48 protein-coding genes (1 of these 48 running past the window's edge) are annotated in these 57671 nt (G+C 71.6%); 16 read left to right on the forward strand and 32 right to left on the reverse strand.

Features of this window, described 5'->3' with window-relative positions; genetic code table 11:
- The first annotated feature begins 248 nt into the window (after positions 1–248).
- Positions 249–692 (forward strand): Rv3235 family protein, encoded by a 444-nt coding sequence (locus tag ACGFNU_RS24710; RefSeq protein WP_392597157.1) that lies wholly within the window; start codon positions 249–251, stop codon positions 690–692.
- 46 nt (positions 693–738) lie between these two features.
- On the opposite strand, the gene secA is transcribed toward ACGFNU_RS24710, so the two are convergent.
- On the reverse strand, positions 739–3594 hold the full coding sequence (secA, locus tag ACGFNU_RS24715; RefSeq protein ID WP_392597159.1) for a preprotein translocase subunit SecA: 2856 nt from the start codon (positions 3592–3594) through the stop codon (positions 739–741).
- 182 nt (positions 3595–3776) lie between these two features.
- Here secA and ACGFNU_RS24720 point away from each other — a divergent pair, with 182 nt between their 5' ends.
- Positions 3777–4115, forward strand: coding sequence for an HGxxPAAW family protein (locus ACGFNU_RS24720; protein ID WP_392597161.1), 339 nt, complete (start codon positions 3777–3779; stop codon positions 4113–4115).
- A gap of 107 nt (positions 4116–4222) precedes the next feature.
- Here ACGFNU_RS24720 and ACGFNU_RS24725 read toward each other — a convergent pair whose 3' ends face one another.
- The 7 genes from ACGFNU_RS24725 to mtrA all read right to left on the reverse strand — a co-directional run bounded on the left by ACGFNU_RS24725 (position 4223) and on the right by mtrA (position 12865).
- Positions 4223–5407 (reverse strand): winged helix-turn-helix domain-containing protein, encoded by a 1185-nt coding sequence (locus ACGFNU_RS24725; protein ID WP_392597162.1) that lies wholly within the window; start codon positions 5405–5407, stop codon positions 4223–4225.
- 46 nt (positions 5408–5453) lie between these two features.
- Entirely contained in the window at positions 5454–6110 is a 657-nt protein-coding gene (locus ACGFNU_RS24730; protein ID WP_392597741.1) for a response regulator, read from the reverse strand.
- Between the two features lie 308 nt (positions 6111–6418).
- Positions 6419–7096, reverse strand: coding sequence for a ribosome hibernation-promoting factor, HPF/YfiA family (gene hpf, locus ACGFNU_RS24735; RefSeq protein WP_392597164.1), 678 nt, complete (start codon positions 7094–7096; stop codon positions 6419–6421).
- 684 nt (positions 7097–7780) lie between these two features.
- The gene (locus ACGFNU_RS24740; protein WP_392597165.1) at positions 7781–8494 is read right to left on the reverse strand and encodes a ComF family protein; all 714 of its coding nucleotides are present in this window, start codon (positions 8492–8494) and stop codon (positions 7781–7783) included.
- A gap of 62 nt (positions 8495–8556) precedes the next feature.
- Positions 8557–10302, reverse strand: coding sequence for an LpqB family beta-propeller domain-containing protein (locus ACGFNU_RS24745; RefSeq protein ID WP_392597743.1), 1746 nt, complete (start codon positions 10300–10302; stop codon positions 8557–8559).
- A 182-nt stretch (positions 10303–10484) separates the two neighbouring features.
- Positions 10485–12119: an MtrAB system histidine kinase MtrB gene (gene mtrB, locus ACGFNU_RS24750; RefSeq protein WP_392597745.1), complete on the reverse strand. Its 1635-nt coding sequence runs from the start codon at positions 12117–12119 to the stop codon at positions 10485–10487.
- Positions 12120–12187: 68 nt separating this feature from the next.
- Positions 12188–12865: an MtrAB system response regulator MtrA gene (gene mtrA, locus ACGFNU_RS24755; RefSeq protein ID WP_151558308.1), complete on the reverse strand. Its 678-nt coding sequence runs from the start codon at positions 12863–12865 to the stop codon at positions 12188–12190.
- Between the two features lie 382 nt (positions 12866–13247).
- On the opposite strand from mtrA, the gene ACGFNU_RS24760 reads away from it, so the two are divergent.
- From ACGFNU_RS24760 to ACGFNU_RS24780, 5 genes are read left to right on the forward strand one after another with little or no spacing between them, the layout of a single operon-like run.
- The gene (locus ACGFNU_RS24760; protein ID WP_392597167.1) at positions 13248–14420 is read left to right on the forward strand and encodes a hypothetical protein; all 1173 of its coding nucleotides are present in this window, start codon (positions 13248–13250) and stop codon (positions 14418–14420) included.
- On the forward strand, positions 14410–15150 hold the full coding sequence (locus ACGFNU_RS24765; RefSeq protein ID WP_392597169.1) for a DUF4129 domain-containing protein: 741 nt from the start codon (positions 14410–14412) through the stop codon (positions 15148–15150). Before ACGFNU_RS24760 ends, ACGFNU_RS24765 begins: the two co-directional genes overlap by 11 nt.
- Positions 15147–16409: a DUF4350 domain-containing protein gene (locus ACGFNU_RS24770; protein ID WP_392597171.1), complete on the forward strand. Its 1263-nt coding sequence runs from the start codon at positions 15147–15149 to the stop codon at positions 16407–16409. Before ACGFNU_RS24765 ends, ACGFNU_RS24770 begins: the two co-directional genes overlap by 4 nt.
- Positions 16406–17443, forward strand: coding sequence for an AAA family ATPase (locus tag ACGFNU_RS24775; protein WP_392597173.1), 1038 nt, complete (start codon positions 16406–16408; stop codon positions 17441–17443). The genes ACGFNU_RS24770 and ACGFNU_RS24775 overlap by 4 nt, the downstream gene beginning before the upstream one ends.
- Positions 17443–18753 carry a DUF58 domain-containing protein gene (locus ACGFNU_RS24780; protein WP_392597175.1) on the forward strand — a complete coding sequence of 437 codons (1311 nt, stop codon included), beginning with the start codon at positions 17443–17445 and terminating at the stop codon, positions 18751–18753. Before ACGFNU_RS24775 ends, ACGFNU_RS24780 begins: the two co-directional genes overlap by 1 nt.
- 11 nt (positions 18754–18764) lie before the next feature.
- Here the strand turns inward: ACGFNU_RS24780 and ACGFNU_RS24785 are convergent, their stop codons facing one another.
- Positions 18765–19760 carry a stage II sporulation protein M gene (locus ACGFNU_RS24785; protein ID WP_392597177.1) on the reverse strand — a complete coding sequence of 332 codons (996 nt, stop codon included), beginning with the start codon at positions 19758–19760 and terminating at the stop codon, positions 18765–18767.
- A gap of 72 nt (positions 19761–19832) precedes the next feature.
- On the opposite strand from ACGFNU_RS24785, the gene ACGFNU_RS24790 reads away from it, so the two are divergent.
- Positions 19833–21050, forward strand: a complete 1218-nt coding sequence (locus tag ACGFNU_RS24790; RefSeq protein WP_392597178.1) for an RDD family protein — start codon at positions 19833–19835, stop codon at positions 21048–21050.
- A gap of 81 nt (positions 21051–21131) precedes the next feature.
- Here ACGFNU_RS24790 and ACGFNU_RS24795 read toward each other — a convergent pair whose 3' ends face one another.
- The 4 genes from ACGFNU_RS24795 to ahcY (ACGFNU_RS24810) form a co-directional block, all read right to left on the reverse strand.
- Entirely contained in the window at positions 21132–22379 is a 1248-nt protein-coding gene (locus tag ACGFNU_RS24795; protein WP_392597180.1) for a M14 family metallopeptidase, read from the reverse strand.
- 256 nt (positions 22380–22635) lie between these two features.
- The gene (locus ACGFNU_RS24800) at positions 22636–23217 is read right to left on the reverse strand and encodes a hypothetical protein (protein WP_392597182.1); all 582 of its coding nucleotides are present in this window, start codon (positions 23215–23217) and stop codon (positions 22636–22638) included.
- Positions 23218–23232: 15 nt separating this feature from the next.
- Positions 23233–24489 (reverse strand): adenosylhomocysteinase, encoded by a 1257-nt coding sequence (ahcY, locus tag ACGFNU_RS24805; protein WP_392597184.1) that lies wholly within the window; start codon positions 24487–24489, stop codon positions 23233–23235.
- An 83-nt stretch (positions 24490–24572) separates the two neighbouring features.
- Positions 24573–26003 carry an adenosylhomocysteinase gene (gene ahcY, locus ACGFNU_RS24810; RefSeq protein ID WP_392597186.1) on the reverse strand — a complete coding sequence of 477 codons (1431 nt, stop codon included), beginning with the start codon at positions 26001–26003 and terminating at the stop codon, positions 24573–24575.
- Positions 26004–26145: 142 nt separating this feature from the next.
- On the opposite strand from ahcY (ACGFNU_RS24810), the gene ACGFNU_RS24815 reads away from it, so the two are divergent.
- Positions 26146–26481 (forward strand): MerR family DNA-binding transcriptional regulator, encoded by a 336-nt coding sequence (locus tag ACGFNU_RS24815; RefSeq protein WP_344546724.1) that lies wholly within the window; start codon positions 26146–26148, stop codon positions 26479–26481.
- A gap of 113 nt (positions 26482–26594) precedes the next feature.
- Here ACGFNU_RS24815 and ACGFNU_RS24820 read toward each other — a convergent pair whose 3' ends face one another.
- From ACGFNU_RS24820 to ACGFNU_RS24835, 4 genes are read right to left on the reverse strand one after another with little or no spacing between them, the layout of a single operon-like run.
- Positions 26595–27191, reverse strand: coding sequence for an ATP/GTP-binding protein (locus tag ACGFNU_RS24820; RefSeq protein WP_392597187.1), 597 nt, complete (start codon positions 27189–27191; stop codon positions 26595–26597).
- The gene (locus ACGFNU_RS24825; protein WP_392597188.1) at positions 27169–27540 is read right to left on the reverse strand and encodes a DUF742 domain-containing protein; all 372 of its coding nucleotides are present in this window, start codon (positions 27538–27540) and stop codon (positions 27169–27171) included. The genes ACGFNU_RS24820 and ACGFNU_RS24825 overlap by 23 nt, the downstream gene beginning before the upstream one ends.
- Positions 27541–27546: 6 nt before the next feature.
- The gene (locus tag ACGFNU_RS24830; RefSeq protein WP_392597190.1) at positions 27547–27966 is read right to left on the reverse strand and encodes a roadblock/LC7 domain-containing protein; all 420 of its coding nucleotides are present in this window, start codon (positions 27964–27966) and stop codon (positions 27547–27549) included.
- A complete protein-coding gene (locus ACGFNU_RS24835; RefSeq protein ID WP_392597191.1) occupies positions 27963–30305 on the reverse strand; it encodes a nitrate- and nitrite sensing domain-containing protein in 2343 nt (780 codons plus the stop codon). Before ACGFNU_RS24835 ends, ACGFNU_RS24830 begins: the two co-directional genes overlap by 4 nt.
- 774 nt (positions 30306–31079) lie before the next feature.
- Here ACGFNU_RS24835 and ACGFNU_RS24840 point away from each other — a divergent pair.
- Positions 31080–32240 carry a PucR family transcriptional regulator gene (locus ACGFNU_RS24840; protein WP_392597193.1) on the forward strand — a complete coding sequence of 387 codons (1161 nt, stop codon included), beginning with the start codon at positions 31080–31082 and terminating at the stop codon, positions 32238–32240.
- A gap of 2 nt (positions 32241–32242) precedes the next feature.
- Here ACGFNU_RS24840 and ACGFNU_RS24845 read toward each other — a convergent pair whose 3' ends face one another.
- Positions 32243–32914, reverse strand: a complete 672-nt coding sequence (locus tag ACGFNU_RS24845; protein ID WP_392597195.1) for a response regulator — start codon at positions 32912–32914, stop codon at positions 32243–32245.
- 21 nt (positions 32915–32935) lie between these two features.
- Entirely contained in the window at positions 32936–34597 is a 1662-nt protein-coding gene (locus ACGFNU_RS24850) for a sensor histidine kinase (RefSeq protein ID WP_392597197.1), read from the reverse strand.
- A 696-nt stretch (positions 34598–35293) separates the two neighbouring features.
- Here ACGFNU_RS24850 and ACGFNU_RS24855 point away from each other — a divergent pair.
- Positions 35294–36337, forward strand: a complete 1044-nt coding sequence (locus ACGFNU_RS24855; RefSeq protein WP_392597198.1) for a hypothetical protein — start codon at positions 35294–35296, stop codon at positions 36335–36337.
- 4 nt (positions 36338–36341) lie between these two features.
- On the opposite strand, the gene ACGFNU_RS24860 is transcribed toward ACGFNU_RS24855, so the two are convergent.
- The 8 genes from ACGFNU_RS24860 to ACGFNU_RS24895 all read right to left on the reverse strand — a co-directional run bounded on the left by ACGFNU_RS24860 (position 36342) and on the right by ACGFNU_RS24895 (position 44478).
- Complete coding sequence (locus tag ACGFNU_RS24860) at positions 36342–37313, reverse strand: cation diffusion facilitator family transporter (protein WP_392597200.1); 972 nt, start codon at positions 37311–37313, stop codon at positions 36342–36344.
- On the reverse strand, positions 37314–38525 hold the full coding sequence (locus tag ACGFNU_RS24865) for a bifunctional phosphoglucose/phosphomannose isomerase (protein ID WP_392597201.1): 1212 nt from the start codon (positions 38523–38525) through the stop codon (positions 37314–37316).
- A complete protein-coding gene (locus tag ACGFNU_RS24870; RefSeq protein WP_392597203.1) occupies positions 38522–38698 on the reverse strand; it encodes a Trm112 family protein in 177 nt (58 codons plus the stop codon). The genes ACGFNU_RS24865 and ACGFNU_RS24870 overlap by 4 nt, the downstream gene beginning before the upstream one ends.
- A gap of 2 nt (positions 38699–38700) precedes the next feature.
- A complete protein-coding gene (locus ACGFNU_RS24875; protein ID WP_392597204.1) occupies positions 38701–40050 on the reverse strand; it encodes a phosphomannomutase/phosphoglucomutase in 1350 nt (449 codons plus the stop codon).
- 124 nt (positions 40051–40174) lie between these two features.
- A complete protein-coding gene (locus ACGFNU_RS24880) occupies positions 40175–40555 on the reverse strand; it encodes a DUF3499 domain-containing protein (RefSeq protein WP_392597206.1) in 381 nt (126 codons plus the stop codon).
- A gap of 151 nt (positions 40556–40706) precedes the next feature.
- Positions 40707–41396, reverse strand: a complete 690-nt coding sequence (locus tag ACGFNU_RS24885; protein WP_392597208.1) for a response regulator — start codon at positions 41394–41396, stop codon at positions 40707–40709.
- A complete protein-coding gene (locus ACGFNU_RS24890) occupies positions 41393–42610 on the reverse strand; it encodes a sensor histidine kinase (protein ID WP_392597210.1) in 1218 nt (405 codons plus the stop codon). The genes ACGFNU_RS24885 and ACGFNU_RS24890 overlap by 4 nt, the downstream gene beginning before the upstream one ends.
- Positions 42607–44478 (reverse strand): substrate-binding domain-containing protein, encoded by a 1872-nt coding sequence (locus ACGFNU_RS24895; RefSeq protein ID WP_392597212.1) that lies wholly within the window; start codon positions 44476–44478, stop codon positions 42607–42609. Before ACGFNU_RS24895 ends, ACGFNU_RS24890 begins: the two co-directional genes overlap by 4 nt.
- Before the next feature lie 219 nt (positions 44479–44697).
- Here ACGFNU_RS24895 and ACGFNU_RS24900 point away from each other — a divergent pair, with 219 nt between their 5' ends.
- Entirely contained in the window at positions 44698–45126 is a 429-nt protein-coding gene (locus ACGFNU_RS24900) for a metallopeptidase family protein (RefSeq protein WP_392597213.1), read from the forward strand.
- A 345-nt stretch (positions 45127–45471) separates the two neighbouring features.
- Positions 45472–46374 carry an esterase/lipase family protein gene (locus ACGFNU_RS24905; protein ID WP_392597215.1) on the forward strand — a complete coding sequence of 301 codons (903 nt, stop codon included), beginning with the start codon at positions 45472–45474 and terminating at the stop codon, positions 46372–46374.
- Between the two features lie 327 nt (positions 46375–46701).
- On the opposite strand, the gene ACGFNU_RS24910 is transcribed toward ACGFNU_RS24905, so the two are convergent.
- From ACGFNU_RS24910 to ACGFNU_RS24925, 4 genes are all read right to left on the reverse strand, one after another.
- Positions 46702–48162, reverse strand: a complete 1461-nt coding sequence (locus ACGFNU_RS24910; RefSeq protein WP_392597216.1) for a DUF5719 family protein — start codon at positions 48160–48162, stop codon at positions 46702–46704.
- Positions 48163–51561 carry a glycosyltransferase gene (locus ACGFNU_RS24915; protein WP_392597218.1) on the reverse strand — a complete coding sequence of 1133 codons (3399 nt, stop codon included), beginning with the start codon at positions 51559–51561 and terminating at the stop codon, positions 48163–48165.
- 147 nt (positions 51562–51708) lie between these two features.
- Positions 51709–51972 carry a WhiB family transcriptional regulator gene (locus ACGFNU_RS24920; RefSeq protein ID WP_067487041.1) on the reverse strand — a complete coding sequence of 88 codons (264 nt, stop codon included), beginning with the start codon at positions 51970–51972 and terminating at the stop codon, positions 51709–51711.
- Positions 51973–52178: 206 nt separating this feature from the next.
- Positions 52179–53192, reverse strand: a complete 1014-nt coding sequence (locus ACGFNU_RS24925; RefSeq protein ID WP_392597220.1) for a hypothetical protein — start codon at positions 53190–53192, stop codon at positions 52179–52181.
- Between the two features lie 242 nt (positions 53193–53434).
- Here ACGFNU_RS24925 and cofD point away from each other — a divergent pair, with 242 nt between their 5' ends.
- Both cofD and ACGFNU_RS24935 read left to right on the forward strand, forming a co-directional pair.
- The gene (cofD, locus tag ACGFNU_RS24930; protein ID WP_392597221.1) at positions 53435–54373 is read left to right on the forward strand and encodes a 2-phospho-L-lactate transferase; all 939 of its coding nucleotides are present in this window, start codon (positions 53435–53437) and stop codon (positions 54371–54373) included.
- Positions 54370–55656, forward strand: coding sequence for a coenzyme F420-0:L-glutamate ligase (locus ACGFNU_RS24935; RefSeq protein ID WP_392597222.1), 1287 nt, complete (start codon positions 54370–54372; stop codon positions 55654–55656). The genes cofD and ACGFNU_RS24935 overlap by 4 nt, the downstream gene beginning before the upstream one ends.
- Positions 55657–55671: 15 nt before the next feature.
- Here the strand turns inward: ACGFNU_RS24935 and ACGFNU_RS24940 are convergent, their stop codons facing one another.
- Positions 55672–56712: a substrate-binding domain-containing protein gene (locus ACGFNU_RS24940; RefSeq protein WP_392597223.1), complete on the reverse strand. Its 1041-nt coding sequence runs from the start codon at positions 56710–56712 to the stop codon at positions 55672–55674.
- A gap of 239 nt (positions 56713–56951) precedes the next feature.
- On the opposite strand from ACGFNU_RS24940, the gene ACGFNU_RS24945 reads away from it, so the two are divergent.
- Positions 56952–57671: the 5' portion of a C40 family peptidase gene (locus ACGFNU_RS24945; RefSeq protein WP_392597747.1), read on the forward strand. It continues 246 nt past the right edge of the window; only the first 720 of its 966 coding nucleotides appear in the window; its start codon is at positions 56952–56954; the stop codon falls past the right edge of the window.

Raw genomic sequence — 57671 nt, forward strand, 5'->3', positions numbered from 1 at the left:
GGCCCCGGGCCCCCCCCCCCCCCCCCCCCGCCCCCCCCCCCCGGGGGGGGCGCCCCCCCCCCCCCCCCCCCCCCCGCCGCTCTTTTGTCACTACGACCTTGCCGTCCGCCTCTCGGCCGTCGGTTTGCCCGTCTCGTTCCGGTTTGTCGGTTGACCTGGTGTTACAGCGAGGGCCGTAGGTGGCCAGGGTGTATCTGGAAGCGGCGGTGGGGCTCTTGTTGTCGATGCCGACGACAGGAGGTCACCGCATGACTCGGCGCTACATCCGAAGCCAGGCCGTTCCGGCGAGCGGGTACGCGGTCGATGGGGCGCTGGCGTTGCGTTCCGACGTGCGCGTCATGGTGGGGGCGCCGGAGCTTCGGCATACCGCGGAGGCGACGTTACGGCTGGTCGCGGAGGTGCTGGCCGGGGCTCAGCCCGTGCGGCGGCTGGCTCGGCGCGCGCTGCCCGAGGTCTGCCTGGCGGTCGCCGCGTACCGGGCCCCGGTGGCCGCCGGGGTGCGGATCGTTCCGCCGCGCATCCTGACGTCGTGGTTGCAGCAGCCCACGGCGGGCGCGGCCGAGACGGGTGCGGTCGTCGTCATCGGCGGACGGGCGCGAGCGCTGGCACTGCGTTTGGAGTATCAGCGGGCACGTTGGCGCTGTGTGAGCATCGAGACCACTGACGGCGGCACGGCGCTGGTGTTCCCGTGAACAGCGAAGCGGCCTCCCGGAAACCGGGAGGCCGCTTCGGCGTGCGTTACTTGTTGCGCGGGTCGCCGTGGCAGCGCTTGAACTTCTTGCCCGAGCCGCAGGGGCACGGGTCGTTGCGCGAGACACCGGCGTACTCGTCCTCGGCGTCCTCGCTGTGGTGCTCCACGCCGCCCTCACCGTCGACGGTGGGGCCGGAGTAGTCGAGCTTGGCCGGGCGCTTGGGCTCGTCGAGTCCCTTCGCCTTGATGTGCGGCGCGTCGTCTTCCTCGGGAACGTCGTCCACCTCGACGTCGTCCACCGGCGCGGCGGTCTTGGAGATCTCGACCGGGGCGGCGCCGACGGTGGGCGTCTCGGGCTGGTCGTCGACCTCGACCTCGAGGTTGAAGAGGTAGCCGACCGACTCCTCCTTGATGCCGTCGAGCATCGCGTTGAACATGTCGAAGCCCTCGCGCTGGTACTCGACCAGCGGGTCGCGCTGCGCCATGGCCCGCAGGCCGATGCCCTCCTGGAGGTAGTCCATCTCGTAGAGGTGCTCGCGCCACTTGCGGTCGAGGACGGAGAGCACCACGCGGCGCTCCAGCTCGCGCATGACCTCGCCGCCGAGCTCCTCTTCGCGCTTGTCGTACGAGGCGTTGGCGTCCTCGCGGATGCGCTCGGCCAGCGTCTCGGCGTCCAGGCCGGAGATGTCGCCGCCGACCTCCTCGGTCAGCTCCTCGACCGTGATGGAGATCGGGTAGAGCTGCTTGAACGCCTTCCACAGCTTGTCGAGGTCCCACTCCTCGGCGAAGCCCTCGCCGGTGGCGCCCGCGACGTAGCCGTCGACGACCTCGTTGACCATCCGGCGGACCTGCTCGTGCAGGTCGGCGCCCTCGAGCACGCGGCGGCGCTCGGCGTAGATGACCTTGCGCTGCCGGTTGAGCACCTCGTCGTACTTCAGGACGTTCTTGCGCATCTCGAAGTTCTGCTGCTCGACCTGGCCCTGCGCCGACCGGATCGCATTGGAGACGATCTTGGATTCGATCGGGACGTCGTCCGGGATGTTGAGCCGCGTCATGATCGACTCGACGCGGGCGGAGTTGAACAGCCGCATCAGGTCGTCCTCGAGGGACAGGTAGAAGCGGGACTCGCCCGGGTCGCCCTGGCGGCCGGAACGACCGCGCAGCTGGTTGTCGATGCGGCGCGACTCGTGCCGCTCGGTGGCCAGCACGTAGAGCCCGCCCGCCTCGACGACCTCCTCGTGCTCGCCCTTGACGTCCTCCTTGGCCTTGTCGAGCGCCTCGGGCCAGGCGGCCTCGTACTCGTCGGGCGTCTCCAGCGGGGACAGCCCGCGCTGGTGCAGCTCGAGGTCGGCCCGGAAGTCGGGGTTGCCGCCGAGCATGATGTCGGTGCCTCGACCGGCCATGTTGGTGGCGACGGTGACGGCGCCCTTGCGGCCCGCCTCGGCGACGATGGCCGACTCCTGCTCGTGGTGCTTGGCGTTCAGCACCTGGTGCGGGATGCCGCGCCGCTTGAGCATCTTGGACAGGCGCTCGGACTTCTCGACCGAGGTGGTGCCGACCAGGACCGGCTGGCCCTTCTCGTGCCGCTCGGCGATGTCCTCGACGCACGCCTCGAACTTGGCCTGCTCGGTCTTGTAGACGACGTCGGCGACGTCCTCGCGGATCATCGGCTTGTTCGTCGGGATCGGCACGACGTTGACCTTGTAGGTCTTGTTGAACTCGGCCGCCTCGGTGTCGGCCGTGCCGGTCATGCCGGACAGCTTGCCGTAGAGGCGGAAGTAGTTCTGGAGGGTGATCGTGGCGAGCGTCTGGTTCTCGTCCTTGATCGCCACCCCCTCCTTGGCCTCGATGGCCTGGTGCATGCCCTCGTTGTAGCGGCGCCCGTGCAGGATGCGGCCGGTGAACTCGTCGACGATGAGGACTTCGCCGTTCATGACGACGTAGTCCTTGTCCTTCTTGTAGAGCTCCTTGGCCTTGAGCGCGTTGTTGAGGAACGAGACGAGCGGAGTGTTCTCCGGGGCGTAGAGGTTGTCGATGCCGAGCCAGTCCTCGACCTTCTCGACACCGGCCTCGGTGATGCCGACCGTGCGCTTCTTCTCGTTCACCTCGTAGTCGCCGGGCCCGTACTCGTCGACCTGGCCGGCGGTGCTGATCAGCTCGGCGCGCTTGAGGCGGGGCGTGATCTTGGCGAACTCGCCGAACCACTTGGAGTTCTGCTCGGCCGGGCCGGAGATGATCAGCGGCGTCCGGGCCTCGTCGATCAGGATCGAGTCGACCTCGTCGACGATGGCGAAGTTGTGGCCGCGCTGGACGCACTCCTCCAGGCTCCACGCCATGTTGTCGCGCAGGTAGTCGAAACCGAACTCGTTGTTGGTCCCGTAGGTGATGTCGGCGTTGTACGCCGCCTGGCGCTCGTCGGGGGTCATCTGCGGGAGGATGACGCCGACCTCGAGCCCGAGGAACTGGTGCACACGGCCCATCCACTCGGCGTCGCGCTTGGCCAGGTAGTCGTTCACCGTGACCACGTGGACGCCGTCGCCGGACAGCGCGTTCAGGTAGGCGGGGAGCACACAGGTGAGGGTCTTGCCCTCACCGGTCTTCATCTCTGCGATGTTGCCCAGATGCAGCGCGGCGCCACCCATGATCTGAACGTCATAGTGGCGCTGGCCGAGCACGCGCTTGGCGGCTTCACGAGCCGTCGCGAACGCCTCGGGCAGCAGCGAGTCCAGGGTCTCGCCGTCGGCGAGGCGCTCCCGGTACTTGTCTGTCAGCTCGCGCAACTCGGCGTCGCTCATCTCGAGGAAGTCTTCCTCGATCGAGTTGACCTGATCCGCGAGCTTCTTGAGCTTGCGCAGGGTCTTGCCTTCGCCCGCGCGAAGGATCTTATCGATGACTGGCGGCACTCTCGGAGGCTCCTTGCAGATCGTGGTTCACCGCGACCAGCGGCACGCACACCACACGTACGATGCCATCGTAGGCGAGTCCAAGGATGGTCTAGCTCACGCGACGGCGCAATCCAGGCCGCGTTCTGTTTGACCGGCGCGCTACGCGGAAGATCTACAGTGCACCTGAGGGGAGGCGCTAGATGTCTGATGAATCGCTCGGATCGCATGCCGGCCGGCCCGGCTCGTGGGTCGCCGTCGCGGTGGTCTTCATCGGTTTCGTGGTCGGTGGGGTGGCCCTGACCATAGGTCCCAACTGGATCGTCTTCTGGGCCGGCGTCGCGATCGTGGCGGTCGGCAGCGTGCTGATGGGCGCCGTCCACATCTTCTCCGACGTGGTCGTGGACGCCCCGCGCGTCATTCCGGAGATCGTGGACTACTCGCTCTTCGGAAGCCGCGGCGACAAGCGCCGCGGCGGCCTGGCGGGCGAGACCCTGGACAAGCCGAAGGCGACCGATCCTCACCAAACGCCGCACGGCTGATAATCCGCCCGACACACCCGCCGGACTCCCGTCCTGCTCAGCAGCCCGTCTTGCCACTGAAGCAAGGCGGGCTTTCTGCATCCCCGATTTCCCGCCATCCAGCTGGGCTATGTGGGCGGGGTCAGGTCGAGGGCTTGGCGGTGGGGCGGGTCTAGCTTTTCTACCTGGACGTTGTCGCAGGCGACCCAGGCGGCGGCCTGCCAGAGAGCGGTGCGGAGTGCCTGGAGGGTGGTCGCGGTGCGGGCGGGGGTGGCCGTCGCCCAAGGTTCGAGGGAGACCTGGCGTGCGATCAGGGTCGTGCCTTCGCGGGCGGGGTCGACGCGGCCCAGGAGGCGGCCGCCGGCCAGGAGGGGCATGGCGAAGTAGCCGTGCACGCGCTTGGCCTTGGGCGTGTAGGCCTCAAGGCGGTGGTCGAAGCCGAAGACGCGCGAAGTGCGGGCACGGTCCCAGACGACGGAGTCGAACGGGGACAGCAGAGTGGTGGCGTGCCTGCCGCGGGGCGGGGTGGCCAGGGCCTCGGGGTCGGCCCAGGCGGGGTTCTTCCAGCCTTGGACCTCGACCGGGACGAGTCCTGTGGCCTCGATGACGGACGCCACCTGGTCGTTCTTGACGCGGTAGTAGTCGGCCAGGTCGGCGCGGGTGGCGACGCCCAGGGCACGGCCGGCGTGGGAGACGAGGCGGGTCAGGCAGGTCCGGTCGTCAGGGTCTTGTGCGAGGAGATCGGCGGGGACGGCCCGTTCGGCCAGGTCGTAGACGCGCCGCCAGCCGACGCGCCGCACGCAGACCACCTCGCCGATGTCCAGCAACCACTCGATCGCGATCTTGGCGTCGCTCCACTGCCACCAGTCGCCGCCCGACTTGGCGCCGCCGAGCTCCTTGGTGGTGAGCGGGCCGTCGGCGCGCAGGCGTTTGAGGAGCTCTTCGCAGGCGCCCTCCGGCACCTTGTGCCAGCGCACTCCCCGGGCGCGGAACGCGCGGCGGCGGAAGGCGAACGAGGGCCACTCGGAGATGGGCAGGATGCTGGCGGCGTGGGCCCAGTATTCGAAGGCCGCCCCGTCGCCCCAGTAGGCGTCCTCGACGGCGGCGCGCCCGACCGGCCCGAGGCGGGCGTACGGGACGAGCTCGTGGGAACGCGCGAGAACGGAGATCGTGTCGAGCTGGACGGCGCCCAGATGCTCCAGGAGCGCCGGGACTCCGGCGTCGCGACGGCCCTGCCCCGCGGCGCCCAGCAGCCCCTGAGCGCGCAGCTGAATACGGCGGGCCTCGGCGGCGGTCAGTTGAACGTGGCTCACGCCGCGATCGTAGGACACGACACCGACAAAACGCCTTCGGCGGTGCTCACGTGATCTCTAGGAGCTTCTCGCGGACGGCGTAGACCACGGCCTCCATCCGGGAGTGCAACTGGAGCTTCTCCAGGATGTTGCGCACGTGGTTCTTGACGGTGTTCTCGGAGATGAACAGCTCCTTGGCGATCTCCCGGTTGCCCAGGCCGCGGGCCACCAGGCGGAGCACCTCCATCTCGCGTTCGGTGAGCCGGGGGGCCGGCACCTGCTGGGTGCGCTCCTCGCTGCGCTTGGCGAGGGAGGCGAACTCGGTGATCAGCTTGGACGCCATCGAGGGGCTGATCAGCGACTGGCCGCCGTGCACGGCGCGCACCGCCTGCGGGACCTCGTCGATGGAGATCTCCTTGAGCAGGTAGCCGCTGGCCCCCGCCTTGATCGCCTCGAAGAGGTCCTCCTCCTCGTCGCTGATGGTCAGCATCACTATCTTGGCGCTGGGCGCCGCGTCCTTGATCGCCGTGCAGGCCTCGATGCCGGACCGGCGCGGCATGCGGATGTCCATCAGCACGATGTCCGGGAGCAGGTCGCCGGCCATCTGGACGGCCTCGTGGCCGTCGCCGCCCTCGCCGATGACCTCGATGTCGGGCTCGCCCTGCAGGACCATCTCCAGCCCGCGCCGGAAGAGGGCGTGGTCGTCGACGATGAGGACCCTGATCGGGTCGGCGGCGGGCTCGCTGTCGGCCTCGCCCGCGCTGCGGCGCGACGCGGCGGAGTCGCCGGCGGCCGCCTGACGGGGTACCGCCGCGGCGCCGCGAGTCTCGGGGTTCTCGCTCACCTGAGTCGCGACGTGGAGGAGACGCCGCTTCCCCCCTTCACTGTGCGTGATCTTGGGTCATGTGGAGCGCTGCGGGAGCCGGGGGCCGTCCCGCCGGGACGGCCCCCGGACCACGCGTCCGCGGCTTGCTGTCTGATGCCTTCTAGATCATGACATGCTCGGCGCGGTGACGTGACGCAAGTGTCATATCACTCTTCGACTAGGCGGATGACGCCGTAGTCCCAGCCCCGCCGGCGGTAGACGACCGAGGGCTGCCCGCTGGCCTTGTCGCGGAAGAGGAAGAAGTCGTGGCCGACCAGCTCCATCTCGAAGAGCGCCTGCTCAATGCCCATGGGCTCGGCCTTGTGGAACTTCTCGCGGACGACGATGGGGCCGTCGCCCTCCATGGTGATCGGGACGAGATGCTCGTCCGCCGCGAGGTCGGCGGGCTCGTAGCCGTCGAGCTCCTGGTCGGACTCGGCGACCTTCGTCGCGGTGGTGGCGGCCGGCGGCTCGACCATGGGCTCGGGCGGCAGCTGCTCCATGGTGGCCAGCTTCGCCGGGGACTTGCCGTGATGGGCTTTGTGGACCTTGCGCCGGTCGCTGTCGCGCCGCAGGCGGGACTCGAGCTTGTCGAGGGCCAGGTCGAGGGCGCCGTACCGATCGTCGGCAGCGGCCTCGGCCCGGATGACCGGCCCGCTCTGATGGATGGTGAGCTCGACCTTCTCCCGTCGGTCGGCCTGGCGGGGATTGCGCTCTTGCGACACCTCCACATCGACGCGGATGACCTTCTGGTTCAGCTTCTCGATCTTGGCCAGCTTGTTGTCGACATGCCGCCGGAACCTCTCGTTGACGTCCGTACGGCGGCCCTTCACGATGATGTCCACGCGGGACCCCCCCTTCTCCCGGAAATACGGGCTCCCGTTGTTCGGGGTCGCACCCGCCCGGCCGACCTGGTCTTCGTCCCCACATCCGCCTGCCGAGGGGCTCGCGGCGCTATCGCCACTACTGCCCTTCTCTCGCTTGGGGGGATATCTGATCTCCCGGCGAGGCAGGACTTACCTCTAAGGCGCACCGTGATCGGTCGACGAGAAGTCGCCTTACGTGGGCCGTTTCGCCTGCGCCTGGCATCGGCTAGCCGGACCGCCTGCCGTGCTCTCACAGAGCACTGCGATCCGACGCAACCACGGACCCGGGCGGGTGCCATGTCAGGAACGCTAACCCCTTACGCCACGAATGTCAGGGGGGTGAACGGAGGAAAAACTCACAGACCGTCATCGCCCGAGGTCACACCGGCACTCTCGAACGCCCCCTCGACCCCGCTCACGGGGCGTGAACCCTCGTGTGCGCAGGGCATCCGCGAGTCCTCGTCGCCAGCCGCGTCCGCAGGTCACGGGCATCTAGCCGGTTGGTGAGTTTGAGAAATTCCGACCGGCGTGATGACTACTCGTGACTGTTGATACCGCAACTATCTCGCCCTAACGCGACATCTCAGGCGAGGATCGGTGACTGTGGGTTACTAGTTGCCGCCCCGGTGGACTTCAGTGAAGAAAGTCACCATGCCCAGGTGGTCACCATCTTCGTGGCGTCGCGGCGACGGTGGCGACACCCACGACGTCGGCGCCGGCGGCCCGCAGAGCCCGCGCCGCCTCCGCCAGGGTCGCCCCACTGGTGATCACATCGTCGGCCACCACGACCCGCCTGCCGGCCACCCGCGCCACCACCTCGAACGCCCCCACGAGATTGACCGTGCGCGCCGCCGCCGACAGCCCCGCCTGATCGGCCACCCGCCGCCGATGCCGTAACGCGTCCGCCCGTACGGCCCGCACCCCCGTCCGCCGAATCTCGCGGACCGCCACCGCGACCATCCGCCTGGTCGCGTCATGTCCCCTCTCGCGCACCGCCTCGGCAGAAGACGGCACCGGCACCACGATCGGCACCCCCACGCCTTCCACGCCCCGCTGAGAGCCGCCCACACCCGCCCCATCGTCCGGAGGGCCGGTGTTCAGGGCGGCGCGGATGCTCTTGGCCAGGGCGAGGCCCAGTGGGCGGGCCAGAGCCAGGCGGCCTCGTTCCTTGTGGGCGACGATCACGGCTCGGACGGGGCCCTCGTAGGTGGCGACGGTCCAGGGCGTGGGCAGGCCCCGGACGGGAGATGGCCAGACCCGGTGTGCGGCGGCTGCGAGGCGGGCCGCGCAGGGGTGGCAGAGCGAGGAGGCGCGGGCGCCGCATCCGGCGCAGCGCTGGGGCAGGACCAGGTCCAGGAGTGTTTCGAGTAAGCGCATGCGGGCGACGATGCCCGACGGCTCGGCCCAGGGCTAGAGGGCCGGCGAACTGTGGATGACTCTCAGCGGGCGTAGTTGGGATCGGAGCCGTTGATCGGGCAGGTCCACTCGCTGAACTGGTCGCGGGCCGACTGCTGGTGGCAGATCACGTTGCGCTGGCCGTTGCGGGTGCCGATGAAGACGGGGGTGCCGGGCGCGGCGGCGATGGACCTGGGCTCGCCCTGGATGCCGCCGCCGAGGGGGCTGATCGCGCTGCCGCTGACCGGGACCAGGTACGGGAGGATCTGGGATTCCGATCGCCGGCGCCCGAGCACGGCCAGCGTGCCGTAGTCACGCCAGGCCAGGTCGATGGCTTCTTCCAGCTCGGAGCTGACCGGCAGAAAGGTGCCCGCGTCGATGGCGCCCTTGGCGTCGTAGGCGATGCGCCCCAGTTGCACCTGGGCACGGTTGCCGACCTTGACGATCGCGGCGGCGCGGACGCCGTCGCGGGCGACCCGCAGGGCGAGCACCTCACGGCCTTCGATCCCCCAGTGCCCGACGCGCTGGAACGGCTGGCCGCGTTTGCGTACCCAGAGCCAGGACTTGTTCTTGGCGGTCTCCACGACCCACAACTGGTTGTTGCGGTCCCAGGTGGGCGCGGTGAAACGCGAACCGGAATGCTGGCGCGTCAGCATCGTCTGCACTTCGTGCGTGTCGAGCAGGCCTTTGGTCAGCAGCACCTGGCCGTGATCCGGGCTCAGGCCGGCCGCCTCCAGCCTGTCCGGCGCGACCGCGGGACGGACGAGACGGTAGGCGAGGCTCTGGGTGAGCGGGTTCTCCTTGCCTGACAACAGCCCGCTCAACAGGCCCTTGGACCCGATGAAGTAGGGGGTCTCGGCCTTCTGCTTCTCCTCGCTCCCCGGGTCCGGCGCGTACTCCTGCCAGGACCGGATCGGCTGGGTGGCGTCGTGGCCCTCGGGCGCGACCTCGTCACCGTCGATCTTCAATCGCCATTGCTTGATCTCGGAGAGCTGCCGCAACGTCCAGCTGAGCTGGGCCGACATGCGTTCCGGATTGCCGCCGCGGGCCTCGCGGCTGAGGTTGACCGTGGCGACGTCGTCCTTGTCGACGTCGACGTCCCCGAGCAGCTTGGTGCCGGCAGGGAAGGCGCTCTTGACCGCCGGGCTCAGCCAGGACGTGGGCCCGGCGAGCAACGCGCGGACCAGGTGGGTGGGCAGATGCCGCCGGTTGGCCAGCGGCAGGAAGATCCCGTTGGGGACGAGCTGCTTCTGGTCGGGCGTGAAGAAGTAGAGGTTCGTCGAGCGGAACGCGCGGTCGACGTCGGCCTTGGTGAGCAGCAGGTTGGTCCGTGCCTCCGTGGGCAGCCCGGTGATCCGCCATGTCCCCGGCCGCGTGCGGGTGAGCTGGAAGTTGACGACGACCTGCTTGGGATCGGCGGTGTACTGGCCGTCGGTGCTGATCACGCCGAGCTGGCTGCCCGTCAGCCGGACGGTGGCCTGCGTGTCGCTCTGCTTCTCGGGCCGCGGCACGAACTTCGGGTCCTGGAAGACGGTGACCGCGGGCCGGGCGGCGGGTTGCCAGCCGGTGGCGCCGGCCAGGTACTCCCGCGCCACCCGGTGGCCGTCGTCGAAGCTCGCCGAGGCGTAGAGGAAGCCCGAGACGATCTGCTCCGGCGTCCAGCCCGTGCGCGGGCGGACCGGGATGAGCCGGACGTACGGGTCGTCGGCCTGCTCGGCCCGGTCGGCGGGCTGACCCGACATGACCCGCCCGCCACTGGGCACCGTCGCGCAAGCGCTCACGCAAGCCATGCTCACGCAAGCCATCAGGACCGCCCCCGCCGCGAGAGCGGAACCGCGTGGCCGCTGCGCCCGGCGCGAAACGCTCGGTATGCGCGCCCAGCGCGAAACGCTCGATACGGGCGGGTGGCTTGGAGCGTCCGCGCCCGGGACGCCTGGACCGCCCGGACGGCGCGGGATGCGTGGGGAGCCGGTCATTCGCCTACCTCCAGCTCGGCGAACAGCGGGCGCGAGTTGCCTGCACCTGGCGGGACGAGCGGCAGCGGCGAGCCGCGCAGCTCGGCGCCGGCGGTACGCGGCAGCGACAGGCGGAACTGCGAGCCCACGCCGGGCTCGCCCCAGGCCTGCAGCCAGCCGCCATGCAGCTGCGCGTCCTCACGCGAGATCGACAGGCCCAGGCCGGTGCCGCCGGTGGTGCGGGCGCGGGCGGGGTCGGCGCGCCAGAAACGGTCGAACACCATCTGCCCCTCCCCTGGTCTCAGCCCGACGCCGTGGTCGCGCACGGACACCGCGACCGCGTCGCGGTCGGCGGCCACCGAGACCACGATGTCCTCGCCCTCGCCGTGCTCGACCGCGTTGACGAGGAGGTTCCGCAGGATGCGTTCCACCCGCCGGCTGTCGACCTCGGCCATGCAGGGCTCGCCCGGCAGCTGGAGCACCACCTTGCTGCCCTTGCGCTCGGCCAGCGTCTGGGAGTCGCCCACGGCGCGCAGCACCAGGTCGCGGACGTCCACCGACTCGGCGTCCAGGGTCGCCGCCCCGGCGTCGTGGCGGCTGATCTCCAGCAGGTCGGCCAGCAGCGACTCGAACCGTTCGAGCTGGCTCTGCAGCAGCTCCGCGGAGCGTCCCACCGACGGGTCGTCGAAGGTGTCGCGGTGCTCGTAGAGCATGTCGGCGGCGATGCGGATCGTGGTCAGCGGCGTGCGCAGCTCGTGCGACACGTCCGACACGAACTGCCGCTGCACCTGCGACAGGTCCTCCAGCTCGCCGATCTTGTCTTGGAGGTTGGCGGCCATGTCGTTGAACGAGGTGGCGAGGCGGGCCAGATCGTCCTCGCCGCGCACCCGCATCCGCTCTTCGAGCCGCCCGGCCGCCAGCCGCTGGGCGCCCTGGGCCGCCAGCCGCACCGGGATGACCACCTGCCGCGTGACCAGCGAGGCGATCGCCGCCAGCAGCAGCACCAGGACGGCGCCGACGCCGACCAGCGTCCGCTGGACGTCGGTCAGCGTCCGCTGCTCCTGGGTGAGCGGGAACAGGTAGTAGAGCTCGAACTTCCCGGCCGTGCCGCCCACGATGAGGCCGCGCTGCGACGGGCGTTCGCGGTCGGTGTAGGTCAGCGTGCCGTACGTGCTGGCGGTGGTGAACTGGGAGTTGGCCGACGCCTGCCTGAGCTCCTCGCGCAGGCGCCGCGGCACGCTCTTGGCCTCCAGCCCGTTGGTGACCCAGCCGTCGACGAACTCGTTGGACGTGTCACGGATGTAGACCTCGTACAGCCCGGACGGGCCGCTGCGCGCCCGCAGGCCGTTGACCACGCTCTGGACGCTGCCGGTCTCGGCGGAGTTGGCCAGGTCGCGCCGGACCGCGGCGAGGCCCTCGTCGAGCTGGCCGCTCGCCGTCTTGGTCTTGGCCTCCATGAGCGCCGCGGTGATCCGCAACTGCAGGAAGACACCGAGGACGGCCACCACGATCACCGAGATGACCAGCGTGGACGTGACCACCCGGACCTGGATGGAGCGGCGCCACCGCGCGTAGAGCCGGCGCGTCACACCGCGCACGACCCGGCGGAACGTGACGAGCCCGCGCCGCACGTTCCGCCTGATCGCCGTCATGTTGATCGCGGTCATGGCCGCCATGGCCGTGGTTTCCTGCCGCTCACCGGGGATCCGCGCTCGGCCGGCTAGGCCGGGCCGGCCTTGTAGCCGACGCCGCGGACGGTGACGACGATCTCCGGCCGCTCCGGGTCCTTCTCGATCTTGGCGCGGAGCCGCTGCACGTGCACGTTCACCAGCCGGGTGTCGGCGGCGTGCCGGTAGCCCCACACCTGCTCCAGCAGCACCTCGCGGGTGAACACCTGGCGCGGCTTGCGGGCCAGGGCGACCAGCAGGTCGAACTCCAGCGGGGTGAGCGGGATGTGCTTGTCGCCGCGCTTCACCGAGTGCCCGGCCACGTCGATCGTGATGTCGCCGATCAGCAGGGTCTCGGGCGCGGGCTCGTCGGTGCGCCGCAGGCGGGCGCGGACGCGCGCCACCAGTTCCTTGGGCTTGAACGGCTTGACGATGTAGTCGTCGGCACCCGATTCGAGACCGAGGACCACGTCGACGGTGTCGCTCTTGGCCGTCAGCATGACGATCGGGATGCCCGATTCGGCCCGGATCTGGCGGCACACGTCGATGCCGTCCGCGCCGGGAAGCATCAGGTCGAGCAGCACGAGATCGGGCCGCGTCTCCCGGAACGCTTCGAGCGCCTTGTCGCCGTCGTGCACGAACGACGGCTCGAAGCCCTCGCCCCTCAGCACGATGCCAAGCATTTCGGCGAGCGCGAGGTCGTCATCGACGACCAGTACACGTCCTCTCATGGCCCTCATCGTCACAAAGTCGGGGTTCGGTGGAGTGGGGTGGTGAGAATTACACCTTGGCGTGCAAGGTTACCTGCGTTTGCCTGGCACATGACCCCTCCCGGTCACCGGACACCCGCCATGCCCGTATTGCCGGGTGCGCAGAGGCCGGATCGTCAACAGAGACTCCTGAACCACACCCTCGGTTGACCTGGATTTGCCGCCCGTTGTCCCGGCGCCTTCTTCCGAGACGTGTTTCCTGGCAGCGCATGTCCGTCCACCGACCCTATTAAGCGGACAAGCTTCACTGGGCTCATGACAGGATGACGAGAACTTCGACTGGCCGTTCGTTCGCACGCCGGGTCGTCCGTTCGCACGTTCGCCGCGCACTGGGGGCAGAGAGATGCCGGGACCGAAAGGCTGGGAGCCTGACGACGCCCCGCTGCTGGGTGGCGACGTCCCGCTCCGGCCGATGTCGATCTCGGAGATGATGGACGGCGCCATCGCCGGGATCCGCCGCCATCCGCGGGCCGCGCTGGGCATCTCGGTGGCCGTGACCACGGTGATCCAGGTGATCGGCTCGCTCACCGCGTACTACCTGGTGGGGCCCGAGGCGAGCGGCGGCGTCACGCGCAGCAGGTTCTGGCAGGAGGTCGGCACCCAGCTCTGGCTCGGCGCGCTCGGCATGACCCTGTCGGCGTACGGGATCGTCCTGATGTCGGGGTTCCTCGGCCCGGTCCTCGGGCGCAGCATGTTCGAACGGCCCGCCTCGTTGCGGCAGGCCTGGCGGGACACGCGGCCCCGGCTCGGCCGCCTCGCCGCCGTCTCGGCCGTGATCATCCTCGCCGCGCTGCTCGGCCTGGTCCTGCCGCTGGCCCCGTTCGCCCTGCTCGTCGTCACCGAGCAGCACCCGGCGCTGACCGTGCTGGCCGGCGTCATCGCGATCCCGGCGGGCATCGCCCTCATGGTCTGGCTGTACATCCTGCTCGTGCTGGCCGGGCCCGCCGTGGTGCTGGAGCGGCAGACGTTCACCGGGGCCCTGCGGCGCGCCACCGCGCTGTCCCGGGGCCGCTGGTGGCGGACCTGCGGCACGCTGCTGCTCACCATGATGATCACGTTCTTCATGGGGTTCTTCGCGCTGCGGATCCCGTTCCTGGTCGTCGACATGATCTTCTTCGACCGGGACCCGCACGGCGTCGAGCTGGTCCTGAAGATCGCCCTGGACACGGTCGGCCGCATCGTCAGCTGGTCGGTGGTGGTGCCGTTCGACGCGGGCGTGATCGCGCTGCTCTACTTCGACCGCCGGATGCGGCGCGAGGGCCTGGACCTCGAACTGCGCACCCGGCCCGCCGAGAGCCCGGTGCCCGCGCCCGAGCCCGTCCCGGCCGCCGCCGATGGCGCCCCGGCAGGCGTGGACGGCGGGTCGGCAGGCGCGGACGGGGCCGAGGACGACGGGTTCTTCGATCTCTGGCGGCCCAGTCCCCTGATCGCCGTCCGGCACTCCCCGCACGGCCATCCCGCCGGCGCGGCTCCGCCCGGCGCCTCTCCCTACCCCGGGGCTCCTTATGATCATTGATCCGATCGGGCGGGACGAGGCCCGGGAGCTGGCCCGCCGCGAGCTCGAGAAGCCCGTCTACAACCAGGACAACCCGTCCTGGCTCGAACGGCTCTGGGACCGTTTCAGCGACTGGCTGAACGGCCTGTTCGACGAGGCGTCGGCGCCGCAGGCGCACGGCAACGGCGGCGGGTGGATCTCGATTCTCATCATCTGCGTGCTCCTGGCGGCGGCGATCGCGATCATCGTGTGGGTCGTGCGCGGCATCCGCCTGAGCCGTTCCCGCAAGGCTCCGCTCCTTGAGGACAAGCCCACGGCCGCGCGCGACCACCGCGACGCGGCCGAACGGCACGCAGCCGCGGGCGAGTGGGCGCAGGCCATCCGGGAGCGGCTCCGCGCCATCGCCCGTGACCTGGAGGAACGAGCCATCCTCGGGCCGCGCCCCGGCCGTACCGCCGACGAGCTGGCCGCCGAGGCCGGGCACGCGCTGCCGGCGCTGGCCGCCGACCTGCTCGCGGGCGTGCGGATCTTCGATGACGTCTGGTACGGCGACCGCCCGGGCACGCCGGAGGGCTACGCCACGCTCACCACCCTTGAGGAACGGGTACGGGCCACCCGGCCCCGCCCGCTCAAGGACGACGACGGCGACGGCGATGGCGACGGCCAGGGCGTTCTCCAGGGCGCGGACGCCGGCACGGGCCCGTGGCAGTCGCCCTACGTTCCAGCTGAGACGGGCGGTGAGCGGCGATGACCGACACGACGAGCACGCCGGCGCCGCCTTCCGCCCCGTCCGCCAGTAGCAGTGGCGGCGGCGACGGTTCCAACGGCGGCGGCGCCAACGGCGGCGGTGGGGCGACGGCGCGTCAGGTCGCCGGGCGCCGCTGGCGGACGTCGCGCGGCATCGTCCTCGTGGTCTTCGCGATGGTGATCGTGGCGATCATCCTCGCCGCGCTCAGGCCCACGGTCACGCCGCAGTACCTCGACCCCACCGAGCCCGGCCCGCGCGGCACCCGCGCCCTCGTCGAGGTCCTCAAGCAGCGCGGCACGCCCGTCACGGTGGCCCGCCGCGCGTCCGACGCCGTGGGACGGACCAACTCGTCCACGGTCCTCGTGGTCACCAGGCCGGAGCGGCTGACGTCCGCCGACATCGCGCGCCTGCGCGGCGCGGCCGGCGACGTCCTCCTGGTGGCGCCGAGCCGGGCGCTCCTGGAGGCCCTGGCGCCCGGCGTCTTCCCCGCGTCCGAGAGCTTCGAGGACGTCGCCGAGCCCGGCTGCCCACTGCGGGCCGCCACGCTCGCGGGCCGGGTCGACTTCGGCAACTCGGATATCTACGAGCTCCCGACCGGCGCGACCGGCTGTTACCGCGCCGACGAGTACGCGCGGGTCGTCCAGCTCCCGCCCACCAGCACCGGCGGCCGGACGGTCACGGTCCTCGGCTCGGCCGCGCCGCTCACCAACGAGAACCTCGCCCAGGAGGGCAACGCGGCGCTGGCGATGAACCTCGCGGGCGCGCGCACGTCCGTGGTCTGGCTGATCCCCGACCTCCCCGCTGCGGGCACCGGCGGGGACAAGTCGCTCGGCGATCTGATCCCGTTCGGCGTGAACCTGTTCTTCTTCCAGCTGGTCATCGCGGTCGTGCTGATCGCGCTCTGGCGGGCCCGGCGGCTCGGCCCGGTGGTGGCCGAGGCGCTGCCCGTCGCCGTCCGTTCCGCCGAGGCCGTCGAGGGGCGCGCCCGGCTCTACCGCGCCCACCACGCCCGGGACCGCGCCGCCGCGGCCCTGCGCGCGGGCGCCCTCGAACGGCTCGTCCCGCTGCTCGGCCTCCCCCGCGGCGCCGCGCAGGACCCGGCCGCCGCGAAGGAGATCGTCACCGGCATCGCCCGCCGCACGAACGCCGGCGAGGCGGCGATCGGCGCGGCGCTGTACGGTCCTGAACCTCAGGACGACGCGCACCTGGTGTGGCTCACCGACGTCCTCGACGACCTGGAAAGGCAGGTTCGCCAATCGTGAACAATCCCGTGGAGCTCGCCAAGGACGGCGGGCCCCCCGTCGGCACGCCGGGATCCGCCGCAGCTCCGCCCGCGGCCGACCCCGAGCAGACCGCGAGCGCGCGGGCGGCGCTGACCGCGCTGCGCGCCGAGGTGGCCAAGACGGTCGTCGGCCAGGACTCGGTGGTGACCGGGCTGGTCATCGCGCTGCTCTGCCGGGGTCACGTGCTGCTGGAGGGCGTGCCCGGCACCGCCAAGACCCTGATGATCCGGACGCTCTCCCGGGCGCTCGACCTGGACTTCAAGCGGGTGCAGTTCACGCCCGACCTGATGCCCGGCGACGTCACCGGCTCGCTGATCTACGACAACCGGACCGCGGAGTTCGAGTTCCGCGAGGGCCCGGTGTTCACCAACCTGCTGCTGGCCGACGAGATCAACCGGACGCCGCCCAAGACGCAGGCGTCGCTGCTGGAGGCGATGGAGGAACGGCAGGTCTCGGTCGAGGGCACCGCCCGTCCGCTGCCCGACCCGTTCGTCGTCTGCGCCACGCAGAACCCGATCGAGTACGAGGGCACCTATCCGCTGCCCGAGGCCCAGCTCGACCGGTTCCTGCTGAAGCTGACCGTTCCGGTGCCGGGCCGCGACGACGAGATCGCGATGTTGCAGCGGCACGCCGCCGGGTTCGACCCGCGCGACCTGTCGGAGGTCAACGCGGTCGCGGGCGCCGCCGAGCTGGCCGCCGGACGGGCCGCCGTGCGCGGCGTGCATCTGGATCCGAAGGTCGCCGCCTACGTCGTGGACATCTGCCGGGCCACCCGGCAGTCGCCGTCGCTCCAGCTGGGCGTCTCGCCGCGTGGCGCGACGGCGCTGCTGGCGACCTCGCGCGCGTGGGCGTGGCTGTCGGGCCGTGACTACGTGACGCCGGACGACGTGAAGGCGCTGGCCCGCCCGACGCTCCGCCACCGGACGCAGCTGCGCCCCGAGGCCGAGCTGGAGGGCGCGACCGCGGACGGCGTGCTGGAGGGCATCCTCGCCCACGTCCCCGCCCCGCGCTGATGGCGCTGACCGGGCGCCTGGGGCTGCTCGCGCTGCTCGGCGCGGTCGTCCCGCTCTTCCTGCCGAGCTGGTGGACGCTGCTCGCCATCTGGGGCGTTCTGCTGCTCGGGGTAGTGCTCGACCTGGCGCTGGCAGGGAATGTGCGGGCACTGCGCTTCCACAGGACGGGCGACACGAACGTACGGCTCGGCCAGACCGCGCACGTCGCCCTCATCGTGGAAAACCTCGGCGAGCGCAGGGTGAAGGCACGCCTGCGCGACGTGTGGCCGCCGAGCGCCAACGCGACCCCGGACGGCTCCGGTGACGGGCGCACGGTCCTGATCAACGTGCCCGCAGGGGAACGGCGTCGCGTCGACATGACGCTCGTCCCGTCGCGGCGCGGCGACCGGAAGGCGGTGACCGTCACGGTCCGGTCGGTCGGCCCGCTCGGCCTGGCCGCCCGGCAGCTGTCGCGTTCCGCGCCCTGGACGCTGCGGGTGCTGCCGGCGTTCCCGTCCCGCCGCCACCTGCCCGCCAAGCTGGCCAGGCTGCGCGAGCTGACGGGGCAGCACGTGGCGCTCATCCGCGGCCAGGGCACCGAGTTCGACTCGCTGCGCGAGTACGTGGACGGCGACGACGTGCGCTCGATCGACTGGCGGGCCACCGCGCGCCGCGCCGACGTCGTCGTGCGGACGTGGCGGCCCGAACGCGACCGCCGCATCTACCTCGTCCTCGACACCGGCCGCACGTCCGCCGGGCGCGTCGGCGACATCCCGCGCCTGGACTGCTCGATGGACGCGGCGCTCCTGCTCGGCGCCCTGGCGTCCCGCGCCGGCGACCGCGTCGACCTGCTCGCCTACGACCGCCGCGTCCGGGCCCGCGTCGAGGGCTCCTCGCGCACCGACCTGCTGCCCGCCATGGTGCAGGCCCTCGCGCCGATCGAACCCGAGCTGATCGAGTGCGACGCCGCCGGGATGGTCTCCACGCTCATGTCGCGCGTCCGGCAACGGTGCCTGGTGGTGCTGCTCACCGAGCTCAACACCGCCGCGATCGAGGAGGGCCTGCTGCCCGTCCTGCCGCAGCTCACCGCGCGCCACCTGGTGATGATCGCCTCGGTGTCCGACCCGCGCGTCACCGAGATGGCCGCCTCGCGCGGCGACCTGGCCGCGGTGTACGACGCGGCCGCCGCCGAACACGCCCGTGGCGAACGCCGCCGTCTCACCGCCGAGCTGCGCAAGTACGGAGTCGAGGTCGTAGACGCCCCTCCAGAAGAGCTGGCGCCCGCCCTGGCCGACGCCTACCTGGCCCTGAAGGCAGGCGGCCGCCTCTAGGGGCGGGTGGGTCAGCCTGCGGTGGGCAGGTGGTCTGGGCGGTCGGGGCTTTCGCCTGTCTCGCCCTCGCGGACGGCTCGGCGGCCCAGCACGATGACGTACGTGAGGAACGTGACCTCGGCGACCACGCCGATGCCGACGCGCAGCCAGGTGACGTGGACCCAGCCGGTCACGAAGCCCTCGATGAGACCGGAGACCAGCAGGACGACGATCAGGCCGAGGGCGATGCTCATCATGGCCCGGCCCTCTTCGGCGAGGGCCTGCGCGCGGGGGCGGCGGCCCGGGTCGACGATGGTCCAGCCGATCTTCAACCCGGCGGCACAGGCCAGGTAGACGGCGGTCAGCTCCAGCAGGCCGTGCGGGAGGATCAGGCCGAAGAACACGTCCCCCTTGCCGTGGGAGATCATCAGCCCGGCCATCAGGCCGAGATTGAGCTGGTTCATCACCAGCACCATGATCGTCGGGATGCCCAGCAGGATCCCGAAGATCAGGGCGACCGCGGAGACCCAGGCGTTGTTGATCCAGACCTTGAAGGCGAACGACGACGCCGAGTGCTCGGTGTAGTAGTTGGCGAAGTCCTTGTCGACGATGTCGCGGATCTGGCTCGGGGTGCCGAGCGTGGCCTGGATCTCCGGATTCTTGACGATCCAGATCGCCAGCGCCAGGGCGAGCAGGTTGCCGAGCAGGGCGTTGCCGAGCCACCACCAGCGCAGCCGGTAGGCCGCCGCCGGGAACGACACGGTGAAGAACCGGGAGAAGTCCCGCACCATCGGCGCCTGGGCGCCCGCCACCGCCGCGCGTCCGCGCGCGACCAGGGACGTCAGGCGGCCGACGAGCAGCGGGTCGGGCGAGCCGGACCTGACCACCGACAGGTGGGTCGCGGTGCGCTGGTAGAGCTCGACAAGCTCGTCGACCTCGGCGCCGGTCAGCGAACGGCTTTTGTTGATCAGCCGTTCCAACCGCTGCCACTCGTCGTTATGGGCGGCCACATAGGCATCGACGTCCACCTGGGGAGAGTAACGTGTCCGGTCACCGACCGGGCAAAATGGACCTCCCCGGCGCCCACGCAGGAGGAGCACATGGCCGAGCTCGTCACCGGTGAGGCCGTCGCGGTCGAGATCAAGGTCGCGCGGCTCGCCAGCCGGGCGTGCGCGCTGCTGCTGGACCTGATGATCCAGCTCGTGATCCTCAACTTCGCGCTGGTCCTGGCCAATCTGACGACGATGGTCGCCGACGACGCCTGGCAGGCCGGGCTCATCATCCTGATGACCGTCCTGATCCAGGTGGGCTATCCCTGCGCCTTCGAGACCCTGAGCCGGGGCCGCACGCTCGGCAAGCTCGCGCTGGGCCTGCGGGTGGTCTCCGACGACGGGGGGCCGATCCGGTTCCGGCAGGCGCTGGTGCGCGCGCTGGCGGGGTACCTGGAGTTCTGGGTCCTGTTCGGCGCCCCCGCGCTGCTCGCGTCGCTGTTCAGCAAGCGCGGCAAGCGGCTCGGCGATCTCTTCGCGGGCACCGTGGTCATCCAGGAACGCGCGTCCGGCACCTCGATCTACGGTCCGATCGCGGTGATGCCGCCGCACCTGGCCGGCTGGGCGCAGACCCTGGAGCTCTCGCAGCTGTCGGACGAGCTGGCGATGACCGCCCGGCAGTACCTCGCCCGCTTCTGGGACCTGCTTCCCGAGGTCCGGGACGCGCTGGGCCAGCGGATCACCGACCAGGTCACCGCCGTGGTCAGCCCGCCCGCGCCGCCGGGCGTACGGCCCGAGATCCTGCTGTCGGCCATCCTCGCCGAGCGGCGCCGCCGCGACGAATGGCGGCTCGCCGAGCGCAAGGCCCGCCGGATGCGGATCGCCGGACAGCATCAGACGCCGTGGACGGGACAGGCCGCTCCTGCCCCCGCGATGGCCATGGCGGGAGCGGCGCCGGTTCCGGCACCGCCTCAGGGCCCGCCGGCGCCCCCGCCGTTCAGCGACCCGGTGCCCGGCCGTCCTGCGTTCCTGCCGCCCACGAACTACGGCTCTGGCCCGTATCAGGACGTCCTGACTCAGCCTCGACCAGGCGCAGGACCGAATGCCTGGGGCACAGGGCAGTACCCCTCTGGTGCGGGTGCGCATCAGCCTGGCGCAGGCCCGTACCCACCTGGCGCAAGCCCGTACCCACCTGGCGCAAGCCCGCAGCCGCCGCCGTACCCCCATCCGTACGGGAGCGGGCAGCAGGGGTGGCAGGCTCCTTATCCCCCGCAGGGGCCACCGCAGGACGGGGCGCCGCCGCGCGAGGGGCCTCCTTCTACGGGTTGAGCTCGAACGTCACGCCGACCGTTCCCACCGGAGGCCTGGTGGCCCCGGTGGGAATCGGCCGGCGGGGGTTTCCGGTCGCGGTCAGGGCGTGCCGCAGTACTGCTGCTGCTTGCCGATGGCCCGGTAGGGGCAGTCGGCGTACTCGGTCAGCGTCAGGAGAGAGTCGCGGTTCCGGGTGGTGAGAGTTTCGATCTGCGAGGGCGACGGGTAGAAGCTGCTGCCGCCCAGTTCGAACGTGAACGAGAAGATGCGCTGGTTGCCGAACGTCCAGTCGTCGGTCGTGCCGTCGGTGATGTAGAGGTCGCTGGACTGTTCGGGCGTGTAGCCGTTCGACGCGGCCAGCTGGCGGCCGATGGTGCGGTGCGTCGACTCCTCGTCCGCCGACATCGCGCCCGGCACGGTGTTGGAGTAGGTGTAGCCGAAGGGCCACAGCACCAGCGCCGCGTACGAGTGGATGTCCAGGAAGATCTTCAGCTGCTGCCGGCCGCCCACCACGCGGCTGCGCACGAAGTTGGACAGGACCTTGGTCTCGGGCTCGGACTCGGCCGAGGGACCGCGGTAGGTCTCGCTCGCCGTGTTGCCCGACGAGCCGCCGCAGCAGCCCCAGTTGTAGGCGAAGTTGCGGTTGAGGTCGGTGCCGCTCCCGCGCCGGTTCTTGCGCCACATGCGGCCGGCCGAGGTGTCGCTGGTCATGTCGTAGACCTGGCCGTCGGGGTTGGAGATCGGGATGATCCAGATCTCGCGGCTGTTCACCAGGTTGGTGATGCGGCTGGTGGCGTTGTACTCCTTGGTGAGGATGCCGATCAGGTAGAGCGCCTGCTCGTTCGTCAGCCGCTCGCGCGCGTGGATGTTGGCGATGTAGAGAACCTCGGGCTCGTTCTCGTCGGACGCGACGTTGTCACTGATCTTGACGCCGACGATGTCGCGGCCCTGGTACGACTTGCCCGCGACGAACTTGCGGGCGATCTGCGGGTAGTTGGCGACCACCTGGTCGAGCTCGGCGAGCGTCTCGGCGTAGGTGTGGTACGAGGTGGCGGCGATGCTCGGCGCGGGCGCCGGGGCGGCCGGCGGGGCGGGCAGCGCGCGGACCCGGAGGCCCAGCCGCTTGATCGCGGCGACCTCGGACGGGATGGCGCTGACCTCGACCGAGCCGTCGGCGCGCACGGTGTCGATCGCGGCGCCCGTACGGGCCAGCCGGGACCGCTGCTGGGCCGTGGTCGCACCGGTGACCAGGTACTGCTTGGACGGGGAGTCTGGCGCGGGGGCGGCGGCGCCGGCGCCCGACTGGCCGGCCAGAACCATGACGAAGGCCGCGAGGACCGCGGCCACAAGAGCGAATCTTCGGGGGATCACCATGTGACGGGACACCTGCCATTCGCATGTGCGGGGTTTCCACAGGAAGTCCACGAGCGCTCGCGGTGCCGTCACGATGACCGGTGCGGCGTGCTTTGACAATGGCGGGCGCCGTCACCCGATAGAAGGTCGCACTGCCTGTCAACGCAGGTCAGAATGCTTTTGGAGAGGGGCGTTCAGTCCCAATCAAAACCGGACTGAAATTTCACCGGCGTCCATTGAAAATATGTGATCAAGGAAGGTTGGGCGGTGCGCCGAGCTCGGCCAGCTCGATGCCGGGGGCGGCGACGACCACATCCCCGGCCAGGTGCACCATCTCCACCTCGCCGGTCGCCAGGTCGGTGACCTCGTAACGCTCCACCGGCAGCGGCCCGGTCTCGGTCTCGTGCGCCTCGATCTCCGCCAGCCGCCAGCGCCAGCTGCCGGTCAGCGCGGACAGCGCCGGACCGCTCAGCCGGACGAGGCGCACGTCGGCCCGCTCGCCCTTCTGGAGCCGCAGCGTGCGGCCCACCGCGACGAGGAAGCCGGGCGACTCCCCGATGAACGCCGCGGCGCGTTCACCGTGTTCGGTCGCGGTCTCAGCGCCGGAGGCCGCCCGTACCCAGGCGAGCTCGTGACCGGTCACGCCGCCCCGGATCCACCAGTCGGGCGCGACGAGTTCCATCCGGATCTGCCGCCACCGTCCGTCCACGACGAGATCGAGCCGCACCCCGTCGGAGCGCTCGGCCACGTACCGCCATCCGCCCGCGCCGGGCGCGCACTGGAACCGCTCCTCGAGCTCTTCGTCGAGGTGGAGGTAGGTTCCGCGCGGCACGCGAAGGACGTTACCTCAGGAGCCCAGGCGCCAGGAGCTGAGGTAGTCCTCCTGGTCCGGGGTGAGGGTGTCGATGTCGATCGACATGGAGGCCAGCTTCAGGCGGGCGACCTCTGTGTCGATCGCCTTGGGGACGTCGTGGAGGGCGGGCGCGAGGCCGCTGTGCTCCTTGGCCAGCCAGGCGCAGGTGAGGGCCTGGTCGGCGAACGACATGTCCATGACGGCCGCCGGGTGGCCCTCGGCGGCGGCGAGGTTGACCAGCCGTCCCTCGGCCAGGAGGACCAGGCGCCGCCCGTCGGCGAGGACGTACTCGTCCGCCTGGGGCCGGACGTTGCGATGGATCTCCACGGCCAGGTCGTCCAGGGCGCGGACGTCGATCTCGACGTCGAAGTGGCCGGAGTTGGCCAGGATGGCGCCGTCCTTCATCACGGCGAGATGCTCGGCGGCGATCACCTCGCGGTTGCCGGTGACGGTGATGAAGACGTCGCCGTGCTCGGCGGCCTGCGCCATCGGCTGGACGGCGAAGCCCTGCAACACCGCGTCCAGCGCCTTCACGGGATCGATCTCGGTCACGACCACACGGGCACCGAGACCACGGGCTCGCTCGGCCAGCCCCCGGCCGCAGTAGCCGAAGCCCGCGATGACGATCGTCTTGCCCGCGAGCAGGGTGTTGGTGGCCCGGACGATGCCGTCCAGAGTCGACTGGCCGGTGCCGTAACGGTTGTCGAACATGTGCTTGGTGTCGGTGTCGTTCACCGCCACCATCGGGAACCGCAGCACGCCCTCGCGCGCCATCTGGTGGAGCCGGATGACGCCGGTGGTGGTCTCCTCGCAGCCGCCCTTGACCGTGTCGAGCAGGTCGGTCCGGTCGATGTGCAGGGTGTTGACGAGGTCGCACCCATCGTCCAGAACCAGATCCGGCCCGGTCTCCAGCGCCTGGTGGATGTGCCGGTAGTACCCCTCACGGTCGATGCCCGAACGCGCGAAGACCTCGGCCCCGTACTCGTGGACAAGAGCAGCGGCCGTGTCGTCCTGCGTGGACAGCGGGTTGGAGGCGGCCAGCGCGACGCTCGCGCCGCCCGCCTGAAGGGTGCGGATGAGATTCGCGGTCTCGGTCGTCACATGCATGCACGCCGCGATCTTGAAGCCGTCGAGCGGCCGTTCGGCCGTGAAACGTTCCCGGATCTGCCGGAGCACCGGCATGGTCCGGTCGGCCCACTCGATCCGCTTGACGCCCTCGTACGCCAGCGAGGCGTCCGCAATGTCGCTCATCAACATCCTTGAGAAGGAGCCGCCGGGCGGACATGCAGTCCGCCCGGCGGCAAATCACACCGTTTCAGTACCTGTCAGTGGTTTCAGTACCTGTAGTGGTCGGGCTTGTAGGGGCCTTCGACGTCGACGCCGATGTATTCGGCCTGCTCCTTGGTGAGCGTGGTCAGCTTCACGCCGAGCGCGTCCAGGTGCAGGCGCGCGACCTTCTCGTCCAGGTGCTTGGGCAGCACGTACACGCCGACCGGGTACTCCTCGGTCTTGGTGAACAGCTCGATCTGCGCGATCACCTGGTTGGTGAACGAGTTGGACATGACGAACGAGGGGTGGCCGGTGGCGCAGCCCAGGTTCATCAGGCGGCCCTCGGCGAGCACCAGGATGGTGTGGCCGTCGGGGAAGCGCCACTCGTGCACCTGCGGCTTGATCTCGGTCTTGACGATGCCCGGGACGCGGGCGAGACCGGCCATGTCGATCTCGTTGTCGAAGTGCCCGATGTTGGACACGATCGCCTGGTGCTTCATCCGGCCCATGTGGTCGGCCGTGATGATGTTGAAGTTGCCGGTCGTGGTCACGAAGATGTCGACGGTGCCGACGACGTCGTCCAGCGTGGCGACCTGGAAGCCGTCCATCGCGGCCTGCAGGGCGCAGATCGGGTCGACCTCGGTGACGATGACGCGGGCGCCCTGGCCCTTGAGCGCCTCGGCGCAGCCCTTGCCCACGTCGCCGTAGCCGGCCACGAGCGCGACCTTGCCGCCGATCAGCACGTCGGTGGCGCGGTTGAGGCCGTCGATCACCGAGTGGCGGCAGCCGTACTTGTTGTCGAACTTCGACTTGGTGACCGAGTCGTTGACGTTGATCGCCGGGAACGCGAGCGTGCCCGCCTTGGCCATCTCGTACAGCCGGTGCACGCCGGTCGTGGTCTCCTCGGTGACGCCCTTGATCGCGGCGGCGGCCTCGGTCCAGCGGCCCGGCCGCTCGCCGATCGTGCGGCGCAGCGTCTCGAGGACGATGCCCCACTCCTCGGGGTCGCCCTCGTCCGCGGACGGGACGGCGCCGAGCTTCTCGTACTCGGCGCCCTTGTGGACCAGCAGCGTCGCGTCGCCGCCGTCGTCCAGGATCATGTTAGGCGGGGTGCCGTCGGGCCAGGAGAGCGCCTGGTCGGTGCACCACCAGTACTCGTCCAGCGTCTCGCCCTTCCAGGCGAACACCGGCACGCCCTTCGGGTCGTCGACGGTGCCCTCGGGGCCCACGACGACGGCGGCCGCGGCGTGGTCCTGGGTGGAGAAGATGTTGCACGACACCCAGCGCACGTCGGCGCCCAGCTCCACCAGCGTCTCGATCAGCACGGCGGTCTGGATCGTCATGTGCAGCGAGCCCATGATCTTGGCCCCGCGCAGTGGCCTGGTCTCGGCGTACTCCTCGCGTACGGCCATCAGACCGGGCATCTCGTGCTCGGCGAGCCGGATCTCCCGGCGCCCGAAATCGGCTAGCGACAGATCGGCGACCTTGTAGTCCATGCTTACGATGCTCCTTGCGTCCACGTGGATCGGCGCCAACCGCGCCCGTGACTGTCGGTCTTTTCGCGAGTCTAGGCGGGGCGGTGGGGGCAAGGCACGCCCGAGGGCGACTTTCTGACACAGATTTGTCAGTATTGCTCCCATGCGCATCACGGAGGCCGCCCGGCGGCTCGGCACCTCACCTCGAATGCTCCGCTACCGCGAGGCCCTCGGGCTGCTGCCGCCGACCCGCGAGCAGAGCGGCCACCGCCGATTCGGCGACACCGAACTGCGCGCGGTGGCCTTGGCGCTCGCCTTGGAGAAACGCTACGACGTGGGGCCGGCCGAGCTGGCGTTCGGCCTCCGCGTCCTTGCCGAACCCGAGGTTCAGGCCCGCGTACGAGAACTGGGCGAACGAATCGGCCGCCTCTCCGCGCCGCCCACCCGGGCCCTCGACTTCGAGAAGGAAAAGGCCCTCCGCCTCCTCCGCCGCCGCTAGGCACCCACCGAATCGGTCCCCGCTTGGGCGCTGGCCGGGGCCGACCATCTGTCCCGTCTCTGTGAGAGCGGCCGCAGTGAGCACTCGGCACGAGCAGCGGTGGTTCGCGGAGCTCACAGGCGGGCGGGGGCCTCCCGGGGTTGGCGGATCGCGTGTTCCAAGAGTCCGATGAGAACGGCCTTGGCGGACTCCCGGTCGCGGGCGTCGAAAAGGATGATCGGGATGGCGGGGGCGACGTCCAAGGCCGTGCGGATCTCGTCTTCGGTGTAGTCGATGGAGTGGTCGAAGCGGTTGACCGCGATGACGAACGGCTCGGCGCGCTGTTCGAAGTAGTCGATCGACGCGAAGCTGGCCGTGATGCGGCGGGTGTCGACCATCACCACGGCGCCCAGTGCTCCACGCGCGAGTTCCTCCCACATGAACCAGAAACGTTCCTGGCCCGGTGTGCCGAAGAGGTAGATGGACAGGTCGCCGCCCAGGGTGATCCGGCCGAAGTCCATCGCGACGGTCGTGGTGGTCTTGCGTTCCAGGGAGGTCAGGTCGTCGACGCCGATGCCGGCCTCGGTGAGCGACTCCTCGGTCTGGAGGGGACGGATCTCGCTGACGGCGCCCACCATCGTGGTCTTGCCCGCGCCGAAACCCCCGGCGACGAGGATCTTGTAGGCGGCACGCGGTGCGGGGGCGCCGTCAGATCGTTCGTAGCTGGTCACGGATCCTCCTCAGCGTCGCCAGGTCGGGAAGCTCGGTCGGCGCGGGCATGTCGATTTTGAGCAGACCGTGCTCCATGAGCTCGTCCACCAGCACCTGGATGACCCCGAGCGGGAGCTCCAGGCGGGAGGCCAGGTCGGCCAGGGTGTGCTGAAGCCGGCACAGCCAGAGCAGGCGCTGGTGCTCGGGCGACAGCCACAGCCGCGGCGGTACGGGCTCGCCGGAGGCGACCAGGATCGTCACCAGGTCCAGTTTGGCGCCGCGCGCCCGTGTCCGGCCGCGCGTGATGGCGTAGGGGCGGACGAGGGGACCGGCGTCCTCGTCCAGCCATCGCTCACGATGGCCGCTCATCCGGGGTCACCTCACGCCGGTCGGGGAGCCCGCGGAGCGGGGATGCGCGGCCAGGTGCCTGCTGACACGTTTGACCAGCATCGTCATCTCGTAGCTCACCAGCCCGGCGTTGCTGCCCACCCGGCTGAGCAGCGCCAGGCAGCTGCCGGACCCGGCGGGCACGACGAAGAACAGGCCGTCTTCGAGCTCGATCACCGCCTGCCGCACCTCGCCCGAGTCGAGGTTGGCGCGGGCACCGGACGCCAGGCTGAAGAACCCCGCGGCGAGGGCGGCCAGGAACTCGGCGTCCGCGCGGCTCATCCCGCGCGTCGCCGCCATGATCAGACCGTCCCGGGAGAGGACCAGCGCCTTGCGGACGTCCCCCACCCGGTCGATGAGATCGTCGAGCATCCAGCCGAGTTCACCGGCGACTTCGGAATCCGTCATGGCGTTCCCTCCCCCGGCGCGTCGTCGCGCGCGGTGTCCGCATCGTCGTCTCGGCCCTGCTGCCATCCGCCCTGGATGGCCCCCCACAGGTCGCGCGATTCTTCCGCCGGCCGTTCCGCGGGCTCCTTGTCCACCTCGGCCCAGGAACGGCCGGATCCCGTCGACGTGCCACGGGCCTGCGCACCGTTCGCCCGCAGCTGGGGCACCAGGTTCTCCATGCGCCGGCGGCGAGTGAGAACGGGCTTTTCCTGGTTGGCCGCCACCGGTTGCGGAGGCGGTGCGATCGGAGGCGGTGCGATGGGACGCGGCGCCTCGTGGTGCGGCCCGGCGCCCGGTTCGAGCGCGCTCACCACGAGCGCGTGCGGCAGCAGGACGATCGCGGTCGTTCCCCCGTAGAACGACTCCTGGAGGCCGACCCGCACGTTGCGCCGCGCGGCCAGCCGGGCGACGACGAACAGGCCGAGCCGGTCGGTGTCGGCGAAGTCGAACTCGGGCGGGTGGGCGAGGATCTGGTTGAGCCGCGTCCGTTCGGGCTCCTCCACCCCGATCCCGCGGTCGACGATCTCGATCGCGTAGCCCTTGCCGACCGGCTCGCCCCGCACGGTCACCTCGGTGTTGGGCGGCGAGAACATGGTGGCGTTCTCGATGAGCTCGGCCAGCAGGTGGACGATGTCGGCGGCGGCGTTGCCGATCAGGGAGATCTCCGCGCTCGTCGAGACCTCGACCCGCGCGTAGTCCTCCACCTCGGCCACGGCGGCGCGCAGCACGTCCACCATCGGCAGCGGGCGGCTCCACCCGCGCCCGGGGGACGCACCGGAGAGGATGACCAGGCCCTCGGCGTGGCGGCGCATGCGGGTGGTGAGGTGGTCGAGGCGGAACAGGTCGTCCAGCACCTCGGAGTCGGCACGGCGCTCCATCGAGTCGAGCAGCCGCAGCTGCCGATGGAGGAGCGACTGGTTGCGCCAGGCCAGGTTGACGAAGACACGGTTGATGCCCTGCCGGAGGTTGGCCTCACCGACCGCGCTCTCCACGGCGGTGCGCTGCACCTGGGTGAGCGCGTCGGCGACGCGGCCGACCTCCACGGTGCGTCCCACCGACAGCGGTGGCGCCTCGGCGCTCACGTCCACCGGTTCACCACGGCGCAGCCGGGCCACCACCGAGGGCAGCCGTTCCTGCGCGAGGTGCTGGGCGACCCGCTGCAGCTCGCGCAGCTCCCGGCCGAGGCCCCGGCCGAAGAGCACGGACAGGACGATGGACACCAGTACCGCGATGAGGCCGAGGCCGCCGGCGACGATCAGCTGGAAGGCGATGGCCTGGCCGATCGGCTTGGCCTGTTCGACGAGGTGGGCGCCCCCCACTCCGGTGACCATCGCCCAGTTCCCGTTGAGCTTCGGGGACATCGCCGTCCACTCCGCGATCTGACCGGAGGTCGGGCGGCCCCCCGAGTTGATGATCGTGTCCTCGAGCTGCCGGTACCGGCGGTATTCGGGAGACTGGGTGAACCGCCTCAGGTCGGTGGCGAGCCGGCCGTTCAGGTCGATGGCGCCGACCTCGTAGAACTGGCGGCTCGCGCCCGCCCAGCGGGCGAACTCGCCGCGTTCGGCGGCGGTCAGCCGCCCGCGCCGGGACTGCGCGGTGAGGATCAGGCAGTCCTCGCGCATCATGTACTCGCGTGACCAGCCGATGTTGACCAGCGCCCGGCCCGACTGGAAGATGCCGAGGTCCTTGACGATCACCAGGCCGCTGAACAGGTGCATGGCCGAGTCGACGATGCCGTTGTAGCGGCCGACCGCGTCGAGCCGCCCGATGGTGCCGCCGTCGATCGAGGCACGGAGCCCGCGCAACTCCCCGAGCTTGGCGGACACCTCGTCGAGCCGCGCGCGGATGGCCGCGCCGGCGTCGGCGCGCACGCCGGACGCGAGGGCCGTACGGCGGAAGGCCACCTCGGCGGCGTCCGTGCGGGCCCGCTGCCCGACCATCTTGGCGCGCGCCGGCTCGCCGGCCGAGAGGAACACCGCCGACAGCGCCCGCTCGGTCTGGACCTGGGTGGCGAGGAGGGAGCCCGGCAGGCCGATCTTGTCGTTGGCGCGCTGGGCCGCGTACTTGCTGAGGGCGTTGTCGAGCGTGAGATTCGCGGCGAAGGCCCACAGGGCGATGAGCGAGATCAGGGGCACCACGAGCAGGGCCGTGATGCGGAGCCAGACCGGCCGGCGACGGGGCTCGCGGGACGGACCGGCCGGTGGGTCCGCCGCGGCGGGGGCGGGGGTCTCACCGGCGCCGTCCGCCATGTTCGGCGCCGTGGCCGCGTTCGCCGTCTTTCCAGCCTTCGCACGTCTCACCGGCGGTCGCCCCTTCGTGTTCGAGAGCCTCCGCGCCGACAACTCCCACCGCTCCAAGGGGCGCCCAACACCTTCGCCTTTCGTCCGGTACGGAACTCATGATCAAAAGGGCGTGCGAGTAACCGGTCATCCCCGATCGGTGGCTCGTTACCGTCCGGGCAGCGTCCATTCAAGAGCCCACATGAATGCCCGGCATTACGCGTGCCGATGGGCCCAGAATCCCCCGGGCGCTGAGCGGTGGCACCACATGGTTGCCGCTGGCAATCGTGAACGCAAGAGGATGTTCTGAAGGGACGAGTAAGGCCCGAACACTGTTCGGTATACGGCTCACCCTCCCCCGGTCAGGGCGGAAGAAGATCAAATTCCGAGGAACCGGCTCCGGGCTTACTCCCGGCTTCAACTGTTTCCAGCCGGCCCAGAACAGGAAGAGGTGCCAGATAGGAAGGCTTTCGCGGCCCTCTGACTCAGGACGCCGACAATTCTTTCCGCTGTCGAGATGGCGCGACGGGCCGTCGGGATCCAGGCACTACCGGGGGGCGCCGTCCGCCCTTCACCGCTCCTGTCGATCATGAAATGGCCCTTTTCCGATGGTGGGAGACAAAGGGCGGCGGCTGCTTTTGTCCAATCTCGGCCACCTCCATTGGCCCGAGCACCTCCGTCCCCGCTCTGACAGGAGCTGGATCTCGGACCTTTTGTCCGTTTCGCCGTACAGGGCTGGCCCCGTATTGCGGACGATGGCAGCATGAGCCGGACCGTGCGTGGAGGTGACGGGCGATGGTGACGGACGGTCGCGCGGTCATGCGCGAGGCGGTGCTGCGGCTGTCGGACCGCCTTCCGCAACTCGCGGACCGGCTCTCCGCTGAGATCCGCGATGGCGGGCAGCGGCCCTGGAGCCGTGACGACGATCTCCGGGAGGCCTGCGAGACCGGCCTCGGGCACAGCCTGGCGACGATCCTGGATCCCGGCCGCGGGCGTGCCGATCTGTGGTGGGCCGAACGGCTCGGCCGGCGGCGGGCCGAGCAGGGGCAGCCGCTCGACCAGTTGCTGCGTTCTTATCGGCTGGCCGGGCGGGTGTTCTGGGAGGCGGTCGTCGAGGTGGCCGACCAGGACGACCCGGCGCATGTGCCTGTCCTGTTGCGGGAGACCAGCCGGACGTGGGAGGCGATCGACCAGCAGTCCGGCGCGATCATCTCCGCCTATCACCAGGCCGAGCAGGAGATGCTGCGCCGCGGTGAGGAGCAGGTGCGGGCCGTGGTCGACGCACTTCTTGAAGGACGCGGCACGAACGGCGGTGTGCTCGCCAGCGCTGTGTCGCTTCTGGGGCTTCCGGCACAGGGCCGGTACGCGGTGGTCGTGCTGAGCCGGCCCGCGCTCCGTCCGGAGGAGAAGGCCGGGATGCGGTTCGTCTGGCGGGCGTCCGGCCGTGGGCAGGTCGCTCTTGTTTCGCTTGGCTCGGCCGATCTGGATGAGCTGGTCGAGGTGTTGCGGCCGTACGTTCTGGAATACGCGGGTGTGAGCGCGGTCGTGGAGTCCCTGGCCGACGCGGGTTCCGCCCGCCGCCTCGCGGAGACGGCCTTGCGCACCTGCCGCGCGGACGGGCCCGAGATCGCCGTGCTCGATCGGAGGCTGCCGGAGTCGTTGCTCGTCTCACAACCCCGGCTCGCGGCCCGCCTGGACTCGACGGTGCTCGGCGCGCTGGACGCGATGAGGCCCGCGCACCGGGACGAGCTGCTCGACACGCTGGTCGCCTGGCTGGACGCGGGCGGCTCGGCGGCCCGGGCCTCGAAGGCGCTCTACTGCCACCCCAACACCGTGCTCAGCCGGCTACGCCGGATCGAGCAGCTCACCGGCCGCCTCCGCAGCCGGCCGCGCGATCTGGTGGAGCTGGCCCTCGCGGCGAGCGCCCGACGCCTGTCCGGCGGCGGCCGCTCGTAGCGTCAGGTGCTGTTGGCTCCGGGCACCACCAGGCCCGACTCGTACGCGAGCATGACGGCCTGGGCACGGTCGCGCAGGCTCAGCTTGGTGAACACCCTGGCCACGTGCGTCTTGACGGTGTGCTCGCTGACCACCAGACGGGCGGCGATCTCGCCGTTCGACAGGCCGCCGGCGATCAGGACGAGCACCTCGGTCTCGCGGGCGGTCAGGGTGGAGAGCTCTGCGGGGGCCTGGGGACGGTTGCGGCGTTGCGTCGTGAACTCCCGGATCAGGCGCCCGGTGACCTGGGGCGCGAGGAGCGAGTCGCCGCGGGCCACGACCCGTACGGCGGAGACCAGTTCGTCGGCGGTGGCGTCTTTGAGGAGGAACCCGCTGGCGCCCACCGACAGGGCCTCGTAGACGTACTCGTCCACGTCGAACGTGGTCAGGACGAGGACGCGGACGGCGTCGGCGCCCGGCCGGGCCAGGATGCGCTTGGTGGCCTCGATGCCGTCCATGCCGGGCATCCGGATGTCCATGACCACGACGTCCGGCCGGTTGGCCTCGGCCATGTGGACCGCCTCGCGGCCGTCACCGGCCTCGCCGATGACGGAGATGTCGGGCTGGGCGTCCAGGAGCGCGGCGAAGCCCGCGCGCACGATCGTCTGGTCATCGACGATCATCACCTTGATCATCGTGTCCGCTCCCGGGGGAGCTCAGCGATGGCGGGGTGCCTCAGAACCGGGATCACGGGTCGGGTTCCCTTCCCTCGATAGCGGGAGCTCGGCCTCCACCAGGAAACCGCCCGCTACGGCGGGTCCCGCGGAGAAACGTCCGCCCAGCATGGTCGCACGTTCCCGCATCCCGACCAGCCCGTGTCCGCCGCCGGAGTCCGCGGGAGGCGCGGCTTGGAGACGAGTCTGCCCGGTCTGACGCGACGCCGCGCCGCCGGGTTCCCCACCGTCTCTACGCGTGGTGGCCGGGTCACGGTTCAGAATCATGGTCGGGGCCGAGCCGCCGTCGTCCCGGACCCGGACGGCCAGCCGATCCGGCAGGAAGGTCAGGTCGACGTGCACCTCCGCGCCGGGCGCGTGCCGCCGCGCGTTGGTGAGGGCCTCCTGGACGATGCGGTACGCCGAGAGCTCCACCGTGGTGGACAGCGTGCGCGGGTCGCCGTGGACCTCCAGATCCACCCGGCCGCCGGTGCCGCGGTGCTGGTCGATCAGCTCCGGCAGCCGGTCCAGCCGGGGCTGCGGCGCCGTCTGCGACTCCGGTTCCGGCTTGGCGTCGGCACGGAGCACGTTGAGCAGCCGCCGCATCTCCACCAGCGCGTCCCGGGCGGTCTTGGCGATCTCGGTGTAGCCCTCGCGGGCCTCCGGGGACAGGTCGTTCATCGTGTACGGGGCGGTCTCGGCCTGGACGGCGATCATCGAGACCGAGTGGGCGACCACGTCGTGCAGCTCACGGGCGATGCGGGCGCGTTCCCGCATGACCGCCTGCTCCCGCTGGACGGCGGTGAGGCGCGTGAGGGTCTCGTTGTTGCGTTCCGCCGCCTCGGCCTCCGTCCGCCCGGCGCTCTCGACCGCGCGGCGGGCGTCCCCGAGCCCGATCGCGGCCAGCACCGCGACGACGGGCGCCGGCCAGGGGATCTCGCCCAGGGTCTTGGTCGCGAAGTAGACGACCGCGACGGTGACCAGGCTGCCCACCGCGAGCGCCCCCGCGGACTGGCGCGGAAGCTGCCGTCCCAGCGCGTACAGCGTGTAGAGCGCCGCGAACGTGGTGGTGATCAGCAGGCCCTGCCCGGTCAGCAGGCTCGCGGCGAACGCCCCGAGCGCCACCGCCGCCACCGGCCGCAGGTACTCCTGCCGCCACACCAGCGGCAGCGTGGCCGCCACCGCGAACCCTCCGGCCACGCTCAACGGCGACCCGGTACACGGCGCGAGCTCGGCGACGGCGGCGATCGTCAACGCCAGGCCGGTGAGGGGCGCGAAGTACCAGGACGTGGTGAACTCCGCCCAGGCGTTGATCCAGCGCGGCAGCGGCGCGGTGTGGGTGGCGGAGTTCGGCAGGATCGCCGTCCCGTCCGGGGCCATCTGGGGAGCGCCTTGCTGGCGCCTGCCCGAGCCATAGAGCTTCGTGCCGAGGCTCTTCCCGAGCGGGCTGAGGAGCCTGCCGAGACCGGTGATGATCCACAGCAGGAGCTGGCCCAGGCCGGCGACGACCCGTCCGGACAGCCGCCAGGCATGATGGGCGAGCGCCGGGCCGAACTCGGCGGCCATCGGCGCGGACTGCTCCCCGCGCGCGGCCGGATCGGCGGCGGGCGGCGGGTGTCCACCCGTCCGGTGCGGGGTGTTACCGGGGTGGTTGTCGCTGGTCACTCATCCATACTGTCCCTTTCACCCCGATGCTCACCTCACCGTGCGGTGTTATGCGTGGGCCGGATGTCCCCCTAGAGGACGACTCCGTTTCCCTCCTTTTGGGGGACGTAAGGGGGATCCCGGCGAACGTAATGTCTTAACCGTGACCTCGCGGCGGCCCCTCCGACATAGGGGGTTCGGCGGAGCTGCCGTGGTCACGCCAGAACCGTCCGGCTTCAGGGGTCCGGACGGGGAGCATGGGAAGGCGCCCTCGCTGGTCGACTGTGGGCGTGTCTCTCCGAGACACGGCCGGTCAAGCCTGGGCTGGGGTCGATCGGCGCGAAACGGCCGGCCGGCGAGGGAAACGCCTTCTCCATCCGGCGGTCGAGCTTTGCTCCCGCCTTTCTGATCCAGACATTCCGTTGCCTCACTGAACGCGCCCGGCAGATCACAGGTTGATACATCTGCTTGAAGACCTTTCCCAGCGCGGCTCGCCCTTCGGCGGACGGGTCCGCGGGACGGCGATTCTCCGGGGGCTCGATCATGGCTTTTCTCCGCACCGCCGGTGTTGCCGGTCTCCTGACCTGTGCCGCCACGCTGACCGCGCCGCCCGTGAGGGCTGAATGTGGGTGCTGGCGCTACCTGCGTCCTGAGGGCGCCCCACCGGACACGACGCTCGGAGACGTCACCTCCCCGACTTCCAGGGCGGGCTGGGCCGTGGGGAGCAAGGGCAGCGCCCCGCTGCTGCTGAGCTGGAACGGGGCCCGCTGGCGCGAGCGCCGGCTCCCCTTGCCTGCCGACACGATCCTGGAGGGGGTTTCGGCTGCGTCCGCGCGGAACGCCTGGGTCGTCGGGTTCGGAAGCGGCGGCACGGCTCGTACGGTCCACTGGGACGGGCGGACCTGGACTCCCGGCGTTCTCCCGGGCCGCGAACCGATCGTCCCGCGCGCCGTCCATGCCCGCACGCCCAGCGATGTCTGGGCCGTAGGAAGCGTCGGCGGCGGCAACAGATTCGGGCGCGGTCGCGGCGTCCCGCCCGGTGGCGGCGTCGCGGGCGGCGGCGTAGCCGGTGGGGGCGTAGCCGGTGGGGGCGGCGTCGCGGGTGAGGGCGGCGTCGCGGGCAGTGGGCACAGGGTGGCGGTCTGGCGTTGGGACGGTCGTGCGTGGGCCAGCGTTGCCGTCGGCAGCGGTTCGCGCGCCTCTGGCGAGCTCACGGCCGTGTCGGCGCGTGCGGCTGACGACGTCTGGGCAGTGGGTTCGGCGGCTCCTGCCCGGCAGCTCCTCTTGCACTGGAATGGAACGTCTTGGAAGGCGCTGCCGGGCCCTCAGATCTCCAGAGAGACGACTCTGGCCGACGTCGTAGCGCTGCGCCCCGCCGAAGCGTGGGCGGTCGGCTCGGTGTCGTCAGGAAGACCACTCGCCCAGCGCTGGAACGGCCGTTCCTGGCGGGTCGTGCCCGGTCCCGGCGTCAGGGGCCGCTTCTACTCGGTGGCCTCGGACGGCAAGACGGGGATCTGGGCGGCCGGAGAGCTCGCCACCGGGCGGCCGCTGCTCGCCCACTGGAACGGCAGGCGCTGGGACGTGTCGCGGCCTCCCGTACCCGACCCGAGCGGCGACGATCCCGGGGACGGCGTGGCCGCCGTCTGGGCGCTCTCCAGCGTGCCCGGAACGTCCCACGTGCGTGCCGTCGGCTGGTACGGGCGCACGGCGGACCCGCTGCGGCACGCCATCACCTGGACCAACTCCCCCAGACCTCGCTGAACGGTCAGGAGGAGGGCGTCGGGGTCTCCGGCTTGGCGGCGTTCCTGAGCTCGGCCTCGTCGAGGGCGGGCTCCAGGTAGATGAGCCGGGCCTCGGGGAACTGGGCCCTGATCTTGGCCTCGGCGGCGTCGATGCCCCGGGCGACCTCGGCCGCGGTGTCGTCGTGGTGCACAGCGATCTTGGCGGCGATCAGCATCTCCTCCGGCCCGACGTACTCGGTCCGGATGTGGATGACGTGATCGACCTCGGCGACCGACTCCAGCGCCTCGATGATCTTCTGCTCGGCCTCGGGCCCGGCGCCCTCGCCGATGAGCAGGCTCTTGGTCTCGATGGCCAGGATGATCGCGATGATCGCCAGCAGCACGCCGATCGCGAGCGTGCCGACCCCGTCCCAGACCAGGTTGCCGGTCAGCACGGCCATGGTGACGCCGGCGAGCGCGAGGATCAGGCCGACCAGCGCGCCCAGGTCCTCCAGCAGGACCACGGGGAGCTCGGGGGCCTTGGCCCGGCGGATGAACTGCCACCAGGAGTGGTCGCCACGGATGTGGTTGGACTCCTTGATGGCGGTGCGGAAGGAGAACGACTCCAGGGCGATCGCGATGATCAGCACCCCGAAGGCCCAGGCGGGGGACTCCATCTTGTGGTCCGGGTCGTCGAGCGCCTCGTGGATCTTGTGATAGCCCTCGTACAGCGAGAAGACGGCGCCGATCGTGAACAGCACGACGGCGACGACGAAGGCGTAGAAGAAGCGCTCCCGGCCGTAGCCGAACGGGTGCTGCGGGGTGCGCGCGCGTTCCGAGCGCTTGCGGCCCAGGAGCAGCAGTCCCTGGTTGCCGGAGTCGGCGACCGAGTGGATGCCCTCCGCCAGCATCGACGACGACGCCGTGAAGCCGAACGCCACGAACTTGGCGGTCGCGATCCCCAGGTTGGCGGCAAGCGCGGCGACGATCGCCTTGGTTCCGCCTTCTGCACTCATCTACGCAATCCTCGCCTTGAGCTCTTGGATGGCCGTCACGGGCGTGGGGTCCACGCCCAGCGCGATGGCCAAGTAAACCGTGACATAGTCCCCGAGCGCGATCAGCGTAGCGATCCTTTCCAGCGGATGCTCCCCCTCGGCCGCGATCTCGGTCACCGCGACGCCCCGGTCGCGGGCCAGCTCGACCGAGACCTCGCGGCGCTTGCGCACCTGCGGATGCTCGTCGAGATCGCGCAGCACGACCAGCTGGAGTCCGTGGTCGGGATCGTCGACCCGGTCGCGGAAGAAGTCGTCAAGGTCGTCCGAGTCGGCCGAGCCGCCGTCGGAACTCCCGCTCTGCCCTCCCGAAGAACGCCCTCCGCTGTGCCCGCCCGGGGGACGACCCCCGGAACCCCCGAAATAGCCGTCGAAGGCCACGACCTGGTTGTGGTCGACCTCGGGCAGCTCGCCGTAGACGCCGGGGTATTTGGCGTTCTCGTTGAGCTGGCAGCAGAAGCGGTACGCGGCGGTGCCGGCGAGCGGTGAGTTGCCCCACACCATCGGGACGTCGCCCGACAGCTCCAGCGCGATGCGCTTGGCCGGGTTGACGAACGCCTCGCTCGCGGGACGGCAGCGATGGGAGATGTCCTCCAGGAGGGTGGCCGTCGACTCCAGGGTCTCGTCCGGGACGTCGGCCAGCCCGAGCGTGCGGGCCGCGAGCAGCAGCGGGACGGTCAGCCCCCACAAGGTCGCGCGGGGCTGGCCCACCGAGCGCACCGGGACGAACAGCGCCCGGGTCTGCGCGGCCATCGCCGCGAGCGGGGAGTCGGCACCGCCCACGAAGAGCAGCCGGGCGCCCCGGCGGGCGGCCTCGGTGGCGACGGCGAGCGTCTCCTCCGTCCCGCCCGAGCACGACACCGCGATCACCAGGTCGGCGGCGCCGACCCAGCCGGGCAGCCGGTAGCCGCGGACGGTCACGACGGGAACCGGGCAGCCCGGCCCGCAGACCGCGGCGAGGACGTCGCCGGAGATGGCCGAGCCGCCCATGCCGGTGATCACGATCGCCCGCGGGCGGCCGTCGCCGGCGAGGCTCTCGATGCCCGCTTCGACAGTGGTGCGGCGGGCCTCGCGGATCTGCGCCGCCGCCGACGCGACCTGGCGGAGCATCCCGCCCGGGTCGGCCGCCTCGATGGTCGTGGCGTCGTCCAGCGCGGCCGGATCGGCTGCGTTCATGAGGCGGGGGTGCGGGCCTCGTCGACGAGGAGCACCGGGATGTCGTCGCGTACGGGGTAGGCGTAGCCGCAGGAGCCGGTGCACACCAGCTCCGCCGCCTGCTCCTCGGCGCGCAGCGCGCCGCCGCAGTTGGGGCAGGCCAGGATCTCCAGCAGCCAGGAGTCGAGCTTCACGGTCACTTTCCCCTCACGATCGCCAGGACCTCGTCACGCACGGCCGCCATGGTCTGCTCGTCGGCGGCCTCGGCGTTGAGGCGGAGCAGCGGCTCGGTGTTGGAGGGCCGCAGGTTGAACCACCAGTCGCCGGTGCCGACGGTCAGCCCGTCCAGCTCGTCGATCGTGACGCCGGGCCGGCCCGCGAACGCCGCCCGGACCTGGTCGGCGGCGGCGGCCTGGTCGGCCACCTCGCTGTTGATCTCGCCGGACGCCGCGTACCGGTCGTACTCGGTGAGCAGCGCCGACAGCGGGCCGTCCTGCTCGCCGAGCGCGGCCAGCACGTGCATCGCGGCCAGCATCCCCGAGTCGGCGAACCAGAAGTCGCGGAAGTAGAAGTGGGCCGAGTGCTCGCCGCCGAACACCGCGCCGGTCTCGGCCATCGTCTGCTTGATGAACGAGTGGCCGACCCGCGTGCGCACCGGGGTGCCGCCGTGCTCGGTGACGACCTCGGGCACCGACTTGGACGTGATCAGGTTGTGCACGATCTTGGAGCCGGGGTGCTTGGCCAGCTCGCGGGTGGCCACCAGGGCCGTGATCGCGGACGGGGAGACGATCTCGCCGCGCTCGTCCACCACGAAGCAGCGGTCGGCGTCGCCGTCGAAGGCCAGGCCGACGTCGGCGCCGGTCTCGCGGACCTTGGCCTGCAGGTCGCGCAGGTTCTCGGGCTCGATCGGGTTGGCCTCGTGGTTGGGGAACGTGCCGTCGAGCTCGAAGTAGAGCGGCACCAGGTCGATCGGCAGGCTCTCGAACACCGACGGCACCGTGTGGCCGCCCATGCCGTTGCCCGCGTCGACCACGACCTTGAGCGGACGGATGCCGGAGAGGTCGACCAGCGTCTTGAGGTGGTCGGCGTAGCCCTTGAGCAGGTCGCGCTGGGTGACCGTGCCGGTCTCGCCGTCGTGGGCGGGCACGCCCTTCTCGACCAGCTCGCGGATCTCGGTGAGCCCGGTGTCGCGGCCGATCGGCTTGGCGCCCGCGCGGCACAGCTTGAGCCCGTTGTACTTGGCCGGGTTGTGGCTGGCGGTGAACATCGCGCCGGGCAGATCGAGGCTGCCGCTGGCGTAGTAGAGCAGGTCGGTGGAGCCGAGCCCGGCCTCGATGACGTCCGCGCCCTGACCGGTCGCGCCACGGGCGAAGGCCTCTGCCAGCGGGCCCGAGGACTCTCGCATGTCGTGGGCGGTGACGACCGCGGTGGCGCCGGTCACGCGCACGAACGCGGCTCCGATCGCCTCGGCGGTCTCGGCGTCGAGCTCCTCCGGCACGATGCCGCGGATGTCGTACGCCTTGAAGATCTTGGCGAGGTCGCCCACTCCTGCTCCCTATCCGAAAGGTCTGCCGCGTACGGCACTCCTCGTACGTGTTCCGAGCCTACCGGTGAGCGTCCCCGCGCCCGGCCACGCCTCGGGCAAGGCGCATGGTCACGACCGGGAACGGTCAGTCCTGCGGGGTGGGGGTGCCGGTCGAGTCGGAGCGCAGGACCCGCAGGTGGCCGCGGCGGCCGACCTCGGTGCCCTGCCCGACGGGCTCCTGACGGCCGCCGGCCGCGGGCTTGGCGGCCTCCCGGACCGCGTCCGCGAGCGCCTCCAGGTCGTCGTCGCTGGGCTCGGTGTCGGCGCCGACGGGCAGCCGGACGAGCTCCCACCCCATGGGGGCGGTGAGCCGCTCGGAGTGCTCCGCGCACAGGTCATAGCAATGCGGCTCGGCGTACGTGGCGAGCGGCCCCAGTACCGCGGTCGAATCGCGGTAGACGTACGTGAGCGTGAAGACTGCAGGCGCCTTGCAGGCGGTGCGGGAGCAGATGCGGACGGGGCTCACGATGGCCGACCGTACCCCCCTCCCGCCGCCTCCGCCACCACCCGCGTGCACGTGTCGCCGTTACCGGGCCGTTTCCGACGTTACAACTACATACCGTGCGGGCTTCGTCGCTCTGTGCTTCCGGGTCGGCGGCGGCGGGCCCGCCCCATGGTCAGGCGTGCGGCGGAGCGTCGGCGGTGCCCAGCCAGCGGGCGATCGCGGCGCCCCGGGCGCGGACGCCGAGCTTGGCGAAGATCCGGTTGACGTGGTTCTTGACCGTGTACTCCGAGACGACCAGCAGCGCGGCGATCTCGCCGTTGGAGCGGCCGCGCGCGATGAGGTCCATCACCTCGGCCTCGCGGCGGGAGAGCCCGAGCTCGGCGCGCCGGTCGGCGGGCGCGGGTTCCGGCGGCGGCCGGTCCCCGGGGCCCTCGCGCAGCGCCGCCACGACGGCGCGGCTGGCCTGGGGGGACAGGGGGCTGCTGCGCTCCGAGACCGTGTCCATGATCGCGGCGACCAGCTCCGCCGCGCCGAACGAGCCGTGCACGAGGTAGCCCGCGGCGCCGTTGCGGATCGCGGCGCCGATCACGTCGGCGTCCGCGTCGTACGAGAGCATGAGCACCTTGGCCAGCGCGCTCAGCGGCGCCGCCGCGGCCACGCCGTCCATCACCGGCATGCGCACGTCCAGCAGCACCAGGTCGGGCCGCGCGCGCTGGGCCAGCTCGATCGCCTGGGCCCCGTCGGACGCCTCGCCGACGACCTGGACGCCGCCCGACTCCAGCAGGGTCGTCAGGCCCGTCCGGACCACGGGGTTGTCGTCCACCACGAGCACCCGGAGCGGGCGCGGATCCCTGGAGGTCATGAGGCTCGTCTTTCTGCCGGGGGCGTCTCCGCGACCGGAGGCGGCGCCGAGGGGACAGTGATCACAATGGTCGTCCCGTCCCCCGGGCGGGAGTGAACGGTGAGCCTGCCGCCCACCTGCCGTGCGCGTTCCTCCATTCCGACCAGCCCGTAATGGCCCGCGCGGGAGAAATGGCCGAGTCCCTCCCCCACGGGCACGGCGAAGCCCCCGCCGTCGTCCCGCACGGCCAGTTCGACCCCCTCCGGCAGGCAGGCGAGGCGCACGTCCACCCGGCGTGCGCCCGCGTGCCTGGCCACGTTGGTGAGGGCCTCCTTCATGATCGAGATGACCTCGTACCGGACCATCAGCGGCACGTCGCGGTCGCCGGGCGCTCCGGGGACGACGTCGAGCCGGATCTGGACCCGGTGGCGGGCGCCCCACTCGGCGGTGATCCGCCGCACCGCCACGTCCAGCGGCAGCGTGAAGGTCTCGTCCCGCAGGTCGGCGATGAGCCCCCGCGCCTCGCGTGTGGCCACCTGGAGGGCGTCGACGATGTCGCGCGCGGTGTGCTCGGCCCGGTCGGGCGAACGGCGGATCCAGGTCGGCAGCGCGGTGGCCGACATCGCGATGCCGTGCAGGGTCTTGGCCAGCGAGTCGTGCATCTCGCGGGCCAGCCTGTTGCGCTCTTCGGCCGCCGCGGCGGCGGTCCTGGCGTTCCGCAGCGCCGTCTCCGCGTCCGCGTACTGGTCGAGCAGCCGCCGCAGGCACACCCCCGCGCAGGCCGCGACCGGATAGAAGCCGGACACGAGGATCGCCGTGCCCGGACGTCCCGTGAGCGGCTCGCCCAGCACGATCGCCATGTAGCTCAGGGCGATCTGGGTCACGCACACCACCAGCACGGGCCGCCACGAGTACAGGACCCCGGCGATGGCCGACGTCGAGACCGTGACGAGGAAGCACGCCCCGAAGACGCCGCCCTGCACGAGAACGGCGGCGGCCAGGAGGGCGTCCACGCAGGCCAGGATCGGCCACCGCACCAGCCAGGACAACACCGGGCGCCAGGCGAAGATGGCCGCGGTGGACGCCACGGCCAGCCCGGCCGCGGTGAGGGCCAGGTCCGCGTCCAGCCGGCCGGCGGGCATCAGCGCCATCGCCATGGCGAGCGTCAGCAGCCGCAGCGACACGAGCAGCCGGAACGCGACGCCCAGCCGCACCCAGGTCGTCGAGACGCTCATGAGCCGCACACCGGGTCGCCGTCGGCGATGCGCATGCTGTCCGACCGCTGGAAGAGCGCCATGATCCGGCGGAAGTTGTCGATCTTGAACGCGCAGCCGCCGGTGGCCCCCGCCGCCGACCGCAGCTCCGGCGCGATCGTGCCGTCGAAGTCCAGGACGATCACGTTCACCGGGCGCTTCCGGTCGTAGGACCTCTTGACCTGCTGCAACACCGCGGGCCCGGCGGGCCCGCCGCCCTCGTCCGCCCCGGAGGTGAGCACCAGCACGACGTTGAGCTTGTCCGGCACGTGGGTGCGCGTCACCTCCCACTGGGCGGCCCGGATCGCCTCGTACAGGCGCGCCCTGCCGTCCCGCCGGGCCGGGAGCCGCCGCAGCGCCTCCTGGAGCCGCAGCCGGTGGGCCACGCCGTCCGCGTCGGTGTCGCCGAGTTCGCGGACGGGCGCCAGCGGCACGTACGGGCGGGAGCCGCGGCCGGTGGACACCGTCCAGAGGCCGAACGCGCTGCGGTCGGCCATCGCCGCGAAGCCGGCGCCCAGCGCGGTCATCATCTCGGTCAGCGGCTCGGCCGCCGGGTCGGCCTGCCGCGCCGCCGGGCCGGTCGTGCCGCGTCGGACGGTCTTCGGCGGATCGACCACGACCAGGATGTTGGTGACGCGCGCGAAGGCGTGCCAGACCCGCCGGATGCGCGCCGCCGCGCCCGGCCCGGTCACCGTCAGGCCGCCGGGCGCGGGCGCCGAGAGCTCCGTCCCCGACATCAGCAGGGAGCTGCGGCCACGCCCGCCGCTGAACGCGGGAACGGTGCCCACGGGGCCGCGCAGGCCCACTTTCTGAAGCTCCGCGACGGTCTGGGCGGAACGCAGGGCGGTCCGGAACTCCCGGGCGATCCGCGTCTTGTCGGGGTTGGTCGTGACGACCGTGAACGGGTAGTCGAGGTAGGGCGTGCGGTCGGGCGGGTAGATGGCGCGCATCTTGCTCGTGGCCGCGGCAGGGCTGCGGTTCTGCGACCACACCAGTTGCTCTGGCAGGACGGCCACATGCACGTGCCCGTCGTTCTTGTTCTCGGCTCGCATCCGTTCTCCGGCCCCTGCCGCCGGCAGAAGCTTGGTCGTGCGGAGCATCCGGGCGAAGCCGTCGACGCCGCCGGACCACTCCTCCAATGCGAGCAGGGTCGCCATCCCGGCACCGGCCCTGTCCGGGTCGAGCATCCGCAGGCGCAGCGACTTGCCCGCACCGATGCCGTTAGCGCCACCGTCATCGCCGGGGCCGCTGCCACCTTCCGCGCCGCTGCCGCCGCCCGCACCGCTGCCGCCGTCGTCGGAGCGGGCCTTGCGGGAACGTACGCCCGCCGTGAGCCCGCGCCAGGTCAGGTTCTCCAGATTCGACTCGACGCCGCCGTCCGCCTTGGCCGGCAGCGCGAAGACCAGCGGCGAGGACGCGACCGAGACCGCCTCCTTGCCGGGGACCGCCGTGCGCTTCGCCCTGTTGCGCGCGAGGTCGATCCACAACGACGAGTCGGGGATCCAGGCGTCCGGCGGGGTCTGGCCGGCCGCGAAGGACGCCGACGTCCGGTCCGAGTCGCCCGCGGCGATCCGGACCAGCGCGCACTGCTTCTTCGCCCGCCGGTCGGCGTTGTAGCGCCCGGCCACGGCCGTGGCGGCGGGCGCGATGGCCGGATCGACCGTGACGACCAGCCACTGCGTGTTCCCGTCGCACTCGGGCCCGCCGCGCGTGAGCGCCCAGCCGCCCGCGCCGAGCAGCAGCCCGGCCGCCAGCGCGATGGCCGCCGCGACCGTCAGCCGGTCATGGTTACGCCGGGGCTGGGACACCGGGTCACCGCCCGGCGGGGACCAGGGGGATGATCCATCCATGTCACTCTCCCCGGGCAGCGCCGTAGCGCGAGGAACGAGTGTCGTCCTCGCGCCGACCTACTGTGGCATAGCTTCGTGAACAAGATCGTACGAATAAGCTCAATTTCTGACGAAAGGGCGCAACTCTCCTTGGACCAATTGTCAACGCCCGGCGGCCCGGACCGATTGTCAATGGCCGGGAAGGAGGAACCAGGGGGCCGGGCGGGTAGTCTGGTCCCCGTGCGATCCCGTGTGGCAGGCGTGCGTCGCCGCGACCGGTACGGCCGCGGCCTGCGTGGCCCTCTGACACCCCCTCAGACGCCGATCTCCCGCACCCGCGCGGAGCGCTTCGACGACCTCGTCCGCGACGAGGTGCGCCGGCTGGAGCAGCGCTGGGGCCGCGAGCTCGCCCAGGTGGAGTTCGCCGTCGAGGACGTCCCGGATCTCGAGCCCTGGTTCGACGGGCCCGTCCCGCTCGGCCAGACCGTGCCCGGCGACAACGGCCGTCCCGTCCGGATCGTGGTCTTCCGCCGCCCTGCCGAGGCCCGCGCCACCGGCGACCGCGAGCTCGGCAGGCTCATCCGCGACCTCCTCGTCGAGGAGGTCGCCGATCTGCTCGGCCTCTCCCCCGAGTCCGTCGACCCGAGCTACGACACCCCCGACGACTGACCTCCCGCTCGGCAGTGCGGTCGTGGCCGCCTGCCGGACAACGCCGCGTGACCACCTGCCGGCCAACGCCGCGTGACCGCCCGCCGGCACTGCGGCTCGGTTGACCGCTCGGCCGATCGCCCTGCCCTGCCGCATCGGCTGGACGCCTGCCCGCCGCCTGGAGCGATCGATCGACGGCCGGAGTGAATGCTCGGGCGGGTGTGGCCGGGGCCAGGCGGGCGAAAAGGCCGGGGCTGCGCCGCGTAGTGCTCAGGGGTCTGGCGCGATCAGGTTTCAGCCGTCATGATCACCGCAATGTCATGATCATTCGGATCATGGCCATGGCGTGTCATGAAGGGCCCGCGCATGCCCCCCTCCCCGCGCAAGGCCGTCGCGTCGGCGATCGCCATGCTGGCCGCGGCCGGCATCCTGAGCGTTCCGGCTTCCGCCCAGGCCGCGTCGCCCGCGACCGCGGCACCCACCGCGGCGGCCGGAGCCGTCTACTTCGTCCATGGAATCGACTGGAACCACTCCAGCGCGGGTGACGCGCAGATCAACTGCGAGAGCGCCTGGAAGGCGGCCAAGGCCGCGCTCACCGGCCGGGGCTGGACCGGGAGCCTGGTCACCTGGGGCTTCTACGCCAAGGACACCCGCTGCACCCGCAAGTTCAACGGCACCCTCAACACCCGGATCCAGGAGCTGGGCCGCAAGCTCGCCTGGGACATCCACGACAACCACACCAAGCAGGGCGAGCCCGTCGACGTGGTCGGCCATTCGATGGGCGGCTTGATCGTCCGCGCCGCCATCGAGGGCGTGCGGCGGTACGGCCAGAACGCGGACTGGCCCGACAGTCTCCAGATCCGGGACGTCGTCACGTTCAGCGCCCCGCACACGGGCACCGGCTGGGCCACCACGTGCACGGCGCTCCGCGGTTGGAAGCAGTGCAGCGACATGCGGCCCGGCAGCGGCTTCCTCTCGTGGGCCGGCCAGAACCCGCAGGCCGCCGGCGGCACCGACTGGACCCTCATCGGGGCGAGCGACGACGACATGATCACCAGCGGCTCGGCGACCGGGATGCGTGCGAAGCACAAGTGGATCTACGCGTCGGGGCAGGGCCTGGAGCACAGCACGGTGAAGAACAAGGGCGCCGAAAGCACCGGCTGGAAGGCCCGGTACACCGACGACTACGCGACGACTTGGCTCAACCAGACCAATGGCGCCGGACCTCTCGGGCTGATGCACGACGCACTTTCCTCGACCGCCCGCTGATAGTGCCACGGCTCTAGTCCGGGTCTCGTGAAATGGGGCCGCCGCCCCTCCCGGCGGCCCCGCCATACCGATCAGAACAAGGTGTTGACCTGCGGCTCGGCGCGTTCCAGAGGCAGCGTCTTCGCCTTTCTCTCCGGCTTCCCCAGTACCACTCAATAATGGAACCAGGGCATCTTTCCCGAGACTCGGCTCTGGCGTCATGATTGACGTGTTCGCCCGTTCATCCCTTGATCAAGGAGAGCACGGCGGACCGCGGTAACGGGAGCGGACCGACCCTTTTCGCTCCCGCGGTGGGCCCCGCCCGAGGGGACGGGGCTCACAGCGCGCTCAGGGGATGAGCGCGGTCTGCGAGTCGCCCACCGGTGGCAGCGTGACGGTACCGAGGGCCGGGCCGATGGGCATGATCGTGAACAGGCCCTTGTCGCCCTTGCCCGTGGAGAGGGTCCGGGCGGCGTGCACGGGCCCCGAGCCGGGTCTCGGAACGATCAGCGTGCCGTACCCCGCGTCGCCCGGACGCGGCGCGGCGAGCTTGATCTCCACCGTCCGCCCCGCCCCGATCGGGACGTCCTTCGGGGTGCCCTGGCCCTGCGCGTCCACCGAGGTGACCCGGACGGTCGCGGCGGCGGCGGGCGCCGTCAGCTGCACGTACGCGGAGAAACGGTTGTCGGTGACCAGGCCGCCGGACGCGCCGAGCGGGAGCGTGGCGGTGCCGAGCGCGACGTCGGCGCCGCGTTGCGCGGACAGGCCCGCGACGATCGGCCGATCCGAGACGAGCCGGACCGCGGCGGCCTTGCCCGAGAGGGCACGGTCGAGGTCGAACGGGGTCACCGTCTCGGCGGGGGCGTCCAGCACATCCTGTCCCTGTGGAGCGAACGCGCCGCTGGCCGTGATCACCTGGATCCGGATCCGGGCGTCCTGCTCGCCCGGCACGCCGACCAGCAGCTGCCGCCGCCCGCCGCCGCCCGGCACGCCGGGGACCACGAGCGACGTCGCGGGCGCGGGCGACAGGGGCATCCACTCGATGCCCTTCTTCTTGCCGATCCGGACCCGGACGGAGGCCGCCACCCGCCCGGTCGCGGCACGGACGTGCAGTGCCAGATCGCGCGCCGCCTTCACGATGTCGCCGAGCCCCTCGGCCGACGCGCCGATGCGGATGACCTTGGTGCTGTACGGCTCGACGGGGGTGCCGTGGCCGTCCACGGTGTCGAGCGGCCCCTCGCCGGACATCGCGGTGACGTCGACCGAGGCGGGCTGGGCGTCCACATTGGTGAGGTAGAGGTCGACGCGCTCGGCGGCGTCCGGTCCCGGGCCGAGGAACCACAGGTCGGTGCCCGGCCGGGCGCATCGGGTGCCGGCCAGCCCGCGATCCGGGCCGCTGCCCCAGTAGACGGTCCGCTCGGCCTCCAGCCCCGCGGCGAGCCCCCCGCCGCCCCGGACGGTGTACGAGCCGTTCTTGGCGCGGCGTACGTCCTCGGCCAGGAACGTCCCGGCGGTGGGCACCGAGGCGATCGCCTTGCCGTCGGTGGTCTGGATGACGTCGACCCGGCCGCCGGACGTGCCTCCCGCGCTGTCCTTGGGAGGCGTCAGGAGGCTCATGCGTCCGTCCTCGCCGCCCCAGGGGCAGACCAGGAAGGCCGAGGTGACCGGCGCCTCGACGCTCTTGGCCGCGGCCCGCGTGCGTTCGTCGGGACGGGACAGGGTCGCGGCACCGTACAGCGCGAGCAGCGCGACCAGCACGAGACCGGCCGTGGCGTAGCGGGAGCCCAGCAGGCGGAGGATCCTGTCCATCTACGAACGCTCCTCGGACCCCGTGCCCGCCCGTCCGGCGGGTTCGATCCGCGGGAAGTCGACGGTCTCCATCGGGCCCGTGCCCGTGGCCTCCGGAGACTCGCTCGGAGCCGGGACGACGACGCCACCGGTCGCCTCAGCCGCGAGCTCGTCCTCGGCCTCCGGCCGGGCGCCGCGACGGCGGCGGATGCCCTCCGCCCGGCGGGCCAGCGAGCCCGCCGCGGCCCGCGCCCGGCGACCGCCGCGCGACCGGCCGTGCCGCCCATGCCCGCCCGAGATGACCTGGCCTTCCAGTTGGACGCCGGGCAGCGCGAAGACGGCGACCAGCAGGACCGCGACGCCCTGGATTCCGACCCACAGATGCCGCAGCAGCATGCCCCGCGACAGCTCGAACTCGCCGCCGCCCGCCGGCAGCTCGTAGCCCTGGGCCCAGCCGTCCACGGTCTTGGACTTGATCTCGGCGCCGTTGAACTCGGCCCGCCAGCCGCCGTCGGCGGGCTCGGCGAGGAGCAACGTCCGCGGCCCAGCGCCGGCGGGGATGGTCACGGTCGTGGAGACCGACGGCGCCTCCCCGACGGCCAGCGGCGTCACGCCCTCGTCGTCAAGCACCATCAGCCGGCCGGACGCCGAGGGGAGCCGCCAGGCGCCGAAGTCGCGCGTCCGGCTGAGCCGGCCGAGCTCGGGGTTCGCGTCGAGGACGGCGGTGAGGGCGTCGCGGTCGGGCCGGGGCACGAGGACGTACTGGACGCCCATCCGGGTGAGCGCCGGGGCGTCGCCGATCCGGCCGCCCGCGAGCCCGGCGACGAACCCGTCCATCCGGCGCCGCGCCGTCGCGTTCACCGGCGTCTCGGCCTCGCCGAGCATCGGCTCGCGGCCGCGGAGCACGGTGTAGGCGACCCGGCCGGAACCCTCGCGGTGCATGACCAGGGTCCGCGGCGCGGTGGGGCCGGTCACGAACGCGGGGATGACGTCCGCGTCGACCTTGCCGAGCGGGCCGCCGGCCCCCTGGGCGACCCAGACGCCGGCGGCGAGGACGGGCACGCTGAGGGCGGCGAGGACGACCACCGCTCCGCCCGCCTGGTAGGTGAGATGCCGGCCGGCGAGGACCTCCACACCGCGCTGGACGGCCGCGGTGGCGGCCAGGAGCACGCCGGCCGCGGCGAAGACGAGCGCCACGCCCGGCCAGGCGGGAGCCTCGTCGGCGCCCTTGGGCACCGTGGCCATGCTGACCAGGATCGCGGTGAGGCCGCCGAAGATGGCCAGCATCCAGCCCGCCAGCACGGCCGTCCGGCGGCTGCGGAGCGGGAGGGCGCAGATCGCGATGAGGAGCAGCCCGTACATCGTCCAGCGGACCGGGGTGCCGGGACCGCCGGGGTTGAGCGCGAGCAGGTCGCGGGCGGTGGCGGCGGGCGTGGCCGCCGTGTGCAGCCCGGCTTCGAGCAGGAACCGGGACGGGTGCAGCAGCAGGCCCACCGTCCACGGCAGGAGCAGCAGCGGCGGTGTCGCCAGCGCGACGGCCAGGTTGCGGCGGCCGAGGCCGCGCGCCCGCCCGTCGAAGAGCACCCGGGTGAGCGCGCCCGCGATGAGCGCGAGCGGCCACGTCAGCGGGACGAACGCCATCGCCACGGTGAGCAGCAGCGCGACGCTCCAGGCCGCGCGGGCCGCGCGCTTGCGCCGCAGCGCCGGATCGGCGGGCACCGCCTTCCGGGGGAGGCCGTACATCCGCGCCACCTGGACGGCGATCAGCGGGAGCAGCACGATCACCACGGCGGTGCCGAGCCGGCCGCCCGCGATGGCGCCGGTGGCGGCGGGCAGCAGGGCGTAGACGGCCGCGAACCACGCCCGGACGTACGGCGCGGGGACGCGGCGGCGCGGATGGTGGACGCGGCGCCCCGAGACCCGGTCGCCGGGGACGACGAGCCGCGCGGCGAGATAGGCCGTGACCCCGGCCATCGGGACGCTGCCGAGCAGGAGCACCGAGACGACGATCCAGGGCTCGCCGAACGTCAGCGTGGAGAGCAGCGCCAGCACGGCCAGGTACGGCGGGCTGCCCGCGTCCGAGCCGAGGCCGGCCGGGTGCCATCCCGAGAGGTACTGGGCCCACAGCTCGTCCGCGCCGCCCCAGGCCGGCACGAGCGCGCCGCCGCCCAGCCGCCCGGCGGCCGTGAGGAGGGAGCGTTCGGCGGCGATCGAGACGGCGGTGAGGCCGAGGACGAGCACGAGCCCCGGATGGGCGAGCAACCGGCGGACGGCGCTCGGCCTGTCCGGGACCGGGGCGTCCTCGTCGTCGTGGCGGCGGCCGGCCGCGCTCTTGGCCGCGAGGTGGTTCGCCAGCGCCTCGAAGGTGCGGCGCAGCGCGACGAAGCGAGGCTGGTAGCGCTTGATGGAGTGGTAGACGTGCCTGCGGCCGTCCGACCGCGCGGCACGTGCGCGCCTCAACCGGCGTGGGCCGCGCAGGACGTCGCCGAGCGCGGCCAGCTCGTCCTTGGCCGCCTGCTGCTGCTTGACCACCAGCAGGAACAGGACCCGCGCGAACGTCGACCAGATGTTGCGCGCCAGGGCCCGCACCATCGGGAACGCGGGCAGGTTGCCCAGCAGCGTGTAGAGCGCGTTGCGGCGGTCGCGGCGGCGCGGCGACTCGGCCGACAGGCCGATCTCGCGCACACCGCGGCGGGACGCCTCGGCGTGGAACACCACCGCGTCGCTGACGGCGACCACGCGGTGCCCGGCGGCGTGCGCCCGCCAGCAGAAGTCGAGGTCGTCGCGGAACAGCCCGAACTCCGGGTCGAAGCCGCCCAGCCGTTCCCAGACGTCGCGGCGCACCAGCATCCCGGCGCTGCCGACCGACAGCACGTCCTTGACGCCGTCGTGCTGGCCCTGGTCGAACTCGCTGCGATCGAGGCCGGTCTCGCGCCGGCCGGCGCCGTCGACGGTGACGCCCAGTTCGAGCAGCACCCTGCGGTCGGCCCAGTCGCGCAGCTTGGCGCCCAGCACGGTCGCGTTGCGGTCGGAGTCGGCCACCCGCAGCAGCAGCGCCAGCGCGTCGTGCGCGGGCGCCGAGTCGTCATGGAGCAGCCAGATCCATTCGGTGCGGGGTTCGCCCGGGGCGTCGTCCGGGACCGGCACCGAGGCCGCGGGATGCCGCATCGCCTCGGCCAGCGCCGCGCCGTAGCCGGTCGTCCGGGGCAGCGTGAGCACGTTGCCCGCGCCCACGACCTCCGCCAGCACGGCCGGACCGCGGTCGCGGCTGCCGGTGTCCACCGCGACGAGGCGCTGCACCGGCCTCGTCTGGGTCAGCAGCGCCTTGAGCGTCTCCGGCAGCCACCGCGCACCCTCATGCGCGACGAGGACCGCCGTGACGACGTGACGATCGGATGGGCGGGGAAGTGGAGTCGACAAGGGACGCTCGTTGGGGGTCGACGGTCAGCAGCCGTGCCGGCCCATGGCCGGCACGGCTGCCAACTGTACGCGTGCCCCGGGAGACCCGCCCTGGGATCCCCCTAGATCGGGGAGTCGCCCTCGGCCGAGGGCCCAGAGCTCACCCTCTCAGACGGCTTGGCGCTTCAACTTGCGACGTTCGCGCTCGGACAGTCCCCCCCAAATACCGAAACGTTCATCGTGCTGCAGCGCGTACTCCAAGCACTCCGCCCGCACCTCGCATGCCCGGCACACCTTCTTGGCCTCGCGAGTGGAGCCGCCCTTCTCCGGAAAGAATGCCTCCGGGTCCGTCTGCGCGCACAGTGCGCGCTCCTGCCAGCCCAACTCTTCACCGTCTGTGCCGTGCGCCAGCGGGATCACTACCTCGCTCACAGCGCACCTCCTAGCCCGTGGAGCCCCCTGGTCAATGCCTTCCCTCGAGCTCCATCCCCCGAGAAGGCATAGAACTACACGCACGAAATTACACGCGTGTAGTGCCCGGTCCGTCAAGCGGAAGAAGTTTCCGGGGGGACATAGGACGCTATTTGGGGACCACGCGGATCGAGATTGACCAATGATCAGTTCCGGCCGTCAGATATTCACTGGGGCGGACGGTTGTCCCGATACCAGTCGCCGCCCTCTTCGGGGCGCTGCTCGCCCTGCTGACCCTGTTGCCCCTGTTGTCCGTATCCGGGCTGGCCGTATCCGCCGGACTGGCCGCTTTCATCGGACGAACCGCCGTAGGCCCGCGTCCACTCGCCGGCGCCCTCTTCCTCGGCGGCGGGCTGCTGCTGGTAACCGGCCTGGTTGCCGTACTGCTGGCCCTGGTCGTAGCCGCCCTGCTGGCCCTGCTGACCTGGCTGGCCCTGCTGGTCGTAGCCCGCCTGCTGCCCGTACTGCTGACCGTATTGCTGCTGGTCGCCGTAGCCCTGCTGGGGCTGGTCGTAGCCGCCCTGCTGGCCGTACGCCTGCTGACCGTACTGCTGCTGGCCATAGCCCTGCTGCTGGTCGTAACCGGCCTGCTGCCCGTACTGCTGCTGGTCGCCGTAGCCCTGCTGCTGGCCGTACTGCGGCTGGCTCGGCTGGCCCTGCTGGCCCTGCTGGTAGCCGTAGTCGGGGTACGCGCCGGGCACCTGGCCGGGAGCGGGCGCCTTCGGACGTGCCGGCTGCATGCTCTGGAAGACCGTGAAGACGAACCAGCCGCCGATGCCGATCACGGCGAGCTTGGCCACGCCCATCAGGAACGCGGCGAGCTTGGCCGAAGCGCTGATCTTGATCTCGGCCGGGCCGTCGCCGCCCGCGAGCATGCCCGCCAGCCAGGCGATGATGGTGAACAGCGCGATGCCGCCGAGCACGCCGAGGGCGCCCATCACGATGGTGCGCGCCTGCGGGGTGGGCGGGTCGATCCAGGTGACGAGGAACACGGCGAGCACCAGCAGCCCGACGACGGCGACGCTGGTGAAAGTCCCCCCGGAGATCTCGGAGAACGCGTTGTACTTGAAGCTGTCTCCGGACAGGAGGCCGATGATCCCGGCGAGCAGTTGCAGGCCGGCAGAGGCGACCAGTGCCCAGGCGGCCGGTTCACGCAGACGCTGGACGGCTTCCTTATTCACGACCATCTCTCCAGACAGAGGGAATCGGTTTCCTACCCAAAGCTTTGCACATTGCGCCGCCCGGCGTCCGCCCGGCAATGATCATCCACCGGCGTGTTTACCCGGGATGTACCCCGCCATGTCTCATTCGTTCCTCCGCCGCGTCCCGCCGGGCGCCTCGCCGCTCCACGGGGCGGCCAAGGGCGGTCCAAGAGCTGGACCGGCGTCAGAGGCGGGGGCCCGGGCGCCCTAGGCTGGCCCGCATGAGGATCGTGGCGCTGGCGGGCGGCATCGGCGGAGCCCGCTTCCTGCGCGGACTGCAGGCGGCCGCCCCCGCGGCCGAGATCACTGTGATCGGGAACACCGGGGACGACATCACGCTGTTCGGACTGCGGGTCTGTCCCGATCTGGACACGGTGATGTACACGCTCGGCGGCGGCATCAACGAGGACCAGGGCTGGGGCCGCACCGGCGAGAGCTTCACCGTCAAGGAGGAGCTGCTGGAGTACGGGGTCGGGCCGGGCTGGTTCGGTCTCGGCGACCGCGACTTCGCGACCCACATCGTGCGCACGCAGATGCTCGCCGCCGGCTATCCGCTGTCGGCCGTCACCGAGGCGCTGTGCGACCGCTGGAAGCCGGGCGTGCGGCTGATCCCGATGACCGACGACCAGGTCGAGACGCATGTCGTGATCGACGACCCGGAGCAGGGCCGCCGCGCGATCCACTTCCAGGAGTGGTGGGTGCGGCTGCGCGCCGCGATCCCGGCGGAGTCGATCGCGCTCGTCGGCGCCGGGGACGCCAAGCCCGCGCCGGGCGTGCTGGAGGCGATCGAGGCCGCCGACGTCGTGCTGTTCCCGCCGTCCAACCCGGTCGTGAGCGTCGGCACGATCCTGTCGGTGCCGGGCGTCCGCGCCGCGGTCGCGGCCAAGACCGTCGTCGGGGTCTCGCCGATCATCGGGGGCGCGCCGGTGCGGGGCATGGCCGACGCGTGCCTCACCGCGATCGGCGTGGAGACCTCCGCGCAGGCCGTCGCCGAGCTGTACGGGCCTGACCTGGTGAACGGCTGGCTGGTGGCCGAGGCGGATTCCGGCGTACGGGTCGACGGCATGGAGGTGCGGTCCCGTCCGCTGCTGATGAGCGATCCGGAGGCCACCGCGGCCATCGCCCGCGCCGCCCTCGACCTGGCCGAGGAGCTGGCGTGAGGCTGGAGGTGTTCGGGCTCCAGGGCCTGCCGGAGGTGCGGGAGGGCGACGACATCGCCGCCCTCGTCCCGGACGGCGCGATCGAGGACGGCGACGTCCTCGTCGTCACGTCCAAGATCGTGAGCAAGGCCGAGGGCCGGGTGCTCGTCGCCGACGACCGCGAGAAGGCCATCGACGCCGAGACCGTGCGCGTGGTGGCCCGCCGCAGGCACGCCCACGGCGAGACGCGGATCGTCGAGACCCGGCAGGGGCTCGTGCTGGCCGCAGCCGGCGTCGACGCCTCCAACACCGCGCCCGGCACCGTCCTGCTGCTGCCCGCCGACCCGGACGAGTCGGCCCGCAAGATCCGTCATGCGCTGCGCGAACGCACCGGCGTCGACGTCGCCGTCATCGTGTCCGACACGCTCGGCCGCCCGTGGCGCATCGGCCTGACCGACGCCGCGATCGGGGTGGCGGGGCTCGCGCCGCTGGACGACCTGCGAGGGCGCGACGACGCGCACGGCAACCGGCTGGACGCGACCATCACTGCGGTCGCCGACGAGCTCGCGTCGGCCGCCGAGCTGGTCAAGGGCAAGCTCGGCGGCGTGCCGATCGCGGTCGTCCGCGGCATGGGCGGGCTCGTCACCGAGGAGGACGGCCCGGGGGGGCGTGCGCTCGTCCGGCCGTCGTCGGAGGACATGTTCCGGTACGGCTCGGCCGACGTGCTGCACGCGCGCCGGACGATCCGGGAGTTCACCGACCAGGCGGTGGATCCGGCGGCGGTCCGGCGGGCGGTCGCCGCGGCGATCACCGCGCCCGCGCCGCATCACACGACGCCCTGGCGCTTCGTCCTGCTGGAGTCCGAGGACGCCCGGACCGCGTTGCTGGACGCGATGCGCGACGCCTGGGAGGCCGACCTGCGCCGCGACGGCTTCACCGAGGAGTCGATCACCAAGCGGCTGCGGCGCGGGGACGTGCTCCGGCGCGCCCCCTACCTGATCGTGCCGTGCCTGGTGATGGACGGCTCGCACGACTACCCGGACGCGCGCCGGGCGGGCGCCGAGCGCGAGATGTTCGTCGTCGCGACGGGCGCGGGCGTGCAGAACCTGCTGGTCGGGCTGGCGGTCGAGGGGCTCGGCTCCTGCTGGGTGTCGAGCACGATGTTCTGCCGCGACGTCGTCCGCGAGGCGCTGGACCTGCCGGACGAGTGGGACCCGATGGGCGCGGTCGGCGTCGGGCACGCCGCCGCGCCGCCGCGCGACCGTCCGCCGCGCAGCGCCGACGCGTTCATCGAGGTGCGCTAGCCGCGGGGTTCGGCGTCAGCGGCGGGACCAGGAGCGGAGCGCCTGGTCGATCTCCTGCTGGGTGGGGAGGCGCAGGACGCGCGGCGCGGCCTCGGTGAGGCCGTGCTCGCGCGCGTACGCCGTCCCCATCGCCCCCTCCGGCGTGCGGAAGCCGAAGCGTTGCAGCGTCTCGCGGGCGGACCTGGAGCCCAGCGCCGACAGGAAGGCCGCCGCGCCGTCGTGCCGGAGCGGCTCCCGGCTCGTGATGGCGAACGGATGGTCGAGCATGAGCGTCCCCTCCCGGGGCGGCAGCGCCACCACGGGGTTGGGCCGGTGCGCGTCGTTGTAGGCGACGACGGCCTGCTCGGACGTGACCGCGAGGGGGCGGACGAAGCGTTCCATGCCGGCGAGGTCGTTCAGCGGGGTCACCTCCACGCCGCGGCGCAACTCGCCGACGAGCTTTCCGTTCACCGATCTCCGCTGGACCTGGCCGAGAGCGATCATCGCGACGGTGCCGGTCATGCCCTTCGCCGGATCGGTCGTGCGGCGCGCCAGCGTGATGCCCTTCGCCTTCCGGACGAGCAGGAGCTGCCAGGTGGGGGCCACGCGGGCGGCGCGGAACTCGGCTTCGACGGGACGGGTGGTGGCCAGCACCACGGCCGAGGTGGCGAATGAAGGCGCACCCGCGGGGACGGCCGTGTGGCCCGCCTTGCGCGCGACGCCGAGCCACAGCGACGACTCGGGGATCCAGGCGTCGCTGCGCTGGCGCTGCGCGGACGACCAGACGTAGTCGGCCGGGCGGACCGCCGTGATCTGTGCCCGGACGCATCGGCCGCCGACCCGGCGGGACTCCACGTTGAAACGATCCGCGATGGTCCGCAGCGCCGGGACGATCTCGGGCTGCGCGGCGATCGTCACCTCCAGCGGAGCGCCGCTGCACGACTCGGAGAACGCGCCGAGCGCCCAGGCGCCACCGCCGCCCACGCCGGCGGCGATCAGGGCGCCGACCGCCAGGAGGACGGGCAGCCTGCGACGGCCACGGGACGGGGACCCCGCACCGAAACGGTCATTCGCCACATTCGCCCCAGAAGTAGTCGTCCGTCGCACCAGCATGACAAGATCTTTTTGGGGCCCTCCCCGGGCCCCCCGAAGAGATCCATCCAAAAGATTACGAGTAATGCCGGCGGCGACGACCGACCGGCTTGTCATAAGAGCGGCAGTGGAGAGATCCGCGGCAGCGGAGTGATCCGCCGCCACTCGCCCCCGCTGGGCGCGGCGGCCATGCCGGTGCGCCCGAAAGGAGTTCGCTCTTGCTTGTGAAGCGGCGAGCACAACTCATCATCGCCTCGGCGATGGCCATCACCTGCGGCGCGGCGGCACTTCTCGCCCTCGTCCTCAGCACCGTGACCGATTCGGCGACGGCGGGAAACGTCGGCGCCGCGGCCGACGACCCGCGCGAATTCCCGGCCACCAAGGCCATCGGCGGCCACAAGGTCAAGGACCTCAAGGCGACCCGGTACAAGCAGTACGCCAGAGGCGCCAAGATCCGGATCAAGTGCCAGGCCTGGGGCACGCTGGCCTACGAGTCATATATCTGGGACAAGACCACGGACGGCTTCTGGGTCCCCGACCACTACGTCAAAACGGGTCACAGCAAGTTCGTGCCCGGCGTCCCGAAGTGTGACGACGACAAGCCGACGGCCGGACCCGGCCACGGCAAACCCGTCTTCGAGGACCCCCGCTGCGCCGAGGCGGGTGCGGTCCACGGCCGCCAGGGCAAGGCCGCGGCGAGCAGCGTGAAGGGCTCCGCCGAGGGCACCTCCGAGCAGAAGATCGAGCGGGTCGTCGCGGCGGCCCTCTCCCAGACCGGCAAGAACCTCCCGTACTCGTGGGGCGGCGGTGGCCTGGGCGGGCCGAGCTGCGGCAACCCCAAGGGCCACTTCAGGGAGAGCGCGGACGACTACAACCGCTACGGGTACGACTGCTCGGGCCTCACGGCCTACGCGTTCTGGAAGGGCGCCGGCAAGGACATCGGC

Source organism: Spirillospora sp. NPDC048911 (assembly GCF_043198015.1).
Taxonomy (GTDB): Bacteria; Actinomycetota; Actinomycetes; order Streptosporangiales; family Streptosporangiaceae; genus Spirillospora.

Excerpts from the sequence above, each read along its gene's own strand:
- ACGFNU_RS24885 (WP_392597208.1), bottom strand. The coding sequence starts at position 41,396 with ATGACCTCCAGGGATCCGCGCCCGCTCCGGGTGCTCGTGGTGGACGAC.
- ACGFNU_RS24905 (WP_392597215.1), top strand. The coding sequence starts at position 45,472 with ATGCCCCCCTCCCCGCGCAAGGCCGTCGCGTCGGCGATCGCCATGCTG.
- ACGFNU_RS24845 (WP_392597195.1), bottom strand. The coding sequence starts at position 32,914 with ATGATCAAGGTGATGATCGTCGATGACCAGACGATCGTGCGCGCGGGC.
- ACGFNU_RS24765 (WP_392597169.1), top strand. The coding sequence starts at position 14,410 with ATGATCATTGATCCGATCGGGCGGGACGAGGCCCGGGAGCTGGCCCGC.
- ahcY (WP_392597186.1), bottom strand. The coding sequence starts at position 26,003 with ATGGACTACAAGGTCGCCGATCTGTCGCTAGCCGATTTCGGGCGCCGG.
- ACGFNU_RS24760 (WP_392597167.1), top strand. The coding sequence starts at position 13,248 with ATGCCGGGACCGAAAGGCTGGGAGCCTGACGACGCCCCGCTGCTGGGT.
- ACGFNU_RS24895 (WP_392597212.1), bottom strand. The coding sequence starts at position 44,478 with ATGGATGGATCATCCCCCTGGTCCCCGCCGGGCGGTGACCCGGTGTCC.
- ACGFNU_RS24890 (WP_392597210.1), bottom strand. The coding sequence starts at position 42,610 with ATGAGCGTCTCGACGACCTGGGTGCGGCTGGGCGTCGCGTTCCGGCTG.
- ACGFNU_RS24740 (WP_392597165.1), bottom strand. The coding sequence starts at position 8,494 with ATGCGCTTACTCGAAACACTCCTGGACCTGGTCCTGCCCCAGCGCTGC.
- ACGFNU_RS24825 (WP_392597188.1), bottom strand. The coding sequence starts at position 27,540 with ATGAGCGGCCATCGTGAGCGATGGCTGGACGAGGACGCCGGTCCCCTC.
- ACGFNU_RS24830 (WP_392597190.1), bottom strand. The coding sequence starts at position 27,966 with ATGACGGATTCCGAAGTCGCCGGTGAACTCGGCTGGATGCTCGACGAT.
- ACGFNU_RS24815 (WP_344546724.1), top strand. The coding sequence starts at position 26,146 with ATGCGCATCACGGAGGCCGCCCGGCGGCTCGGCACCTCACCTCGAATG.
- ACGFNU_RS24860 (WP_392597200.1), bottom strand. The coding sequence starts at position 37,313 with ATGAGTGCAGAAGGCGGAACCAAGGCGATCGTCGCCGCGCTTGCCGCC.
- ACGFNU_RS24910 (WP_392597216.1), bottom strand. The coding sequence starts at position 48,162 with ATGGACAGGATCCTCCGCCTGCTGGGCTCCCGCTACGCCACGGCCGGT.
- ACGFNU_RS24840 (WP_392597193.1), top strand. The coding sequence starts at position 31,080 with ATGGTGACGGACGGTCGCGCGGTCATGCGCGAGGCGGTGCTGCGGCTG.
- ACGFNU_RS24790 (WP_392597178.1), top strand. The coding sequence starts at position 19,833 with ATGGCCGAGCTCGTCACCGGTGAGGCCGTCGCGGTCGAGATCAAGGTC.
- ACGFNU_RS24780 (WP_392597175.1), top strand. The coding sequence starts at position 17,443 with ATGGCGCTGACCGGGCGCCTGGGGCTGCTCGCGCTGCTCGGCGCGGTC.
- ACGFNU_RS24720 (WP_392597161.1), top strand. The coding sequence starts at position 3,777 with ATGTCTGATGAATCGCTCGGATCGCATGCCGGCCGGCCCGGCTCGTGG.
- ahcY (WP_392597184.1), bottom strand. The coding sequence starts at position 24,489 with ATGAGCGACATTGCGGACGCCTCGCTGGCGTACGAGGGCGTCAAGCGG.
- mtrB (WP_392597745.1), bottom strand. The coding sequence starts at position 12,119 with ATGACGGCGATCAGGCGGAACGTGCGGCGCGGGCTCGTCACGTTCCGC.
- ACGFNU_RS24745 (WP_392597743.1), bottom strand. The coding sequence starts at position 10,302 with ATGGCTTGCGTGAGCGCTTGCGCGACGGTGCCCAGTGGCGGGCGGGTC.
- cofD (WP_392597221.1), top strand. The coding sequence starts at position 53,435 with ATGAGGATCGTGGCGCTGGCGGGCGGCATCGGCGGAGCCCGCTTCCTG.
- ACGFNU_RS24865 (WP_392597201.1), bottom strand. The coding sequence starts at position 38,525 with ATGAACGCAGCCGATCCGGCCGCGCTGGACGACGCCACGACCATCGAG.
- ACGFNU_RS24710 (WP_392597157.1), top strand. The coding sequence starts at position 249 with ATGACTCGGCGCTACATCCGAAGCCAGGCCGTTCCGGCGAGCGGGTAC.
- mtrA (WP_151558308.1), bottom strand. The coding sequence starts at position 12,865 with ATGAGAGGACGTGTACTGGTCGTCGATGACGACCTCGCGCTCGCCGAA.
- ACGFNU_RS24770 (WP_392597171.1), top strand. The coding sequence starts at position 15,147 with ATGACCGACACGACGAGCACGCCGGCGCCGCCTTCCGCCCCGTCCGCC.